Source organism: Kribbella antibiotica, assembly GCF_004349055.1.
Taxonomy (GTDB): domain Bacteria; phylum Actinomycetota; class Actinomycetes; order Propionibacteriales; family Kribbellaceae; genus Kribbella; species Kribbella antibiotica.
Genome location: NZ_SMKX01000060.1, coordinates 1 through 46,828, shown reverse-complemented (window position 1 = coordinate 46,828; position 46,828 = coordinate 1). Strand labels below are relative to the sequence as shown.

At 65.1% G+C, this 46,828-nt stretch carries 47 protein-coding genes and 1 tRNA gene; 23 read left to right on the top strand and 25 right to left on the bottom strand.

Features of this window, described 5'->3' with window-relative positions; genetic code table 11:
- The first annotated feature begins 523 nt into the window (after positions 1 to 523).
- Positions 524 to 928, top strand: coding sequence for a RidA family protein (locus E1263_RS21075; RefSeq protein ID WP_132169956.1), 405 nt, complete (start codon positions 524 to 526; stop codon positions 926 to 928).
- Here the strand turns inward: E1263_RS21075 and E1263_RS21070 are convergent.
- The 3 genes from E1263_RS21070 to E1263_RS21060 form a co-directional block, all read right to left on the bottom strand.
- On the bottom strand, positions 923 to 1,474 hold the full coding sequence (locus tag E1263_RS21070) for a vitamin K epoxide reductase family protein (RefSeq protein ID WP_132169954.1): 552 nt from the start codon (positions 1,472 to 1,474) through the stop codon (positions 923 to 925). The two genes, E1263_RS21075 and E1263_RS21070, sit on opposite strands and share 6 nt — an antisense overlap.
- The gene (locus tag E1263_RS21065) at positions 1,458 to 2,102 is read right to left on the bottom strand and encodes a DsbA family protein (RefSeq protein ID WP_132169952.1); all 645 of its coding nucleotides are present in this window, start codon (positions 2,100 to 2,102) and stop codon (positions 1,458 to 1,460) included. Before E1263_RS21065 ends, E1263_RS21070 begins: the two co-directional genes overlap by 17 nt.
- A gap of 82 nt (positions 2,103 to 2,184) precedes the next feature.
- A complete protein-coding gene (locus E1263_RS21060; RefSeq protein WP_132169950.1) occupies positions 2,185 to 2,541 on the bottom strand; it encodes a hypothetical protein in 357 nt (118 codons plus the stop codon).
- 56 nt (positions 2,542 to 2,597) lie between these two features.
- Between E1263_RS21060 and E1263_RS21055 the strand changes: the two genes are divergently transcribed.
- From E1263_RS21055 to E1263_RS21045, 3 genes are all read left to right on the top strand, one after another.
- Positions 2,598 to 2,966, top strand: a complete 369-nt coding sequence (locus tag E1263_RS21055) for an ArsR/SmtB family transcription factor (RefSeq protein ID WP_132169948.1) — start codon at positions 2,598 to 2,600, stop codon at positions 2,964 to 2,966.
- Positions 2,963 to 3,688: a cation diffusion facilitator family transporter gene (locus tag E1263_RS21050; RefSeq protein ID WP_132169946.1), complete on the top strand. Its 726-nt coding sequence runs from the start codon at positions 2,963 to 2,965 to the stop codon at positions 3,686 to 3,688. Before E1263_RS21055 ends, E1263_RS21050 begins: the two co-directional genes overlap by 4 nt.
- Positions 3,689 to 3,906: 218 nt before the next feature.
- A complete protein-coding gene (locus tag E1263_RS21045) occupies positions 3,907 to 4,728 on the top strand; it encodes a transglutaminase-like domain-containing protein (protein WP_132169944.1) in 822 nt (273 codons plus the stop codon).
- 18 nt (positions 4,729 to 4,746) lie between these two features.
- Here the strand turns inward: E1263_RS21045 and mshC are convergent, their stop codons facing one another.
- A complete protein-coding gene (gene mshC, locus E1263_RS21040; RefSeq protein ID WP_132169942.1) occupies positions 4,747 to 5,967 on the bottom strand; it encodes a cysteine--1-D-myo-inosityl 2-amino-2-deoxy-alpha-D-glucopyranoside ligase in 1,221 nt (406 codons plus the stop codon).
- Between the two features lie 85 nt (positions 5,968 to 6,052).
- Positions 6,053 to 6,859, bottom strand: a complete 807-nt coding sequence (locus E1263_RS21035) for an NmrA family NAD(P)-binding protein (RefSeq protein WP_132169940.1) — start codon at positions 6,857 to 6,859, stop codon at positions 6,053 to 6,055.
- Between the two features lie 86 nt (positions 6,860 to 6,945).
- Here E1263_RS21035 and E1263_RS21030 point away from each other — a divergent pair, with 86 nt between their 5' ends.
- A complete protein-coding gene (locus E1263_RS21030; RefSeq protein WP_132169938.1) occupies positions 6,946 to 7,863 on the top strand; it encodes an AraC family transcriptional regulator in 918 nt (305 codons plus the stop codon).
- On the opposite strand, the gene E1263_RS21025 is transcribed toward E1263_RS21030, so the two are convergent.
- The 3 genes from E1263_RS21025 to E1263_RS21015 all read right to left on the bottom strand — a co-directional run bounded on the left by E1263_RS21025 (position 7,818) and on the right by E1263_RS21015 (position 9,996).
- Positions 7,818 to 8,606, bottom strand: coding sequence for an SCO1664 family protein (locus E1263_RS21025; protein WP_132169936.1), 789 nt, complete (start codon positions 8,604 to 8,606; stop codon positions 7,818 to 7,820). The genes E1263_RS21030 and E1263_RS21025 overlap by 46 nt on opposite strands.
- Before the next feature lie 108 nt (positions 8,607 to 8,714).
- Positions 8,715 to 9,296 carry a DUF3090 family protein gene (locus E1263_RS21020; RefSeq protein ID WP_132169934.1) on the bottom strand — a complete coding sequence of 194 codons (582 nt, stop codon included), beginning with the start codon at positions 9,294 to 9,296 and terminating at the stop codon, positions 8,715 to 8,717.
- Positions 9,297 to 9,309: 13 nt separating this feature from the next.
- Positions 9,310 to 9,996: a histidine phosphatase family protein gene (locus E1263_RS21015; protein WP_132169932.1), complete on the bottom strand. Its 687-nt coding sequence runs from the start codon at positions 9,994 to 9,996 to the stop codon at positions 9,310 to 9,312.
- A gap of 48 nt (positions 9,997 to 10,044) precedes the next feature.
- Between E1263_RS21015 and corA the strand changes: the two genes are divergently transcribed.
- On the top strand, positions 10,045 to 11,016 hold the full coding sequence (gene corA, locus E1263_RS21010; RefSeq protein WP_238161361.1) for a magnesium/cobalt transporter CorA: 972 nt from the start codon (positions 10,045 to 10,047) through the stop codon (positions 11,014 to 11,016).
- Here corA and E1263_RS21005 read toward each other — a convergent pair.
- A complete protein-coding gene (locus E1263_RS21005; RefSeq protein WP_132169928.1) occupies positions 11,013 to 11,840 on the bottom strand; it encodes an undecaprenyl-diphosphate phosphatase in 828 nt (275 codons plus the stop codon). The two genes, corA and E1263_RS21005, sit on opposite strands and share 4 nt — an antisense overlap.
- Positions 11,840 to 12,913: an LLM class F420-dependent oxidoreductase gene (locus tag E1263_RS21000; protein ID WP_132169926.1), complete on the bottom strand. Its 1,074-nt coding sequence runs from the start codon at positions 12,911 to 12,913 to the stop codon at positions 11,840 to 11,842. Before E1263_RS21000 ends, E1263_RS21005 begins: the two co-directional genes overlap by 1 nt.
- A 51-nt stretch (positions 12,914 to 12,964) precedes the next feature.
- Here E1263_RS21000 and E1263_RS20995 point away from each other — a divergent pair, with 51 nt between their 5' ends.
- Both E1263_RS20995 and E1263_RS20990 read left to right on the top strand, forming a co-directional pair.
- Positions 12,965 to 13,906: an aldo/keto reductase gene (locus E1263_RS20995; RefSeq protein WP_132169924.1), complete on the top strand. Its 942-nt coding sequence runs from the start codon at positions 12,965 to 12,967 to the stop codon at positions 13,904 to 13,906.
- A gap of 25 nt (positions 13,907 to 13,931) precedes the next feature.
- A complete protein-coding gene (locus E1263_RS20990) occupies positions 13,932 to 14,117 on the top strand; it encodes a DUF5703 family protein (protein ID WP_132169922.1) in 186 nt (61 codons plus the stop codon).
- Positions 14,118 to 14,123: 6 nt separating this feature from the next.
- Here E1263_RS20990 and E1263_RS20985 read toward each other — a convergent pair whose 3' ends face one another.
- The gene (locus tag E1263_RS20985; protein ID WP_132169920.1) at positions 14,124 to 14,864 is read right to left on the bottom strand and encodes a GNAT family N-acetyltransferase; all 741 of its coding nucleotides are present in this window, start codon (positions 14,862 to 14,864) and stop codon (positions 14,124 to 14,126) included.
- A 55-nt stretch (positions 14,865 to 14,919) separates the two neighbouring features.
- Between E1263_RS20985 and E1263_RS20980 the strand changes: the two genes are divergently transcribed.
- Entirely contained in the window at positions 14,920 to 15,963 is a 1,044-nt protein-coding gene (locus E1263_RS20980; protein ID WP_132169918.1) for an enolase C-terminal domain-like protein, read from the top strand.
- A 70-nt stretch (positions 15,964 to 16,033) separates the two neighbouring features.
- Here E1263_RS20980 and E1263_RS20975 read toward each other — a convergent pair whose 3' ends face one another.
- A complete protein-coding gene (locus E1263_RS20975) occupies positions 16,034 to 17,233 on the bottom strand; it encodes an MFS transporter (RefSeq protein ID WP_132169916.1) in 1,200 nt (399 codons plus the stop codon).
- A gap of 73 nt (positions 17,234 to 17,306) precedes the next feature.
- On the opposite strand from E1263_RS20975, the gene E1263_RS20970 reads away from it, so the two are divergent.
- The 3 genes from E1263_RS20970 to E1263_RS20960 all read left to right on the top strand — a co-directional run bounded on the left by E1263_RS20970 (position 17,307) and on the right by E1263_RS20960 (position 19,394).
- On the top strand, positions 17,307 to 18,161 hold the full coding sequence (locus E1263_RS20970; protein ID WP_132169914.1) for a LysR family transcriptional regulator: 855 nt from the start codon (positions 17,307 to 17,309) through the stop codon (positions 18,159 to 18,161).
- Between the two features lie 67 nt (positions 18,162 to 18,228).
- The gene (locus tag E1263_RS20965) at positions 18,229 to 18,690 is read left to right on the top strand and encodes a hypothetical protein (protein ID WP_132169912.1); all 462 of its coding nucleotides are present in this window, start codon (positions 18,229 to 18,231) and stop codon (positions 18,688 to 18,690) included.
- A 53-nt stretch (positions 18,691 to 18,743) separates the two neighbouring features.
- Entirely contained in the window at positions 18,744 to 19,394 is a 651-nt protein-coding gene (locus tag E1263_RS20960; RefSeq protein WP_132169910.1) for a lysoplasmalogenase, read from the top strand.
- Here E1263_RS20960 and E1263_RS20955 read toward each other — a convergent pair.
- The 6 genes from E1263_RS20955 to E1263_RS20930 all read right to left on the bottom strand — a co-directional run bounded on the left by E1263_RS20955 (position 19,375) and on the right by E1263_RS20930 (position 26,632).
- Positions 19,375 to 22,491, bottom strand: coding sequence for a helicase HerA domain-containing protein (locus tag E1263_RS20955; protein WP_132169908.1), 3,117 nt, complete (start codon positions 22,489 to 22,491; stop codon positions 19,375 to 19,377). The genes E1263_RS20960 and E1263_RS20955 overlap by 20 nt on opposite strands.
- Positions 22,488 to 23,108, bottom strand: a complete 621-nt coding sequence (locus E1263_RS20950) for a hypothetical protein (RefSeq protein ID WP_132169906.1) — start codon at positions 23,106 to 23,108, stop codon at positions 22,488 to 22,490. Before E1263_RS20950 ends, E1263_RS20955 begins: the two co-directional genes overlap by 4 nt.
- A 49-nt stretch (positions 23,109 to 23,157) precedes the next feature.
- Positions 23,158 to 24,171, bottom strand: coding sequence for a hypothetical protein (locus E1263_RS20945; protein ID WP_132169904.1), 1,014 nt, complete (start codon positions 24,169 to 24,171; stop codon positions 23,158 to 23,160).
- A complete protein-coding gene (locus E1263_RS20940; protein WP_132169902.1) occupies positions 24,168 to 24,677 on the bottom strand; it encodes a DUF4365 domain-containing protein in 510 nt (169 codons plus the stop codon). Before E1263_RS20940 ends, E1263_RS20945 begins: the two co-directional genes overlap by 4 nt.
- 118 nt (positions 24,678 to 24,795) lie before the next feature.
- Complete coding sequence (locus E1263_RS20935; RefSeq protein ID WP_132169900.1) at positions 24,796 to 26,127, bottom strand: M20/M25/M40 family metallo-hydrolase; 1,332 nt, start codon at positions 26,125 to 26,127, stop codon at positions 24,796 to 24,798.
- 4 nt (positions 26,128 to 26,131) lie between these two features.
- Entirely contained in the window at positions 26,132 to 26,632 is a 501-nt protein-coding gene (locus E1263_RS20930; protein WP_238161359.1) for a VOC family protein, read from the bottom strand.
- A gap of 117 nt (positions 26,633 to 26,749) precedes the next feature.
- On the opposite strand from E1263_RS20930, the gene E1263_RS20925 reads away from it, so the two are divergent.
- Positions 26,750 to 26,838 (top strand) — tRNA-Leu (locus tag E1263_RS20925).
- Between the two features lie 454 nt (positions 26,839 to 27,292).
- On the opposite strand, the gene E1263_RS20920 is transcribed toward E1263_RS20925, so the two are convergent.
- The 3 genes from E1263_RS20920 to E1263_RS20910 all read right to left on the bottom strand — a co-directional run bounded on the left by E1263_RS20920 (position 27,293) and on the right by E1263_RS20910 (position 30,296).
- Positions 27,293 to 27,601 (bottom strand): hypothetical protein, encoded by a 309-nt coding sequence (locus E1263_RS20920; RefSeq protein WP_132169898.1) that lies wholly within the window; start codon positions 27,599 to 27,601, stop codon positions 27,293 to 27,295.
- Positions 27,602 to 27,972: 371 nt separating this feature from the next.
- Positions 27,973 to 28,821: a phosphotransferase gene (locus E1263_RS20915; RefSeq protein WP_132169896.1), complete on the bottom strand. Its 849-nt coding sequence runs from the start codon at positions 28,819 to 28,821 to the stop codon at positions 27,973 to 27,975.
- 119 nt (positions 28,822 to 28,940) lie between these two features.
- Positions 28,941 to 30,296, bottom strand: coding sequence for an NsdA family TPR-like regulatory protein (locus E1263_RS20910; protein ID WP_132169894.1), 1,356 nt, complete (start codon positions 30,294 to 30,296; stop codon positions 28,941 to 28,943).
- A gap of 112 nt (positions 30,297 to 30,408) precedes the next feature.
- Here E1263_RS20910 and E1263_RS20905 point away from each other — a divergent pair, with 112 nt between their 5' ends.
- The 3 genes from E1263_RS20905 to E1263_RS20895 all read left to right on the top strand — a co-directional run bounded on the left by E1263_RS20905 (position 30,409) and on the right by E1263_RS20895 (position 33,505).
- Positions 30,409 to 31,200: a GntR family transcriptional regulator gene (locus tag E1263_RS20905; protein WP_132169892.1), complete on the top strand. Its 792-nt coding sequence runs from the start codon at positions 30,409 to 30,411 to the stop codon at positions 31,198 to 31,200.
- A gap of 10 nt (positions 31,201 to 31,210) precedes the next feature.
- Entirely contained in the window at positions 31,211 to 31,876 is a 666-nt protein-coding gene (locus E1263_RS20900) for a 2'-5' RNA ligase family protein (RefSeq protein ID WP_132169890.1), read from the top strand.
- A gap of 1,041 nt (positions 31,877 to 32,917) precedes the next feature.
- The gene (locus tag E1263_RS20895; protein WP_132169888.1) at positions 32,918 to 33,505 is read left to right on the top strand and encodes a hypothetical protein; all 588 of its coding nucleotides are present in this window, start codon (positions 32,918 to 32,920) and stop codon (positions 33,503 to 33,505) included.
- Between the two features lie 50 nt (positions 33,506 to 33,555).
- Here E1263_RS20895 and E1263_RS20890 read toward each other — a convergent pair whose 3' ends face one another.
- Positions 33,556 to 35,052, bottom strand: a complete 1,497-nt coding sequence (locus E1263_RS20890) for an SEC-C domain-containing protein (protein WP_132169886.1) — start codon at positions 35,050 to 35,052, stop codon at positions 33,556 to 33,558.
- A gap of 1,009 nt (positions 35,053 to 36,061) precedes the next feature.
- On the opposite strand from E1263_RS20890, the gene E1263_RS20885 reads away from it, so the two are divergent.
- Positions 36,062 to 37,441, top strand: coding sequence for an AAA family ATPase (locus E1263_RS20885; RefSeq protein ID WP_132169884.1), 1,380 nt, complete (start codon positions 36,062 to 36,064; stop codon positions 37,439 to 37,441).
- A 79-nt stretch (positions 37,442 to 37,520) separates the two neighbouring features.
- Complete coding sequence (locus E1263_RS20880; RefSeq protein ID WP_132169882.1) at positions 37,521 to 38,273, top strand: hypothetical protein; 753 nt, start codon at positions 37,521 to 37,523, stop codon at positions 38,271 to 38,273.
- A 281-nt stretch (positions 38,274 to 38,554) separates the two neighbouring features.
- Here the strand turns inward: E1263_RS20880 and E1263_RS20875 are convergent, their stop codons facing one another.
- The 3 genes from E1263_RS20875 to E1263_RS42810 all read right to left on the bottom strand — a co-directional run bounded on the left by E1263_RS20875 (position 38,555) and on the right by E1263_RS42810 (position 41,481).
- Positions 38,555 to 40,207: a HEPN domain-containing protein gene (locus tag E1263_RS20875; protein WP_132169880.1), complete on the bottom strand. Its 1,653-nt coding sequence runs from the start codon at positions 40,205 to 40,207 to the stop codon at positions 38,555 to 38,557.
- Between the two features lie 2 nt (positions 40,208 to 40,209).
- Positions 40,210 to 41,232 carry a type II toxin-antitoxin system VapC family toxin gene (locus E1263_RS20870; RefSeq protein WP_132169878.1) on the bottom strand — a complete coding sequence of 341 codons (1,023 nt, stop codon included), beginning with the start codon at positions 41,230 to 41,232 and terminating at the stop codon, positions 40,210 to 40,212.
- Between the two features lie 84 nt (positions 41,233 to 41,316).
- The gene (locus E1263_RS42810; RefSeq protein ID WP_165956699.1) at positions 41,317 to 41,481 is read right to left on the bottom strand and encodes a hypothetical protein; all 165 of its coding nucleotides are present in this window, start codon (positions 41,479 to 41,481) and stop codon (positions 41,317 to 41,319) included.
- 182 nt (positions 41,482 to 41,663) lie between these two features.
- Here E1263_RS42810 and E1263_RS20865 point away from each other — a divergent pair, with 182 nt between their 5' ends.
- From E1263_RS20865 to E1263_RS42805, 5 genes are all read left to right on the top strand, one after another.
- Positions 41,664 to 43,436, top strand: a complete 1,773-nt coding sequence (locus E1263_RS20865) for a hypothetical protein (protein WP_132169876.1) — start codon at positions 41,664 to 41,666, stop codon at positions 43,434 to 43,436.
- Positions 43,394 to 43,681, top strand: coding sequence for a DUF6602 domain-containing protein (locus E1263_RS20860; RefSeq protein WP_132169874.1), 288 nt, complete (start codon positions 43,394 to 43,396; stop codon positions 43,679 to 43,681). The genes E1263_RS20865 and E1263_RS20860 overlap by 43 nt, the downstream gene beginning before the upstream one ends.
- Entirely contained in the window at positions 43,663 to 43,941 is a 279-nt protein-coding gene (locus E1263_RS20855; protein ID WP_132169872.1) for a hypothetical protein, read from the top strand. Before E1263_RS20860 ends, E1263_RS20855 begins: the two co-directional genes overlap by 19 nt.
- A gap of 244 nt (positions 43,942 to 44,185) precedes the next feature.
- Positions 44,186 to 45,772: a hypothetical protein gene (locus E1263_RS20850; protein WP_132169870.1), complete on the top strand. Its 1,587-nt coding sequence runs from the start codon at positions 44,186 to 44,188 to the stop codon at positions 45,770 to 45,772.
- A gap of 132 nt (positions 45,773 to 45,904) precedes the next feature.
- The gene (locus E1263_RS42805) at positions 45,905 to 46,060 is read left to right on the top strand and encodes a hypothetical protein (RefSeq protein WP_165956698.1); all 156 of its coding nucleotides are present in this window, start codon (positions 45,905 to 45,907) and stop codon (positions 46,058 to 46,060) included.
- Positions 46,061 to 46,828: the final 768 nt, after the last annotated feature.

Genomic DNA, 46,828 nt, shown 5'->3' with positions numbered 1-46,828 from the left:
CAGGGGCACGCTCTGTCCCCAAGACTCACAGGTCCAGGTAATAGAAGTGCTCACCCACCAGCGGCTTACCAGTCCGAGTCTGCCCGACGGGCGACCCGATAACTCTTATTAGGTAATTACTTGTTCACGCCCACCACCCAGCCCACAGACCCCCGACCACTGGACAGCGCCGCGACGACCAGCGCGGCGGCCGGGGGCAGCCAGGGTCACACGGGCGCGGCAGCACCTCATGCCTCCTTGCTGGCGCTTTTCACCACAGCGGACGGTCACTTTCCAGGCTTCCCCACGACCGGCCGCAACCATAGCGAGCACCTCAATCGGCGGGCACGCGATCTCCGGCCTCGCCAGTACCTCAACCACCCGCCGGGCCCAGCCAAGCTCTTTATGTAACGCGGCCGCCGCGGCGACCAGCCACAGACAACGTATCCGGCTTGTCCGGAGCGGCGATCAACCATGCACCGCCGACACCACCCCCAGGTCTATGCTCAAGGCAACAATCCACCACTGAATGGAGTGCCAACCCGTGCCTCGTGTCACTCTGCAGCCGGCCGAGCTTTTCGCGAGTAAGGCTTGGGGATTCTCCCAGGTGGCCGTCTCCCCACCAGGCACGATCATCAACATCGCCGGCCAAGTCGCGTGGGGCGCAGACGAGAAGAGCAACGCGGAGGGCCTGGAGGAACAACTCCGCCAAGCCCTCGACCACGTCTTCGTCGCAGTTCGTGCCGCCGGCGGCCAGCCGGACGACATTCAGATCCTGCGGCTCTACATCCGCGACTTCCAGTCCGGCACGGATGCAGACCGGATCGGCAAGGTGCTCACCGACGTCTTCGGCACCGACAACCCGCCGCCTTCCTCGTGGATCGGCGTACAGGCTTTGGCGCAGCCCGAGTATCTCGTCGAGGTGGAAGCTATGGCTGTCGTGTCATAGCAAGGTCCGCCAGTACGACCAGAACTGCTCACCGATCAAACTCAGTACGACGACCGCCCAGATCGTCAGCGGCACACTGTGGAGCCGCGTCAGCTTCGGGCGGTTGACGTTGTGCAGTGTCACGTACCAGAAGATCGGGATCGTGACCGCCCAAACCACCATGCAGTAAGGGCAGAGCGCCTGGATCCGATAGAGGCTCTGGAACATCAGCCAGTGCACGAACACTGCGCCGAACGTCACCCCGATCTGCAGCCCGATCCAGAACCACCGCCGGAAGGTCGCGCCCGCCAGCAGCGCGACCCCGACGGTGACGATGACCGCAAACCCGGCGATCCCCAGCAGCGAATTCGGGAATCCGAAGACTTCCGCCTGCGGCTTGGACATCACCGAGCCGCAGGACAGGATCGGGTTGATACTGCACGACGGCACATAAGCCGGGTCGCGCAGCAGCGCAATCTTCTCGACAGTCAGTACGGCGGCCGCCGCCAGCCCGATGATCCCGCCGATCAGCAGGATCCACGGCAGCGATCTACTGGAGCGCGGCATCGATACTCGCCGTCAGATCCGCGACCGACTTCGGTTCCAGCTTGGCCCCGTTCAGGAAGAATGTCGGCGTACCGGTCACCCCCAGCGCTTCCCCGTCGGCAACGTCGCGCTTGATCCGTTCCAGCGTGGACGGGTCGGCGTAATCCTTGCTCCAGGCAACGACATCGAGCTCGAGGTCCTTCGCGAACGCGCGGAACTGGTCATCCGCCGGTACCTGCTTCTCGCCCCACTCGGCCTGGGTCTCGTACATCTTCTGGTACATCTGCTCGAACTTGCCTTGCTTGGCCGCCGCCTCAACCGCGCGCGCCGCGCGCTCCCCGTTGAAGTGCCCAGGCAGCGGGAAGTACCGCACCACAAACGTCACCTTGCCGGCGTAGTCCTTCCGCAACTGCTCAACCACCGGGTACGCCGCCCGGCATGACTCGCACTCGAAATCCAGGAACTCGACGAACGTCGCTTTCCCGTCGGCCGCGACATTGAGCTTGTGACTGTCGGACCGCACGAAGCGGTCGCTGTTACTGCTGGCACTGGGTTCTGGCGTATCCCCAGCCTTGACGGCCAGCACGATGCCGGCGATCAGGACGAAGACCGCGGCGATCGCGATCGATACCCGGGCGTTGGTACTCATGGCTCCTCGATTCAGGTGAGACAAGGCAGGCAAAGACACACCGGCAGTACGCCGGTGGTGATGAGTCGTTGCGCTTGCTTGCCTACCTGCGCGAGATGCGCAGCTGAATCAACGACGGAGTCGTCTGCCACAACGGGCACGACGGCGCACGGACGACGTACAGCGAGGTCTCCCCCACCGCCGCCGCATCGCGTCCGAACGGGACCAGAGCACCCACGACCGAAGAAACCCCGAGCACACCCGCCACAGACAGGTGCGTGTCGTCGCCACCCACCGGACAGCTCGGCGGTACGTCGCTCTGCTCGCCCTGTACGGCGGTAGTCCCGGCGGCCGTCAGCTGCTCGGCCGATGCCGGGGTGCTGTGGACCATGCAAACAGCAGCCAGCGCCGCGACCAGCATCAGGCCACGCGCCAGGAACCGCTGCAGGGATCTCATCATGTCGAGATCAGCCTACCGACTTCCCAGACCAAGCGCCTTACCGATAACATCGCCATATGGCCATGAAAGCACCGGTCGACGTTCAGATCGACGAAAGCGCAGCCCTGTCCGTGGCGGCTTGTCTGTTCAACGGCTTCAGTGACGGATCCCGGCTGGCTATCGTGCGACACCTGGCGCTCGGCGAACACCGCGTCGTCGACCTCACCGAACATCTTGGCCTCGCGCAGTCCACGGTCTCCAAACACCTGGCCTGCCTCCGCGACTGCGGCCTGGTCGAGTCCCGCCCGGTCGGCCGCGCATCCCTTTTCAGCCTCACCCATCCCGAAGCGACGCTGGACCTGCTCTCAGCCGCCGAACGCCTGCTCGACCTGACCGGCGACGCCGTGGCCCTCTGCCCCAACTACGGCCAGGCGGCCCAGGCATGAGCAAGCCCGAGCCCATCAGCCTGTCGCTAAAGCCGGCCAGCACCTGGACCACCGATCCCGAGCTCCGCCGCAAACTCAGCCGCCGCGCCCAACTCCTGGCCGGCGCCTCCGTCACCTACAACATCCTCGAAGCGATCGTCGCCATCACCGCCGGCGTCGTCGCCGGCTCGGTCGCCCTCGTCGGCTTCGGCCTCGACTCGGTCGTCGAGGTCTCCAGCGGCCTGATCATCCTCTGGCAGTTCCGCCACCGCCTCCCCGAAACCCGCGAAAAGCAGGCCCTCCGGCTCCTGGCGTTCTCCTTCTTCGCCCTCGCGGCGTACGTCGCTTTCGAGTCGATCCGCACCCTCATCACCGGCGCCAACCCCGACACCTCCCCCGTCGGAATCGGACTGGCGGTCGCCTCACTGATCGTCATGCCGTTCCTGTCCTGGGCCCAACGTCGTACCGGCAAAGCGCTGGGCTCGAACGCCGTGGTCGCCGACTCGACCCAAACCCTCCTCTGCACCTACCTGTCCGCCGTGCTCCTGGTAGGCCTGATCCTCAACGCCACCCTCGGCTGGGGCTGGGCCGATCCCATCGCCGGCCTGATCATCGCCGCCGTAGCCGTCCGCGAGGGCTGGGAAGCCTGGCAAGGCAAAGGCTGCTGCGCCCCCACCGCAGGCACCCCGGCCACTGCCTGCAATTGCGCCGAAGGCGCCTGCTCCGACAACTGCTGCTCTTAACCGCTTTCCCTCCAAAACACCGCGCCGCCCCAGCGATTACTCAAGATCTCTTGTACAAGATCCATTGCAAGCCACAGCCCAGCACGAGCAACTGCAGGTAGCCACCCCAAGCCACCCGCCACGCCCGGCCGCGCACCCGCCCAGCCGGCTACCTGCAGTCCGTCGTGCAGCGCGATAGATGGCTGAAATGTAGGCCGAAATCCAGGCACGATCAGCTGATGACCACCCGATTCGCCCAGCACTCCGCCTTCTCCGACCCGGGCTCCCACGGCCATCTGCTCCGACAGCTCTCCGGTATCGAGGAGATCTGCGCGGCCGTCACCAACCTCGGCCTCCACTACACCGCCGAGGCCCACCTGCTCCGCGCCGACCGCCGCCACGAGATCAACGCGCGCTGGATCTCAACCATCCTCGACCTCGACCAGGCAAGGCATCCCCGCCCGCTCCTGCACCCACGCCCGCCCGCTGACCGCGTCGCCGGCTGCTGCCGCGACCACGCGCTCCTCGCCGTCGCCGCCCTCCGCGAGCACCAAATCCCGGCCCGAACCCGCGTCGGCTTCACCCCGTCCCCCGACTTCTGCGGCGACCACGTCATCGCCGAATGGTGGAACGGCACCCGCTGGCAACGCTTCGACCCCGAACTACAACCAGGCAGCCGCACCTTCAACATCCGCGACTTCCCCACCGGCGAAGGTGCCCCCTTCCAAACCGCCGCCGAAGTCTGGACCGCCTACCGAGCCAGCCACCTGGACCCCACCCGGTACGGCGCCCACCCAGCGCTAGCCGGCCCGACCTTCATCCGCGCGGCCGTCGTCCACGAACTCCTCCACCGCAACGCCCACGAGACCCTCCTCTGGGACGAAGTGGGCCTCAACCTCACAGACCCCGAAGCCGACGAGCTCGCCCGCCTACTCCTAGCCGCCGACACCGGAAACCCAACCGCCGAGGCAGACGTGGCCCACCACGCCACGAGGCTCCGCCCAACCACAGTCACCCAGCTCTCGCCGTACGGCGACCAGCCCGTCACCGTGGACCTGTAGCTCTTGGCGCTGTGTCCTTTAAAGCTTGATGCCGAGCAGGGCGTCGACGGCCTGGGCCACCAGCGCGGAAGCCGCGGGGTCGTCGCCGTTCGACTCGGACCAAGTGTCGACCGCCGAGAGCGCAGCGACCGTGTCCAGGTCGTTGGTCAGTGCGGCTCGGATGGCGTCGACCGTCGCTGCGCCGTCGGGCCCAGTGCCGCGGCCCAGGGCGGCACGCCAGACGGCCAGGCGGGATTCGGCTTCGGCGAGGCCTTCGGTGGTCCAGAACCAGTCGGTGCGGTAGTGGTGGGCCAGGAGGGCCAGGCGGATCGCCATGGGGTCAGTGCCGGAGAGCCGTTCTTTGGAGACCAGGACGAGGTTGCCCTTGGACTTGGACATCTTCTCGCCGTCGAGACCGACCATCGCCTGGTGGACATAGGCGCGCGCAAAGGGGTGCTGCCCGGTCGCCACCTGTGCGCCGCTGGCCGACATCTCGTGGTGCGGGAAGATCAGGTCCGACCCACCACCCTGTACGTCGAACGTCATGCCAAGGTGCTTGAGCGCGATCGCCGAACACTCGACGTGCCAGCCCGGTCGTCCCCGTCCAACCGGCGAGTCCCACGACGGCTCGTTCGGGCGCTCGTGGCGCCACAGCAGACTGTCCAGCGGATCCTGCTTTCCGGAGCGATCCGGGTCACCACCACGCTCGGCGAACAGCGCGATCATCTTCTCGCGGTCGTAGTTCGAGACGCCGCCAAAGGCCGGATCAGCCTTCACAGCGAAGTACAGATCCCCATCAACCGAGTAGACAGCGCCGGCCTGCTGCAGGTCCTCGACGGCCGAAGCAACCAGGTCGATCGACTCGACGACACCGATGTAGTGCTGCGGCGGAATCACCCGGAGCGCAGTCATGTCATCGCGGAAGAGGTCGATCTCCTTATGCGCGAGGTCAGTCCACTCGACGCCGGTCGCCGCGGCGCGCTCGAGCAGCGGGTCGTCCACGTCGGTGATGTTCTGCGTGTACAGAACCTCGAACCCCGCATCACGCCACAACCGATTCACCAGGTCGAACGTGACGTACGTCGCCGCGTGTCCCATGTGCGTCGCGTCGTACGGCGTGATGCCGCACACATACATTCGCGCGGTACTGCCGTCGACGGGTGCCGCCTCGACCGGTCCGCCGGACGCGGTGTCGTGGAGGCGCAACGGCCGGGCCTGGCCCGGGACGACCGGGATGTCTGGATGAGTCCACGCCTGCATGCTCAGGAGCTTATGTCAGGCCGGAATTCAGCGCGCGGACGCGGTTCCATTCTCCGGTCTCGTCCGCACGCTGTCCCGGCGTCGGTTACCCTGCCCAGACTCGCTCGACATAGGCGGTGAAGCTGCCCGCCGGTCGCCCCAGCAACCGCTCGATGTCATCGGCGGGAGTCGCCAGGTGACCTTCGAGCATGATCTCGAACAGACCATTGAGCTGGTCGGCGACTTCCGCCGGCCAGCCCAGCGCGAGCAGCTCCGCGCGATACTCGGCCGGCGTCAGGGCGTCGTACGAGACCGTCCGTCCGGACACCTTCGCGATCACCTCGACCGCCTCGGCGAACGTCAGCGCCTCCGGCCCCGACAGGTTGTAGATCTCACCGTGGTGCCCGGCCGAGGTCAGCACCTTCACCGCGATCTCCGCCACGTCCTCCAGATCGACGAACGGCTCCCGCAGCTCACCGGCCGGCAGGCCCAACCGCCCAGCCAGCACCGGCTCGTGCCACAGATCCTCGTCAAAGTTCTGCGAGAAGTTGTTCGCCCGGAGGATCGTCCACTCCGCCCCGGACGCCCGTACGGCCCGTTCCGCCTCGGCCATCCCCGCGCCGAACCGCCCGTCGACGTTGTCCATACCGCGCCCTGACAGCACCACGAACCGCCGCACCCCGGCGACGACCGCCTCGTTCACAAACGCCGCGGTCGGCTCCGGATCGTCCGACGCCACCAGATAAACCGCCTCCACATCCCGTACGGCGTCCGCCCACGTACCGCGGTCGGTCCAGTCGAACCGGGTCTCCCCCGACCGCGACGCCGCCCGCACCTCAACACCCTCAGCCCGCAACCGTGCAACTACTCGCCGGCCCGTCTTGCCTGTCGCGCCCAACACCAAAATCGTCATACCCAGAGTCAATCGGGCAACCGCACCTGTTCCCATGGGCAAGAAGACCGCCCGCATGCGCCTACGTCCCACCTAGGCTGGGCCGCGTGGATCCCCTCGACGACCTTCTCCGCGGCCTGCGCGCCGAAGGCGCTGTTCTCGGTACGCCGGTGCTCGCGCCGCCCTATGCCCTGCGTTTCGTCGACGGCGCCGCGATGACGTTCTGCGCCCCGCTGCTCGGCGACGGGTGGATCGTTGCCGAGGGCACCGAACCCCAGCGGGTCGTGCCCGGTGACACCGCGATCATCCGCGGCCCGAAACCGTTCCTGTTCACCGACGACCCCACCCGCTCCGGGCCGACCATCGACGTCCGCTGCGACGGCCGCGTCGACTCTCCCGACCCGGCCAAGCGCGGGCCGATCAACCATGGCACCGTCCTGATGGCCGGCGCCTACCACGTCCGTCAGGAACTCCCCCGCCGCCTGGTCGACGAACTGCCGCCCCTCGTTGTCCTCCCCGAGGACCATGACTGCACGCCACTGCGCGAGTACATCCAGGAGCGGATCGCCGCCGGCGCGCTCGGCCGTCACGTCGGCCTGGACCGGCTGCTCGACTGGCTGATGGTCTGCTGCCTGCGCGACTGGTTCGAGGCCAACCCACCACCCTGGTACGGCGCTCTCGGCGACGACGTAGCCGGTCCCGTACTGCAGGCGATGCACGCCTCCCCCAGCACCGGCTGGACGTTGGCCAACCTCGCCGACGTCGCCGCCGTCTCCCGCACCACCCTCGTCCGGCGATTCACCGACCTGACCGGCCAGGCCCCGCTCACTTACCTGACCGAGCTCCGGATGACGCTGGCCGCCGACCTCCTCGCCGACCCCGGCGCAACCGTCGCCGGAGTCGCCAGGAAGGTCGGGTACGCCGATGCGTTCAGCTTCAGCGCTGCGTTCAAGCGCGAGCGTGGTGTCAGCCCAAGCACTCAGAAGGCAGGCCAGGGAATCGCCGGCCACTCCTCGCTGGGATAGGGGAACAAACCGGACTTCAACAGGCTCGCGCAACGCTCGCGGGTCGCCGCCAATTCGTCCGGGGTGATCAACCGCCCGAGCTCCTGCCCAACCGAGCCACCGAGCCCATCGGCCAGCCGTCGTACGTCGTCCAGGAGATCCGGCGCGATGGGTTCACCGGCCCAACCCCACAACACGGTCCGGAGCTTGTCGTCGGCGTTGAAGGTGACTCCGTGGTCGACGCCGAACACCCGTCCGTCGCCCGGATTCAGCACGTGGCCGCCCTTGCGGTCCGCATTGTTGACCAAGGCATCGAAGACGGCCATCCGCCGCAGCGCCGGAGTGTCCGCATGCACCAGCGTCACGGGGTTGTGCCGCCCATCAAGAGCGTCCAGTACGCCGACCCAGCCGTCCGGCACGCGTCCCTGCGGCACGATGTCCACCAGCTCGGTCTCGCCCGCGCTCAGCTCGACCTCGTCGATCCAGAGCTGCACCATGCCCTCGCCGAGCGGACCGTCCCGCAGCAACGTCGGCGGCACGATCGACCAACCGAGCGCCTCAGAGACGACGTACGCCGCATATTCGCGCTCGGCCAGCGTGCCGTCCGGGAAGTCCCACAGCGGACGCTCACCCTGCACGGGTTTGTAGACGACCGTCGCCGTCGCGGCCCCGAGCCCGACCGAACCTTGGTAGCTCCCGTTCGAGGCCGCCATCAGCCTGCCGAGCAGGGACAGCTCCCCGCGCGCTAACAGATCACCGGTCATGAGGCCCCCTTCCTGGACTGAGGAGCGGAGGGAGCGCAGCGACTGGAGTGACGAGGGAAGGAAGGGAACCAGGCCTCAGGACCCGCCGCGCGGAGCGTGGCAATGTGCTCAGTGGTCATCTGGCAGGTGCCTGCGGTAGCCGTTGGCGCGGGGGCAGATGTGACCTTCGGGATCGATCGGACGCCCACAGAACGGGCAATTCGGCCGGCCCGAGGCAACCAGCGCGACCGCGCGCCTGGCGAAGGCCCGCGCCTGCTGCTCGGTCAGCCGGACGGTCAGTGCCTCGCCGTCCTCGGACTCCAGCACGGCCGCGACCGGGTCTTCGTCCTCGAGCTCGACCTGCTCGGCGGTGACGACCGAGAACACCTCGATCACCACCCGCTCGGCGTCGGCCTCCCAGGCCAGCGTCATCGTGCCGGCCCGGAAATCCTCCTCGATCGGCTGGTCCAGCGGGTCGGTGTCATCCGGCCCGACCGGGGTCAGCGGCTCCCGCTCGAACCGCCGCGCGACCTCGTCCAGCATCACGTCCAACCGTTCGGCGAGCGCCATCACCTGTTCCTTCTCACAGGCGACCGAAGTCAGGCGGACCCCCGCCCGGGCCTGCAGGAAGAAGGTTCTTGCACCGGGTTCCCCCACGGTGCCGGCGACGAACCGCTCGGGTTCGTCGTAGGAATGAACGACGCGTGCCATGACCAGAACCCTATTACCGTCCACCGACAACGGCGTCGGAAGACTGCTTTTTGGTCGCTTTTCCCTTCGGCGCCGGCTTGGGAATCAGGGACGCGAGCTCGCTGCCGGTGTCGTTCAGCCGGACCAGGAACGGGCGCGTCTTCGTGTACGTGATGATCGTGGTCGAGGCAGTGTCGACGACGATCCGCTGGAAGGTGTCGAGGTGCTGACCGAGCGCATCGGCAACGATCGCCTTGATCACGTCACCATGCGAAACGGCCACCCAGATCGCGTCCTCCGGCAGCGCCGCGTTCTGCGCGCGGATCGCGTCCACCCCGCGCTGCTGCATCCCCCGCATCGACTCGCCGTTCGGGAACGTCACCGCCGACGGATGCGCCTGTACGACGGCCCACAGCGGATCCTTCGCCAGTGTCGAAATCTTCTGCCCGGTCCAGTCGCCGTACCCGCACTCTGTCAGCCGCCGGTCGGTCGCCGGCCGCAGCCCAGCATGCTGCTTGGCGATCGCGGCCGCGGTCTGCCGGCAGCGCTCCAGCGGCGAACTGACGATCGCAGCCAGCGGCAGCTCGGCCAGTCGCTCAGCGACCGCCGCAGCCTGCTGGACACCGGTCTCGTCGAGCTTCACACCCGGCGTCCGGCCGGCCAGCGTGCCGGACGTGTTCGACGTACTGCGGCCGTGCCGGACCAGAATCACCGTAGGCATAGCGTGCACGGTAGCCGGTTCGGTCAACCGACGATGCATGATGGTCACGTGATCGTCGATTGTGGGGTGTACGCCGAGGGCGAGCGGCTCGATCTGCCGAAGGAACCCGAGACCGTTGCCCAGACCATCGACCAGGACAGCCAGACCTTCGGCTGGGTCGGCCTGCACGACCCCTCCGACGCCGAGATGCGCCGCGTCCAGGCCCTCTTCGGCCTGCACGAGCTCGCCGTCGAGGACGCCCTGCGAGCCCACGAGCGCCCCAAGGTCGAGCGGTACGGCGACGCGCTGGTCGTCGTACTGCGCACGCTCTGGTACGTCGACGAGGGCGACCAGGTGGAGACCGGACAGGTCAGCGTCTTCGTCGGCCCCCAGTACGTCGTCACCGTGCGGCACGGTGATGGCGCCCAGCTCTCCACTACGCGCCAAGCACTCGAGGACCGGGCGTCGATGCTCGGCCACGGGCCAGGAGCCGTCCTCTGGGCGGTCTGCGACTCGGTCGTGGACGGCTACGAGGAGGTCGCCGAGCAGGTCGAGGTCGACGTCGATGAGGTCGAGTCCTCGGTGTTCTCCCCCGAGCGGACCAGCGACGCCGAGCGGATCTACAAGCTCAAGCGCGAGGTGCTCGAGATGCGCCGAGCGATCGTGCCGCTGCGCGAGCCGATGGAGGCGTTCTCGCACGGCGCCCCCGGCATCAACAAGCACGCAGCGGCCTTCTTCCGTGATGTGGCCGACCACGTCACCCGGGTGTCGGAGCAAACCGACGCTCTCGACACCCTGCTCACCTCAGCGCTGAACGCCCACCTGGCCCGCGTCTCGGTCCAGCAGAACGACGACATGCGCAAGATCTCGGCCTGGGTCATGATCGCCGCAGTGCCGACCATGCTGGCCGGCATCTACGGCATGAACTTCGACCACATGCCCGAACTGCGCTGGCATTTCGGGTACTACGCCGTACTGCTCCTGATGGGCAGTGTCTGCGGCACGATGTACGGCCTCTTCCGCAAGGTCGGCTGGCTCTAGGTTGCCGTGATCGTGCTGGTGGCGAGCAGGATCAGGATGACGATGCCGACCAGCACCCGGTAGAAGGCGAAGACCTCCGTCGTGTGCTTCGCGACGAAGCGAATCAGCCACGCCACCGACGCATAGCCGACGATGAAGCTGACCACCGTGCCGACCAGCAGCGGTACGGCGCCGACGTGGCCACCCATCGCGTCCGGCAACTCGAAGATCGCCGCGCCGACCAGCGCCGGGATGCCGAGCAGGAAGGCGACCTTCGTCACGGCGACCCGCTCCAGACCGCGGAACAGACCCGCCGTCATGGTCGCGCCGGACCGCGAGACGCCCGGAATCAGCGCCAGGCACTGGATGATGCCCATCACGATCGCGTCGGTGAGGGTGATCTTCTCCAGCGGCCGCTTCTTCGAGCCGAGGCGTTCGGCCGCGACCATGAAGAACGACCAGCCGATCAGCGAGCCGGCGACCCACCACAGGCTGCGCAGCGGCCCCGAGATGATGTCCTTGGCCAGGAACCCGACGAAGCAGATCGGCAGCGAGCCGATGATCACGTACCAGCCCATCCGGTGATCGAACGTGCCGCGGTGCTCGGGTTTGGTAAGCCCCTTGAACCATGCGACGGCGTACCGCTGGATGTCCTTCCACATGTAGAGCACGACCGCTGCGATGGCGCCGAACTGGATCACCGCCGTGAAGGCGGTCACGCTCGCATCGTCGATCGGCAGGCCGAGCGCCTTGGAGGCGATCGTCAGGTGGCCGGTGCTGGACACCGGCAGGAATTCGGTCAGTCCCTCGACGATGCCGAGGATGATCGCGTCCCAGATCGTCACTAGCTACCCACTCCGGACAGCTCCAGGGCCTCGGCCAGCACGCGCAGGTCGGCGATCCGCTCGTCCACGGTCGGCGCGAACGGCGTGACGGCCGCGGTGGTCACCCCGGCCTCGGCGTACGCGGTCAGCTTGTCGGCCAGCCGCTCCTTGTTGCCGAGCAGCGAGATGCCGTCGATGAAACCCTGCGGTACGGCGGCCATCGCGTCGCGGTGCTGCTTGGCCAGGTACAGGTCCTGGATCTGCTTGGCCTCGTCGGCGTAGCCCATCCGGACCGCGAGAGCGTTGTAGAAGTTCTTCTCCCGGCTGCCCATGCCACCGATGTACAGCGCTGTGTAGCCGCGGATCGGGTCGGCGGCGGCCTCGAGGTCGTCACCGGTCATCAGCGGAATCGAGGCGACGACGTCAAAGCCGTCCAGCCCCAATTGACGAGCTGGACGAGACTGTGCTGTTTTTTTGGCAAGTCCCGTCTTGATGTGATTCAACTGCTCTCCAAGATAAGCGGGGTCGTTGAGGATCCCGAGCCACCCATCGGCGATCTCACCGGCCAGCTCGAGGTTCTTCGGGCCGACCGCCGCCAGGTAGACCGGGACGTGGTCGCGGAGCGGGCGGCTGGACAGCTTCAGCGCCTTGCCGGGCCCATCGGGCAGCGGCAGCGTGAAGTGCTCACCGTGGAACTCCACCGTCTCGCGCCGCAGCGCGGCGTTGACGATGGCAACGTACTCGCGGGTGCGGGCCAAGGGCTTGTCGAAGCGGACTCCGTGCCACCCCTCGGACACCTGCGGCCCCGACACGCCCAGTCCGAGCCGGAACCGGCCCCCGGACAGGCGGTCCAGCGTCGCCGCGGTCATGGCGGTCATGGCCGGCGTACGGGCCGGGATCTGGAAGACCGCCGCGCCGACGTCGATCTTCGTCGTCTGGGCGGCGATCCAGGTCAGCAGGGTGGCGGCGTCCGAGCCGTAGGCCTCCGCCGCCCAGGTGACCGAGAAACCGAGTGACTCGGCCTCTTTGACGAGCTTGAGATGGTCCAGGTGCTCGTCGCCGAAGACGAAGCCGATGTTCAGTCCGAGTCGCATGACTGGCGAGCCTATCCAGCTCTTGTCGGTAGGCCGCAATAGGCTCGACCCATGCAGCAGCGCTATCTCGGTCACAGTGGTCTGGCGGTGAGTCGGCTCGGCCTGGGCACCATGTCCTGGGGCCGCGACACCGACGAGCACGAGGCACGCGAGCAACTCGCCGCCTTCGTGGCCGCCGGCGGCACTCTGATCGACACCGCCGCAGCGTATGGCGATGGTGACAGCGAGCGACTGATCGGCACGCTGCTCGGTGACGTGGTCGAGCGCGACGATGTGGTGATCGCCACAAAAGCCGGGTTCAGCGTGCGCCGCGGTGAGCGGATCACCGACACTTCGCGCGGCTCGCTGCTGCGCGATCTCGACGCCTCGCTACGCCGGTTGAACGTCGACTACATCGATCTGTGGCAACTTCACACCTGGTCCGACGACGTCCCGCTCGAGGAGACGCTGTCCGCGCTCGACTACGCCGTCAACGCCGGCAAAGTCCGGTACGTCGGCGTGTCGAACTACGCAGGGTGGAAGTCCGCTCGCGCGGTCACGTGGCAGCAGGCGTGGCCCGGCCGCGCCGTACCGGTCTCTAATCAGGTGGAGTACTCGCTCCTCGCCCGCGATGCCGAGGCGGACGCCATCCGCGCGGCCGGCGGGCTGGGCATCGGTGTGCTGGCGTGGTCGCCGCTTGGCCGCGGTGTGTTGACTGGGAAATATCGCACCGGCATCCCCGCCGACTCGCGGGCGGCGTCTCAGCATTTGTCCAGATTCGTCGACCCCTACCTCGACGGGCGCGGTTCGGGCATCGTTGAAGCAGTGGCGCGTGCCGCGGACGGGCTCGGCTGGAGTCCGCTCGAGGTCGCGCTCACCTGGGTCCGGGACCGGCCCGGCGTGTCGGCAGCCATCGTCGGCGCCCGGACTGCGATGCAATTGAAGTCGGTGCTGGGCGTAGAGGAACTGACTTTGCCGCCGGCCATCGCGGCCGCGCTGGAGGACGTTTCTTAGACGACCGTTTAGCTGGAGGGTGCGGATGGCCGAATACGAGCTGCAGCAGTTCGAAGTTTCCCGGACGGAGACACGTGGCGCAGTGCGCCGCCTCCTGACCGAGCACGCCGAGTACGGCGGCTGGGAGCTGGCCAGACTCCGCCGCTACCCCGACGGCACCCGCCGCGTCTGGCTCCGCCGCCGCGTCATCAAAGTGCTCCGCACCTTCTGAGGCTCGCTACAGGTCGTGCCGGACCCAGACATTGGGCTCGACGTAGACAGCCCGGTCGTGCTCGATGCTCGCCTCGACAGGCACCAACGCCCCCGGTACGACGACCTCGCCCGTGCTGTCGAACGGCAGCCCGGTCCATTCGCGCCACTCCGCCAGCGAGGCCGCAGTCACCATCGAGGCAGGCGCCACCTTGACGATCTTGCCGCCGGCCCGGACGTGGACCCGCAGCCACGGATCGACGGGCAGACCGTCGTCGCGCGTCAGAGCGGCGTACTGGGTCATCGGGAGGTGCGCGTCGGTCTTGCCGTTCGGGCGGACCGGCGCATAGAGCGTGGTGTGGCCCTTCGCCTTCACCGCGTCGCGCATCGCCGCGAGCATCCGATGCGACAGTCCGAGGCCGTGATGCGTCGGCTTGACCATGATCTCCAGCGCACTCGACACATTCGTCTCGCGGCCGAAGCGGAGATCCTCCATCCCCCATTGCAGGACCTGATCCCAGCCGCGGGCCGGCAGTTCGGTGCGGTCTTCGATCCCGAAGGCGAACGGGATACTCCGACCGTGCGCGACCAGCTCGCCGTCCTCAGTCGCCACCAGACACTGGTCGGCGAACTCCAGCCGGACCTGCGCAATCAGCGCGGCGGCGACCAGATCTTGCAGCATGAACCTCGGCCAGACACCCCAGATGTTCCCGAGGACGCTGGCGACATGCGGGCGCTCGGCAAGTGTAGTGATCACAATCTCGGACATGCTCGGAGTGTGACACCGACGTCCTGACACTTCACCCGGATATCTGGAGGCCTTGATGGACCACGTGGTCAGCTCGATCAGCACAGTGCAGGTCGGCGCACGCTTCCTACGCAACGTCGGCCGGAACTCGTTCCGCGACCACAAGGGCAGCGGTGCTTTGGAGACGGCGTACGTAGTGGCGACGTCGCTAGGTGCGCGCGGTTGGGGGCTGCCGATCGGTCCTGGTGACCCCAGCGTGTTGATCGGCCGCTCGGTGGATTCACTGATCGACCCGGCCGCCGGCGTGATCGCGGCCGACGCGATGTTCCTCGACTATGCGCTGCACGACCTCGCCGCGCGGATTCTCGACGTACCGGTGCACGTGATGCTCGGGGCCGCTGCGTCCCCGCAGGTCCGGTGCTACAGCGGCGGAATCTACTTCGACGACCTGGACGACGGACTGCCGGTCATCGAGCAGAACCTCAAGCAGGACTCGGCTTTCGGCTTCCGCGACTTCAAACTGAAGGTCGGCCGCGGCTACCGCTGGATGCCCGCCGCCGCGGGCCTCGACCGCGACATCGCCGTCACCCGGCTGACCCGCGACCTCTACCCGGACGCCACGATCATGGTCGACGCGAACGACGGATACTCGCTCAACACCCTGATCCACTACCTCGACGCCGTCGCCGACTGTGACCTCTACTGGCTCGAAGAAATGTTCGCCGAACGCCACGAGGACCTGGTCTTCCTCCGCGAGCACCTGTCGCGCTGGCCCAGTCGCCCTCTCATCGCCGACGGCGAATACTCCCCCAACGTCGACCACATCCTGTCCCTGGCCCGCGAAGGCCTCATCGACGTAGCGCTCATGGACGTCGTCTCCCACGGCCTCACCGCCTGGCGCCACACCATGCCCTCCCTTGCCGCGAAAGCCTCCCCACACGCCTGGGGCCTGCCCCTGAAGACCCTGTACGCCGCCCATCTGGCCGCCGGCCTGGGCAACGTCGACATCATCGAAGGCGTCCCCGCCAACACTCTCGGCACGGTCGACGACGGCTACACCCTCGCCGACGGCGTCCTCACCCTCGCCGACCGCCCCGGCTTCGGCATCGACCTGGCCTAACCGCGTGCAGAAGAACTGTGACTAGTCGGCCGCAACGCCCCAAGCACCGGCCTTCCCCGCGTACGCCGCCTCACCTCACCCCACTACTACCAGTTCTTATGCACGCCATCCGGCCGGCGGCGGACCAGCCGACCAGGCCTGCGACCAGGGTTGTGAGGAGGCCCGCGCCGATCAGGGTGGCCTCGGCGCCGACGGCCGCAATCACCGAACCGCCGATGAGCAGGCCGGCCGAGCTGCTCGCGTTCACAACCACCGACTGTCCGCTCAAGAGCGCTCGCCGGTCGGCTCCGTCCGAGGACCGCGTGATGATCGCCGAGATGGCGGCGATCCCCCACACGACCGCGACGCCCGCCAGCCCGGCCAGTACGGCGACACTGGCCGGGCTCGTCCACACGCCCATCCCGGCCCAGCACAGCCCCACGACCGCCCAGGCGCCACTCGCCAAGGGCATCGCCGCGACCCGCCGTACAACCCGGAGCGCGACCACTGTGCCTGCGACGGCTCCCACGCCGTACCCACTCATCCCGGCGGCCAGATAGACCCCGGGCTCTCCCCGCTCGGCCCCCACCACGGACAACCCGAGCGTGAACGCGAACCACGTCACGCAGCCTGTCCCCCGAATCACCCAGCCGAGCCCAACCTCGCGCCTCCCCACCAACCCCGCGCGGATCGACGGCGCCTCGCCACCGGGGCCGCGACCCTCGCCGCGAATGCCGAGGCCCGCCAATCCGGCAGCGAGCACCGCGCCGGCCTCGATCCACAGCAGACCGCTCGTGACCCCGGCGGCCACCGCCAGCGCCCCCAGTACCGGTCCAACGACCATGCCCACCCGCCGTACGCCGTCCTGCCACGTCAGCAGCGTCACCGCCATCCCAGCGCCCCATCGATCACCGATATCGGCGAGCAACGCCGTCCGTCCCGGCGACCCCAACGCATCGCCACACCCCAGGAACAACCCGCTCACCACCAGCAGCCACGGCGACAGCAACCCGAAGGCCGCCGCTGCCGGAACTATCGCCAATGCGATCGCCGACACCCCCGCGACCATCGCCAACCGCGGTCCCGAGTCCACCCACTGCCGTGCCCGCCGAGCCCACCAAGGCGACAACAACACCGGGATACCAGCCGCTCCACCCACCAAACCAGTCGCCGCCACCGACCCCGTCTCATGCAGGATCACCAACGGCAATGCCACCTGCGTGAACCGGTACGCCAGATCGGCGACTCCCCCGCCCAGCAACAACACCATCGCCTCGCCGCGAGCTCTCATACCCTTGATTCTTTGAGCTCCCGACCGTTCCAGGTAGCCAGCAGGCACTCGGTGGCTGCCATAGGCTGCCCCTATGACCTCATTACCAGCGGTCGAGGATCTGCGACTGGTCCAGGCCATCGCACGCACCGGCGCAGTCGGTACGGCGGCCCGCGAGCTCCGCATCTCGCAGCCGTCCGCGTCCCAACGCCTGGCCCGGCTAGAGCGCCTCTGTGGCGCCAAACTCTTCGAGCGCGACACCCGAGGCGCCCGCCCCACACCAGCCGGCGCGGAGCTCGCCCGCCGCGCCGACCACATCCTCAGCCACCTCGAGGAGGTGTACGACGCCACCCGCGCCGCCGCGACCGGCCGCCGGCTCGTCATCGGCACCTTCGCCAGCATGGCGCCGATCCTCTTCCCCGTCCTGGACGCCGACCTCGACGTCGACCAGGTCGTCGACCACGGCCAGTTCCTGGTCGAACGTGTCGCCGAGGGCACCCTGGACGCGGCCTTCGTCGCCATCGCCGAACAGATGACCCTGCCCCGCGGCACCATCGCCCGCCGCGTCGGCCGCGACGACCTCGTCCTCTTCGTCCCCGCCGACGTACCGCTCCCCGCGACCGGCAAGCAACCCCTCAAGGACCGGCTCGTCGCCTTCTCGACGTACGACCGAGGCAGTGAAGAGATCCAAACCCGCCTCGTCGCCCTAGGCGCCGCCGCCCGCCGAGGCGTCACCCTCGGTACGACGGTCGCCATGGCGCGCCGCCGCTCTCACCTGGCCCTGGTCCCCCGCAGCGCCCTAGCCACCGAACTCCGCCCCGGCGAGCAGCTGGTCGCGGCACCGTTCCGCTATCGGCTGACGCTCTCCGTCGTGACCACACCGACCCCGCCGAAGCTCCTGATGAGCCGGCTGCGAGCCCTCCGCGAGACGCTCAACTTGTTGCCCTAGGCATGGACCTTTCGGAGGTTAGGGTGCGGGTGTCCTGAAGATCCGCCCACGATCCGAAAGGTCAGCAATGTTCATTTCTCGCATCCTGGCAGCAGCCGCACTCGCTGTCCTGCCGCTCTCCTCCCAAGCCGTTGCCGTCGGCCCCGATGTGGCCGTGCAGCGCGCCGTGGACGCCGTACTGGCCAAGCACGGCGGTGAGCAGATCTCCCCGAACCAGGTCCGCTGGGCGGACGGTGGCGCTGTCACCACGATCCAGGACCCCTCGAAATGGGGTGACCCATCGACCTGTGCCTACGGCAATTTCTGCGTCTACACCGGCTCGGGCTACGTCGGTAACCGGACCGATTTCTACAACTGCCGCGCATACACCTACTACGACGACTTCTGGTCCTACGTGAACAACCAGACCGGCCACACCGTCGCCGTCCTCTACTCGGACCAGGGCAGCGATCCCTTCTACACCCCCGGCGCGTGGCACGGGCAGTTCACCTGGAACGGCCTGAACTACAGCGCCATCAAACCTTGCTGAACTTGTCGTAAACAACGCGGTTCGATGCCGGTTCGTGCGGCAGACTCGGCGCCATGAACCTGAGGCGCCTCGCGAGCGACCGACAGCGGTTGACGGCGTTCTGGAGCGCGACGGTGGTGCAGGTCGCCGCCGTCGCCTTCGACGTCAAGATCCTCAGACAGACCAGCAAGGTCTCCCTGATGCCGCTCCTGCTTTCATGGACCCGCACCCAACAGGCGCACCCCTTGCTGCAAGCAGCCCTGCTCGCCTCAGCCGCAGGCGACCTCCTGCTCGAAACACGCTTCGAACTAGCTGGCATGGCCGCCTTCGCCGCAGCCCACGCCTGCTACCTCGCGTTCTTCCTCAACAAACCCGCCACCCGCGACTGGCGCGTCCTCGCCGCGTACGGCGCCCTCTGGGCAGCGCTCATCGCCGCCCTCTCCCCCGGCCTCGGCAACCAGAAAATCCCAGTCGCCGCCTACGCATTGTTGCTCACCGCAACAGCCGTCGTCTCCCGCTGGCACAGCCCCCGCTCAGGCCTCGGCGGCCTGCTGTTCTTGATCTCGGACGGGTTGATCGCCCTCCGAATGTCCGGCCGCGACTTCCCCGGCCGCAGCGCCCTGACCATGTCGACGTACGCCGCCGGCCAGTACTTCCTGACTACGTCGCCAACACATGCGAGTCGCCTGCACGCTCTCGACCTCGTCACCCGCCGTACGACGTAGTGCCGCCCGGCCGCGCTCTGGCGATGACCTCGTCGACTGTCAGCGGGCTGGCCGGATGATGACTCAAGCACATCGGCACCCGGATCCGAGCGAAGGCTGTCCCTTCTGTGGCCGCATAGAACTCGCCTGCTGTGAGCCTGGCGATCTGGTCGACCGTGCCGCCCTTGGCCTTCGCCAGCTCTTTGGCAGCATTGATCTGCACGGTGACATTGAGGAGGCCATAGATCTGCGTGGTGGCATTACCCGGAATGCGGTTGTGCAACGCCTTGGGCGCTTGCGTCGCGAAGACCAGACCCAGGCCGTACTTCCTTGCCTGGGTTGCGAGGGCGAGGGTGCTCTCGGTACACGCCGTCGCCGCGCCGGACGACGCGAAGTTCTGGGCCTCGTCCATCACCAGCAGGCCGCCGAGGGGCCGATCCCCTGCCGGGTTGCGTTTGATCCAAGCGAAGAGGGCCATCTGCAACTGATTCACGAAGCTCTGGCGCTGCTCGTCGGTCTGGAGGCCGACGAAGCTGATCACCGAGACCCGCGCCCGGTAGCCGGTCGACGGCGTGAGCAGAACGCCCGGATCGAGCGCCTCGCCATCCCCACCGAACAGCGGATCGTTGACCATACCGGCGTTCAGCGAGTCGGCAATCTCCCCAGCCAGTCTTTCGGCTGATCGGATCGAGCTGACACCATGCGGCAGGTCCGCCAGGAATGCAATGAACTGACGCACATCGCTGCCACCGTCACGAGCGAACCGATTCAGCCCCTGCCGTAGCACAGCCTCACCGTTCCGTGCGCGTCTCCCGGTCAGATGCGCCCGGGGCAGCAGACCCGCGACCGCCGCATCGAGCGCATCGTTGAACTCGTCCGGATCGTCGAGTGCGCCGCTGAAATCCGGAAGCGGCTGGAACGAGAGCGGGCGGCCCTTCTCCCGGCGAGGCGTCCACACCACCACCTCGGTCTGCTTCAGGTACTCGCGCGCCTTGGCAGCATCACCGGCCAGCCAGCCGTCGGGAGCCGCCGGCCACGCATCGCCGAGTCGCGCCAGGTCATTGTTGGGATCGAGCACGATCGAGGAAACGCCGTGCAGGGCACACTCCTCGATCAGACGCCGAAGCATCACGGTCTTGCCCGATCCTGAGCCGGCGAACGCGACGGTGTGCTTGCGCAGCGTCTGCAGCGGAACAGCGAAAGGCTGTCCGCCGCCGAGTGGCATTCCCAGCACAACCATCGGTTCCCCGGCTTCCGGCGCAGGCTGCCGACCGGTCTCCGGATCCGCGCTGATCGGTGCTGGATGCTCCGTCACATGGTCCGCGAAAACCTGCCGGAACAGCTCCGATTCACCGACCGGCCGACGGGTGCTCAGCCACCCCAACAAGCCAGGATCCGGCCTGCGGCGCAGTACGTCGAGCGCAGCGAAGGTGCGCAGGTCATCTTCCGTGATCACCAGCGACATTCCGCCGGCTGCCTCGAGTTCGGAGAGCTCTTCAGTGGTCTTCGGACCGCCTGACCACCCGGTGTTCCGGACCACTACCAGGCGCCGTTTGTCCGACGCAGCGCTCAGGCCTGCCTCGGTTCTGGCCGCACGCAACCGGGTCAGCGCGGCCCGCGCATTGGGGCTGGCGATCCCGCGGAAACTCCACGCCATCTCGTCATCGGTGCGTTCATCGAGCGTACGGCGCAGGCGCGCATGCAGAGCGGGCTTGCTCCCCGGAGGCGGATCGAGCTCGAACGCTTGCCCGCTATCGCCCAGCTCGGAGATGTAACAGCTGAGGGCAGCGGCCAGCAGCTTAGGCATGGCCGTGTCCTCCGTTGCGGGATCGACAGCCGCGTCCACATCGGCCTCCGCCCGCAGCTGAGCGAACCTTTCGTCCAACCGGTTCAATCCCGGCGGCGCCGCGTGCCGACCTGCCGGGGAAGACTGCGGTACGTCGTCCACAAGGTCGGCCAGCTCGATCAGTTCATCGGTCTCCAGGCATCGTCTGACGTGGGCGTCGACGCGTTGCAGCACCCGGCGCGGCGTGTAGTTGAGGACGCGGAGATCGGCGAGCGCCGACTGGAGGATGGGCCAGGTCGGATAGGGCGGAGGGAATCCTGCCGCGCTGTACAGCGCGCCCAGCCGGCCGCTGACAAGCTTCTCCACGACCGCGGCAGAAGGCATGGCCGACTGCATCGTCGCGGTCCGGAAACGGTCGGCGGCAGCCCCGACGGCCAGCGAGTCGATCAACTTCCAGGTAGCCGGCAGACACGCGACGACAGTGACCGCCCGATGTGTCACTTCGCGGAGCTCCATCAAACCGTCAGCAATCTCGTTGACCTCGCGAGTGACCGCACCCGTCGCTTCGGAATCGGAACGCGCGCTCGAGATCTGGGCCAGCAGGCTGTCCAGCTGATCGACAGCGATGACACTGGGGCCGGTCAACGCGATCAGCCGCGAGAGATCTCCGAGGATCTGCTGCGGAGCGCGCTCGCCACGCCGGAATCCCCATGTTGCCCGATCGGCGTCCTCCACCGATCCGTCGAGCTCGAAGTAGCTGTACCCGATGTCCTGAACGGCCGCGTCCGGGCTTCGGCTCAGGATCAGCGCACGGATCGTGTTCGCGCAGTCCAGCACGATCTCCGCATCGGTGGCCCGCAGCCCAGCCAGGAAGCTGTCCACGTCCTCACGCCGTACGGCGCCGCGCCCGGCCAGCCGGGTCCGCGCTTCGTCGTCGAGCCCGGCACGCTCGGCAAGGCGAGCGAGGAGTGTGCTGAGCTGGTTTGCATCGGACGCCCGGAGTCCGTCCATCACTCCGCGGACGGCACTCGGCCAGAATACGCCGCCGCTGACCAGCTTGATCAGGAAGAAGTACCCGCCGGTGTCCTGCACCTGCTGGCGTAGCCAGCCGAGCAAGTGTGTCTTCCCGACGCCCTTCTCTCCTTCCAGAGCAACGCCCAGCGGGCTCGGACCCCGGCTCTGTCTTGCCATCGAGAAGGCAGCAAGCACCGTTCGGACGACGCCCTGATGCAGCTCGTCGACGTGGTGCTCGACCGGACTCCAGATGTCGTCCGGCGTCACCGCCCAGTTGAACTGCACGGCGGCCAAGGCATCGCGTTCTTCTGGTCTCATGGCTGCTCGATCTTCAGGATGTGCCGGCTGCTCCCGCCGAATCGCACCGCGGCCTCGTGATCGGCGGCTGTCAGGCTCTGCTGGTTCGCCTCCGCCTGGATGTGCACACCGGGCGTGGGCGCCAGCTTCTCCAGCGCCGTATCCAGCTCGTCCCGCGGCACGTCTGCCAAAGACTTCCGAAGCGAGACCAGGCTGATCCACGACTCACCTGGCCGATCGCTCAGATCGGCGTACGACGCGCGGATGCGATCTGGGAGATCGAGCTCCGCGGCCGGCTGGAAGATCTCGGTCAGGTGCAGCCCGCCACGCCGTACATAGCGGTGCAGCGAACCGAGAATCGCGTAGAGCGCGCCGCCTAAGGCTCCTGAGCGGGCCGGTCGCTCGGTCGCCAGCTCGTGCTCACACCAGGCGGCGCCGCCTTCGGTCAGCACGTGGACAAAAGAACGGCCGTGCTTCTCGGAGTCGACCAGGCCGAGGTCGTTCAGGCGCAGACGATTCGCGCCGTCGAGTTTGATACCTGCAACAGCGTGCAGCTCCGCGTTGGTCAACTCCCTGCCTTCGGCCAGCAGGGTCAGCAGAACGGCTCGTTCGTTCGAGTTCAGGTCGCGGTTCGGCACGTCTCAGTCCTTTGGTCGGCTGGTTGCAGGAGATGGCGGCAGCGGGGACTCACGGATCAGGCAGAGTCATCAATCCGTCCGGATCGGCATGGACTCGCACACGACCGTCAGGCCTCCACCGTCCCCTGACGCGCACCGGCTGGTGACTGCGGTGCGCGTCCCACGCCTGGTCGTACTGTTCCTGGGTCGCAAGGCGAATCCACACCGCTCGCGACGGCGTCGTACGACTCGCACTCGTGATGACGCCGTCGACCTTGATTCGCCAGCGGTCGGCACCGGTGCCCACATCCTGAAGCCCGACAACGCGCCCCTCGGCAGTCGTCGTACCGCTGTGGTCCGGCACTGCCTTGTCCAGCTGACCGCGTTCCTGAAGCCGACGTGTCACCTGCCGGAGTTGCTCGCCAGTGCCCGCCCCGAAGTTCAGCTGTGCATCGGGCATCACGGACGGCACACCACGCGCCCAGCGAAACTCCAGGTCGAACGAGCCGCTGCGGTCCGGCCCGGTCAGCCGGCCCAACGCCGTACAGAAGGATCTGGTCACGCCGAGGGCCGTGAGGGCATCCACGGAGTCCGTCCGGACGGCAGTGTGCACAGCCTCGGTCGCTCTGTAGAGGCGTTCCAGGATGCGCTGATCGCCGGTGCCTGGGACCAGAACTGTCGCGACCAGGCGCTGCTCGATCGTCGTGCGCAGCAAAACTTCTGACAGGGCTTCCGGCGACGCGACCGTCGACAGCATGTCCTGAATGCCCCGCAAGGCATCCAGGCCCGAGGGCAACGCGACGAACCCATCCACCCCCGCCACGACATCGGCCCGGTACAGCGCGCGATCCAGCAGCGGAAATCTCGCATCACGCACGATTTCGCCCGGCGGCCGATCTTCGGCTTCTGCCACGGCCAGCAGCAGCTCGTGAACCCGGGACGCGGCATCGCTCATGCCGTCGTGCGGCGGCACCAGAACCTCGTGCGGACCTCGGGACCAGATCGCGCCACCGTGCCACGTCGAACCGGTCGCCGACCAGCCTGCCTCGGCAAGGTAGACCGTCAGCTCGCTGATCCCGATCATCCGGCGCTGCCCGGGGACGGTCCGATCAACCTGCGCAAGGCCGACACGGTCAGCACGTTGGCCACCGGCACTCGGACCCGGATCTTGCGGTCCTTCCGTGGCCCCTCGACCTTCGGCCTGTCGCGCAACGAAACGTAGTACCCGACCTCACGCAACAGCAGGCCGGCCGTGCGCAGATCCGTGTAGTCGGCCCGCGCGACCGGCGTCACGACGAGGAACAAGTAGCACGGTACGACGACATCGGTACCGGCGAGCCGGTTGAACTGCAGCTGATCCAGCCCGTCGAAATCGATGCCGGCTGCCCGGCGCTTCGGCCGCGACGTGGTCTTGACCTGTACGTCGATCCGCGGCGAGAACCCGAAGGTGGTCGGCCCCGGCTGCTTGATGCAGAAGTCGACGCCGTCGTGGTCCACGTCGTCCTGAGAAACGAGTAGACCGGCCGCGGAGGCCAGCACCCGAATGTAATCCTCGCCGAACTTGCCCTGATGAACCCGTGCATCAAGCATCCGACCCCCGGCAACGCGGTTCGTCCTCCTCCACGAGGCTAGGCCGCCGGGGACCGCTTGTCAGTCGGAAGCGTTTTGCCGCCGGCTGCACCACGACCAAATGGCCGGGTGCAACATCTCAGGCCTTGTCGAAGAACTGATCCAGCACCCGCGAACCGAACTCCAGCGATGCGGTCGGAACGCGCTCGTCGATGCCGTGGAACATGCCCATGAAGTCGAGGTCCGGCGGCAGTTGCAGCGGCACGAAACCGAAGCAGCGAACGCCGAGCCGGCTCCACGACTTGGCGTCCGTCCCACCCGACATCAGCAGCGGCGCCGTACGGCTCTGTGGGTCTTCAGCCAGCAGGCACGCCTTCATCGCCTCGACCAAGCCGCCACTGAACTCGGTCTCGAGCGCGATGTCAGTGACGACGCTCTCGCGCGTGACTTTGTCGCCGAGCAGTTCGTCGATGGTCGCGTGGAACTCGTCCTCGAACCCAGGCAGAAAACGCCCATCGATGTGCGCCTCGGCCTCGCCGGGGATCACGTTCACCTTGTAGCCGGCGTTCAGCATCGTCGGGTTGGCCGTGTTGCGGATCGTCGCGCCGAACATCCGGCTGAAGCTGCCCAGCTTCGACAGCGTCTCGGTCATGTCCTCGGGATCGAGCTCGACCCCGAGTACGTCCTCCAGCGTCTTCAAGAACTCCCGCACCGTCGGCGTGATCCGCAGCGGCCATTCGTGCCCGCCGATCCGCGTCACCGCCTCAACCAGGTTCGTGACCGCGTTGTCGGAGTTGATCATCGACCCGTGACCCGCCGTACCGCGGGCCTTGAGACGCATCCAGTCCATGCCCTTCTCGGCCGTCTCGATCAGGTACAACCGCAGGTCGTCCTTGACCGTCACCGAGAACCCGCCAACCTCGCCGATCCCCTCGGTGCAATCCGCGACCGTCTCCGGATGGTTGTCGATCAGCCACTGCGCGCCGTACACGCCGCCGGCCTCTTCATCAGCCGTGAACACCAGCCGCACCGGCCGCCGCGGCTTCACCCCCGCCCGCTGACGCGCCCGCACAACCGACAGCACCATCGCGTCGAAGTCCTTCATGTCGACCGCGCCGCGCCCCCACACGCACCCGTCGAAGATCTCCCCCGCAAACGGATCGACCTTCCAGTCCTTCGGATCCGCCGGTACGACGTCCAGGTGGCCGTGCACGAGCAGCGGATCGGCGCTCTGGTCCTCGCCCTCCCAGTGCGCCACCAGCGTCGCCCGCCCCGGCTCCGACTCGTAGATCGTCGACTCGATCCCGACCTCGTCGAGCTTCGCCGCGACATACTCCGCCGCCCCGCGCTCACCCTTGCTCTTGCCGTTGCCGTAGTTCGTGGTGTCGAACCGGATCAACTCACTACACAGCTCCACCACTTCGGCGTCGGCGCTGTACGACGGACGGTCAGGCGTAGTCATACGTCCCATCCTCTCAGAGCACGGTCAGCCCATACATCTCCCCCAACGGATCCGCGATCAACTCCACCCGAGTCCCATCCGGGTCCCTGAAATACAGCGACGTACCGCTCTCCTCCAAGTACTCGATGCTGGCGTCGTCCAGCCGCCCCTTCACCTCGGCCCACCGCTCCGCCTCCATCGAGATCGCCATGTGGTGCAACCCACCCAGCACCTCCGCGTACGCCCCCAACTCGAGGCCCGGAAAGTCGAAGAACGCCAGCAGGTTCCCGTTCCCGATATCAAAGAAGAAGTGGCTGGACCCTTCGTAGTCCCGGTTGCCCACGATCTCCGTCAACGGAAACCCCAGCACCCCCTGATAGAACCGAATCGTCGTCTCCACATCCGCACACAACACCGCCACATGATGCAGCCCGCGCGCCGTCGAGGCCGGCCGCTCCGCCTGCAGATACTCCCCCCGCAACCGCTCCCGCTCCGCCTCAATACCTGCCACATCAACAGTCCCCACGGCACCCACACCCTCTCCTTGAACTTCGAACTACCCCCATGAGACACCCCCAGCGCCCCGATGTGAATTCCACCCAAGTTGTTTGCTACTGTTCTCCGGTCGGCGCCACTAAGGCGCGGATCACCTGTCCGGGTGGCGGAATAGGCAGACGCGCTAGCTTGAGGTGCTAGTGCCCTTTACGGGGCGTGGGGGTTCAAGTCCCCCCTCGGACACCAGACAAGGCTCTCGAAGCATCAGCTTCGAGAGCCTTTCTCTTTCCCCCGCGCCAGGCACGCGCGCTCCTCCGTCGCACGCTCCGCCTGCCACCCCACCCACCCCCAACTTCACGCAGCTACCGCCACTTCCTTCAATAACAATCCGGCGACCGATCATCCGCAACCGCCGCCGCTCCAGCCCGCTCCTTCGTCGCGCGCAACGCGGCTTGCTGAACCGGAATCGCTCTACCTGCCGCGATCCGCGCCAAAGTAGTTGACGGCGCCTGTGACACCGCCCACACGCTAATGAGGCCCGGCCCGCGCTGAGAGGTGTCAGCACGGACCGGGCCTCGTGAGTGATGCCTTCATGGCCCGTGAGGTGGCACGGAGGCAAGACCCAGTGGAGCGGCAGAACGGACGCGGAATGCAGGGGACATTGAGGAGAGGACCCCCTCAGCACGCCCGCCCCGCCGGCCTATGGAACTTCCGATATCCCGGTTCGAGGGGCACGCGATCGCGGCAGCTCCGCGACCAGGACTCGAGCTTTGGTCTCGCGATCGAAATAAGCTCGCTTCGACTCAGGCGCCACGGGGTCTCCGAGATGTGCAGCCGTCGGGATCACCACCGCTTGGATGTCGAAGAGGTTGATCGCAGCAACCATTTCGAGGAAAGCCCGCGGATCGGTCAGAAGGTCCTCGACATGCACAGTTCCCAAGGTGAAGCCGTTGCATCGGGCGTGGTTTGCGAGAGCTTCCTGAGTCCGCGCAACCTCGTCGACGCGCATCTGCGGATACCTCCGCATGTAGCCCAGGGCCAACGGGTACGCCGCCTGGATGACATCCGCTCGACGGTCCTCCATCACCGACCCCGGACCTCTTCGCGGATTTCAACGAGCATCCGCGCGTAGAGGACAACCGCAACCGCACTCAGAATCCAGAACCCGTCGGACAACGAACCCACTCCCCAGACCACCTAGAAGGACGGTCACGGAGGTGAGAGACGACGTGAGGATCGGGTGCTCGACTCCGTGACTGCAACGCCTCTTCTGCGTTACCTGCCTGAGTTTGCGATCGCGAGGCCGGTTGTCGGGAGCCCGTCGAGGAGGCCTAGGACGGCCCCCTCCAGGGGTCCATCGTGGACCCCTGCGATGGACCCCTAGGTGTAGCGGTTCCAGTTCTCCCCAACAGCCCCGGTCAAGGTGCTGGCAAGACGGCGCGCCAACTCGGAGGCGACACCTGGACGTCCGCGAAGGTCCGGAATCACGCTTGTCACCAACTGCAGTTCACGGACCCGCCTCAGCACGTCCCAGGCGGGAGACGCCGAAACATCAAGCCCGTAGGTTCGCGCGAACGCCCGATGCTGCGCGGGATCATCGCCGAATCTCAGCGCGCCGTGTGCAGCCGGAATCAGATCCCACTCCGGCGGGCCGATCGATACGGAGTCCAGGTCGCCGATGACGACTCGCCCGCTCAAGTCGTCGAGCAAATTGCCGGCATGTGCATCGCCATGGATGACGGAGCGCGGCAGTGTCCATTCCACCGCTTCCAGATCAACAGCCAACTCGCTGCACTTGTCCCGCAGGTGGTCTAGAACCTGGTCGAGGCTCAGTCCGAACTCTCGTGTCGCCCAGTCCGAGAGGAAGCCATGATCGGCCCCCGCCAGGGACGCGGCCTTCGAGAGCAGACCGCTAATCTGCCCGAGCGGATCCCAGCCCGGTAGCTCGACGTCGATTTCAGGTAGAGCGTGTATCGCCCGCAACGGTCCAGCAAGATCAACAGAGTCGTGACGACGCCCTGGCGCCTGTGGCAGCAAAGTCCAGACCGTGGCGATCCAACTGCCCTCGGCAACAGGCTCGCTCATCCCCGGCGCCAGCCGCGCGGTCGGCAATCCAAGTCGCCCGAACGCGGTCGCAACCTTGGCGACCCTGTCGACCACATCAGAACTCGCAATCGGCGCCATCCGGACCACGACACCCGCACGGTCCAAACGGAAGACCGCGTTCATGGTGTACCGGAGCAACACCGCATCGCTCGGGTCAAACCCGGCCGCAAGGCAGATCGCGGACAACCCATCGAACAGTCGCGCCCGCTCACCAGCGCTGAGACTCGTCACGCCGCCGTAGGTTAGCCCGCCGCCAGCGAGCCGATGCGAGCGACCACCTCGGTAACGCCGCCGTGAGCCTTGTACGGCGTCGCCAACGCAGCCAACCCGCGAAGCCTGTCGGCCGCACGAACAGACGCCGTCGCAGTGGCCATCTCGACCGCCCGATGCCCGTACTGCTCAGCCTCGTTCAACTGCCCGTCGAGCATGTAGCCGATCGCTACAGAGATCGCGTCAAAGGTCTGACTCCTCTCCTCCCCCGCCACCCGTCGACCGAATGCGCTCTCTCCACACTCGATCGCCTGCGTCGCGTACTTCCGATGCTCGGAATGCGCTGCCAGGCGACCGTAGATGACCCCGGAAATGCCATCCAACTCCCCCGGAGCCAGCGAGAATCTCGCCCACGACGGAACTGTCGCAACATCGACTCGATCAAGCTCGCCCTCCGCCCGAGCGAGTGCGTCGCACACCAGATCGGCCGCGCCGAGCATCGCATACGCCCACGCCTCATTCGCGTGCAGGACTGCGACAGACGCCAAGTTGCCACTGTCCTGCGCAACGATCTGTCCAAGCTGCCACAGCTTCAACGCTTGCTGCGCCTGACCCAGGTGGATCGACACGCGCCCGAGGCGATAGAACCCGCCGGCGATCAGCCCGAGATCGTCGATGTCCCTGGCAAGCACAAGTCCGGCGGTCAGATAGTGACGCGCAGCAGCGTGGTCGCCGAGGTCGTGGCAAGCCCAACCCGCTACCTGGTACATGTCCGACAGCGCAGCCTTCAAGTCGCGCTCAGTCCTGTCGGAGTCGAACCGACTGCGCAGCATGCCGCTCGCCCAGCCGAGATAGCTGACTGCCGAATCACGACAGGAACCACCTCCTCGCTGGGCATCAACCCGCCGATGCTGATCCCTGACATCACGCACCAACTCGACATGGGCCTGAGTGACAAGCGCCGGTACCGCGACAACTGGCCTCGGACTCGGGAGCAGTCCAGCGAGCTCCTTTGGCACAGGGCCCACGGCCAAAGCAGCAAGGGAACCAACGAACGACGGATCAGTACTCGGATCCGTCGGTACGGTGGCGGACGCGACCGGCTGATGCGTGTGGCCAAGGCCGAGAAATCCGCGGTCTATAGCCAGCCCATCGGCGATCCGGACCAAGACGTCGTACGACGTCACCACCTGATCGCCCTTGGAGATACTGCGAACCCGAGTCTCGGACACCCCCGTGGCCATCGAGATGACCCGCTTGCTCCAGCCGTGCAGCCGCAGAAACTGGAAGAGAGCAGAGATGTCGCGCTCCCCCAGAGAGTCGCGCAGCGGCCGGCCCTCGTGCACCGCGCCCTCCCACCAGGTGGGATCAATCTCGAGCGACGTCATCGCGCATCTTCCTCCCCAGGCGGTTTGAACGATTCTCATATAGTCCTCTATAGGACTTTAGGACACCATGCACCTCGGCGTACAGTTCTTCCAGACCTCATGAGGAGTTGATGTGACTTTCCCGGCCACCCTCAGCGGACGAGGACCGAAGTACCTCCAGATCGCCGACCAACTCCGCGCGGAAATCCAAAGCGGCGATCTCTCCCCCGGCAGCCGCCTACCCGCTGAAACCGAACTGGCCGACCGCTTCCATGTCAGCCCGCCGACCGTGCGTCAGGCCCTCGCCGTACTTCGCTCCGAGTGGCTGATCGAATCCCGCCACGGCGTCGGCACCTTCGTGCGCGAAAACCGGAAACGCCAACGCCGTTCCCGCAACCGCTACGGCCGAGCTCGCACCGACCAGCGCCTCCTCAACGACGCCCTCGAGCACCGCATCGTCTTCGCTGGCCGCGGCCCCGTCCCACTTCATATCGCCGAAGCACTGGGCGTCGAGCCAGGATCCGAAGTCGTCATTCGACGCCGACACCTGCACGACAAAGCCACAGGCCAACTGCGGGAGATCGGCGCGAGCTACGTGCCTCTCTCCCATGCGGCCGGCACCTACCTCGAAGACGCAACGGTCGTGCGGAAGGCGCTCTTCCTCTGCATCGAAGAATTGTCAGGCAAGACCTACCACCGCGCGCAGGACACAACAGTGATCCGCGCCGCCGAACACGACGAGCCTGGCCTGTTCCATCTCGCAGGCGGCGAAGCGATCCTCCACCTCGTGCACACAGCCCGATCCGCAGACGACGAGGTACTGGAAATCTCCGAGTCCATCTGGCCAGCCGACCAAGTCGTCTTCATCGACGAGTACGACATCCCGCAGCACGGCGAGACTCCGACGAGTCGCTCCGAGATCTAAGGCGGACAGAATGCCCAGCCCTGAGTGGACCTACAAACACGCCACCGACCTCCGTGATCACTGGTGGTGGCGACCAGGCTGGCAGGTCGGAACGCGCTTCTACACCTGGCACATCACCTTCGATGGCCAACACGAACTCCACCGCCTCGTCGACACCTACCAAGCCGAACTCGCCCGCCACCCCGGCCTCGACCTCATCCCACACCAGTGGCTCCACCTCACCATGCAAGGCGTCGGCCACGCCGCCGACATCACCACCGACCAGATCGACAGCCTCCTCTCGGCCGCCCAAGCAAGGCTGGCCGCCCTCAACCCGGTCACCGTCGAATTTCACCGGCCGGTCATCCGCCCCGAGGCAATCGTCCTCCCCGCTCTCCCACCAGCCGAGGTCGACCGAATCCGAACCGCCGTACGCGCGTCAATCGCCGACGTGCTCGGGCCAGACGCAGTCCCCGACCAAGCCGACGGCTTCCAACCCCACGTCACCCTCGCCTACTCGTCGAGCGCGCAATCCGCCGACACGATCGAGTCGGCGATCGAGTCCATCTCGTCCGAGCCGGTTGAAGTCTCAATTCCGACCGCCTCGCTGATCGAACTCCACCGCGACAACCGGATGTACGAATGGCACACGATCGCCGAGGTACCAATCGACTCACAGGCGAACGGCGCTCTCTGAGGCCGATGAGCCCGCTACGCCCTCGTCAACCTTTCTCCCACGCCGAGCATCACCTCCGCGTCGAAGTCTGCAACCGACGGCAAGTCCCTCTCGCGGCCGCCGACATCCATGCGGCCGTTACGCCCATGGCCGCCGCTGCAGGTGCCCCAGGCACTCTGCCACGCATCCCCTCAACCCGTTTAAACGGCAGAACGAATGCCGTCACACATCTGGCACTTAAGGAGTATCAGCCCGCCGAAACGGCTATCGCGCCGCTGCTGCAGCCCATCCGTTGAGTAAGTATGGACAGCCCACCACCCCCGATCGACCAGAGTTCAGCAACCCGAACCACCATCTGCGAGCAGTGCGCAGCCACCTTCACCATGGCCAGATCAGACCAACGATTCTGCTCCGATTCCTGCCGCCTCCGACGCTGGCGAACCCTCCGAAAGGCCGCCCGCACGGAGCCCAAAATCAACCAGAAGTATGTCGCCGACCTGCGCTCCGAGATAGCTCGCCTGGAACTCCAGGTAGCGAGACTCCGCTTCGCCAACGACCAGCTACGAGGCCCTCAACCCCAGGCCGCAACTCCGGAGCCAGCCACTCTGGACTTCACGTACCGACGAACATCCGCGTACTCCAGATGGCGGGAATATGTAGGACGAACCAGCATCAAACCGACTCACAGCAGCGCGTACGCCGGCCCTGAAGCCTGATGTGCTGATCATCGACGAGTCGGCAGCAACGGCAGGTCGCTGTCAAGACTCCTTGCGCTCGGACGATCGTGTGTGGATCACTAAGAGGGTGCCTCGGAACGACGTACTGACAGATAACCAGCTCGCGCTCCTTCGACGCATTTCCGGCGGCGATGACCTCAGCGGTCCCGACGGTGTCGCCGCGCGAACCTCTGCCAGGGGCGTTGGGCGCGCCACTTCCCACCCTTGCGAGTGACATCGACGAGACACCTTCGAACTGACTGACACCGAGCAGTCAGCCATCGACACAGCGTTCGACCTACTCGTCGAAAACGAGATCGCAGACTGCATGTGGATCGCAGACTGCATGTGGAGTCCGGTTCGCTACGTCACCACCGTAGTCGACGCCGACGGACTCGAGCGCCTGACCGGCGTGCCGCTGGCCGAACTAACCCAACGCTCCGGCACATTCGAACTCCACGGCACCACCATGCTCTCCCCCGAAGCAACCGTCCTGATCGCCGAGTACGCCTGCCGCAAGAACCCGATGCCGATCCTGGACGCAGTGCTCGAGGAAGAGAAGCAGCTCCGCGAGAAGTCCAAACACGGCGACCGGTCAGGCAAGCACCCAACGTCTCCCGAGTACGAATACGAGTGGTACCGCAAGTACCACCGACCGATCCACGAGCTGCTCCGCCAATGGTGCGGTCACCGCGCCACAAGCCTCCAGGAACGAGTGACAGCAGCCGAGGCCGAGAACATCCGCCTCGAAGCCCCCGTCGACCGCCTCATCGATGCCTTAGCTGACGAAGGCAACCTCGCTCTCTCCCACTCACTAGCTCAAGAATTCCAAGACGGCCGCATCACTGCCGAATCCGTCCGCCCACTCATCGCCCCCCTGCATCCCTCCGAAATCCCCATCCGGTATGTCACCCGGCCTCGCCGGTGGAGCTAGTGGATCGCTTAGAAGTACAACTGCGTTCGAAGCGTCCACGTCTAAAATCGTCAGCCGTGCTGGGGCCGCCCGATGTGTTGCGGAGGGAAACGCTCCAGGGGCTGGCAGCAAAACTTGAACTTCCGCCCGCTGCCGCAACTGCAGAGACGGTAGTTGTCGTCCTGGAAGTCACCGGGGGCAGGCTCAGCAACGGGTACTTGCTGTCGCGGAAGGTGGTCGATCAGCATCTGTCCGGCCGAAACCGTGACTTCCATCGACGGCATAGCGGGAATCCCCCACTTGGGCGCAGCCGCAATCTCGGCGTTCTCTACCCTTACGCCGATCATCTCGTCCTGGGCCGACCGCTGGTGCTTGACGAGCTCCGTCCAGATCGGGGCCGCTGACGAAGTCTCCGTCCTGCCTCTAACCAGCGCTTGGGCAAGGATCCCTCCAGCGGCGACTGCAGTAACCGTCGCAGGATCCTTCAGCATCACTCCTGCGGCCACCGCCGTCGCCAGGCCGAAGAAGTTGTCAGTTACAGCGAGGCCGAGCCTCCGCAAAATCCCGCGGTCTGCGCTACGTTCAGCCGCCTGAAGAGTAGGGGTCAAGAGTGCCTTCTCCTGGTCGCGCACGTATGCCTGGATCTGCTGATCAGACTCTTCGACTGGAAGGTTCTGGTAGGTCTCGTGCAGTTGCCGCCGGAACACGGCGAAGCTGTCATCAGCATGGATCTTGCTCACCACCGCCGGTGTCAGCCCGCTGAAGATCGGCAGTTTTGAGCTCAGCAATGCGGATGCGACTCGCTCCGACGGCAGCAGCGTCTGACCGATGCCGTGTCTGCACAGATACCGCTCGTGCCGAAAAGGGGCCGTGTACGTCGCACCGTTGGTCGCAGCCAGCAGGTACTCGCGCGCGAAATGGTAGAGGCCATCGGCTTGTGCCTTCCGCAGTTGCCTGACCTGATCACCACCAGCGAAGACGAACATCCCCCGCAGGTTGTCCTCAACTGTGATGTCGGTTGCGCTGAACTGCTCGGAATACACGACTGGGTCGAGCAGCAGGGCATCCTCGAGCGCTCCCTGCAAGGCTCTGATCTCCGCCTCAAAGGTCAGTGCGTGGTCTTCTGCCGCGGTCAAAACGACGACTCCAGACTCGATGAGCGGGCGCCAGCGATCGAGTTGCGGCACAACCGATGCCAGGAAACCTCGTGTAGCCGAGATGTTTGGACGTCCATCCGAATCTAGGTAGCCCAGCCGTGCTGCCATCTTGTGCCTCGCGGAGTACTGATCCAACGAAAACCAGTCGACAATGGGATCCCTCACCAGAAGTCGATCGCTGTAGAGCAAGCTCGTTAACAGCATGTCGCCGCCGACAGCCCAGAAGTTCGCTGAGGGCCAGCCCCCGAGGAAAGCCATCTTCCGGTCTGCTGCAGACTTGACCTGCCTGGCCGCCGCAAACTTCTGGACCTCTTCGCCGAGCTCGTGGATCACGGTGCCGGGCGCAGTCTGGACATCGGTCTGTCTGTGAGTCAGGAAATTGTCCAGTACATCGAGGACCGTTGCCGTCATCGCAGCGACACCTTCCATCGTTGATGGCTAATGGGATAACCGGGGTCTCCGACACTCCGGGCACCGTCCACCACCGGCATACCGCCAGCTAGCCGCTTACGAGACACCATATGCACCAAAGACTCCATGCACATCAACCCCGAGGCTCGGCAGCACCCGCCCCCACCCGGAACGTTGTCGAGCCTCGCTCCTCGTCGACGTCATCAGTCCCGACCGCATCGATGCAGTCGGCCATGATCTCGCCTGCGACCGAATGCGCACTTGCCCAGCTGAGGTCCCGCCTGACGGCCGGCACAGGCCACGAGGTCCAAGCGTTTGAAGCGATTGTCCCGGAGTGTCGACCTCTGGCGAGGCTCCGTAGCGCTCCAGCGAGTCGGCGAACTCGCACGACATCTTGCCGGGCCGTATAACCGGCCGCTGGAACCCAGTGGCCTTGTCACCTTGACAAATTCCGCAGCGTCTTCCCAACTTCAGGTCTGGCGGTCACAGCCCGGCATCGCAGGGGCAAGACATGCTGTGGCAGCTCAAACAGACGCCCCTAATCCACGATCACATGACAGACCGGCTCACCAACTCACCCCGCGGGCCGTCGACCTCGATGCTTGGGTGGAAGGCGCACACCTCGACGAGTGGATCCAGCTCTCGGCAAATTCTTACATCAGATCCACCTGATCAAATGTTGCACAGGGCTCCGAGCTGGTCTAGATCCCGTCCAGCGGCTGGGGCGTAGGTTGAGGAACCAATTCTCCCATCCACTGCGCTGCGACGATGCCTGGCGGACGCCCCTGGTTAGACAGGCTCCCACCCAATGGCGGCGTGAAGGAGGTGCTGGACTCCATGCTGCCGCTCCTGCCAGGTGAGTCCGTAAGGCTCGCCGCCAAGCTCGGCCCACCCGTACGCCGCACCGTCTCAGCACGCACCACGCCGCCCGAGCCAAGTGATCGGTGCCAAGACTTCACAATTGCACTACGCTGACTAACACTTTGAATTTCGATGATGGGAGAGTGCCGTGCGTCGAGTCACGCACGTTCGAGTCGAAGGCCTTTTCGGCCACCTACGTCATGACATTCCGATCAGCGCATCGGCCCCGACTATACTGACGGGTCCGAACGGCGCAGGTAAAACACATGTGTTGATGCTACTCAGGGCCGCACTCATCGTCGACTTGAAGACACTTTTCAAGCTCCCATATACGGAATTTGAAGTACAATTCTCCGATAATCACCAACTGCAGATCCGTAGAGCAATCGTCAAGGACGAGCCCGAATTAGAGATCGCTGCCCTCAAGGGCGGCAAGGCGGATGGCCGCGCCGCAAAAGTTCGGGCTGTCGATTTCGAAGAACCGGACCTGCCACGCCACATCATCCCCCTCCCCGACGGCCGTCTCTACGACAGCCGAATTGAGCGAACTCTCAGCGCGGAGACCGCTCAGAGGCGTTATGGGCCGTTGATTATTACGCCTCGACGTCGCTTCAATAACTACCCTGCAATCGTTCGCATGATCTCCGAAAATGCACCAATTCTAATCGACACGAAGCGTCTCGACGCGGCATTACCCGGCCACCTCCAGTCGGATATAGAGGGTTTTCATAGCAATCCGACCGAAAGAGCCTTAGCATCTTCGAGCATCGGGCGATACATCGGTCAGATCCGCATTCAAGTCACCGAAGCTAGACGAGCCTCGGTTCAAGCGACACAGAGTGCCGACTTAAGCTTCGCCGCTCGCGCCTTGGCTGCTGCGAGCGACCGCATAAAAGAAGATCCACTACATCAGCGCTATGACGCCATCGTTGATCGCTATGAAGATCTCGCACGCAATGGGCTCGCGATTGGCGAAGCTCCCCTCAGCTTCCCCGAGAAAACTACGCCAACCGTACGACGGATCCTAAATGTCTTTCTCGACGACTGGGAAAGACGCCTCAAACCACTGCTGCCCGTCAACGAGAAGATCAAGACCCTTCGCGACATCCTAGACACGAAATTGGCAAAGTCCGGAAAGAGGACAGCCATGGCCGCCAGGGGGCAGCTGGTCTTCCAATCATTCGCCACGGGACAGCGTGTGCGCGTAGCCAACCTCTCATCCGGAGAGCAACACTTAGTAGCACTTTTCACATTGCTACTTTTCACGGCGAATGGGGACTCGCTCGTCTTAATTGATGAACCGGAAATTTCAATGCATGCTGCATGGAAGCACGCTTTCCTGGACGATATCAGCCGGGTTGCACTCCTTACTGATCTGCAGATCATAGTGGCTACGCACTCAACCGCAATAATTAATGGTCGCTGGGATTTGACGCAGGAGTTGGGGTTCTCAGACGGCCCATACGAATTCCACGGAGAAGAGACAGCCGACGACACCAGCCTGGACCCCGATGAACTCCTCGCCTAGAGTTCGATCATCACTGCAGGAATTTGACCATCTTGCAGACAGGCTCAGGCAGCATCGCCAAGTCCACGATGGTCCGGTTTTGATCGTCGAAGGATCGGACGATCTTCTCGTATTGAGAGACCATATCTCAGTCGATGTCTCAATATTCCCCGCTAACGGCCGGAAAAATGCTATAACGACAGCGAAGACCCTCCTACATTGGGGTTTCACAGACTTCGTATGCGTTACGGATCACGACTTTGATCAACCTGTAGCCGTTGCGGATATTGCAGAAGTCCACTACCCCTACGATCGCCGCGACCTCGAATCCATGCTTGTTACTCTTGGCGTACTAGCAGCCGTTCTAGACCATCAGGGATCTCAAACAAAGATCGCGACGCTGGGCGGGTCGGGCGCCCTCGTCCAACGCATCGAGGAGCAGGTAGAACCGGTCACTCGTCTCCGCGCGCACAACGCTCAGCAAAACCTGGGCCTCGCATTCGACGAGGTTGACCTAGCCAACAAAGTCGACCGCACTTTTCTTTCCCTTGCTGTCGAGAGCTACTGCGCGGCACTGGTGAACGCGTCAGAAGCGCCGATCAGCGCCAAGGATGCTTTGCGGATTACCGACGCCCCTTACGAGAATCTACTCGGCCACGCAGGAAAGGACACCATCGCCGTAGCCGGCGTGTCCTTGCGAAAGCTCGCAGGCACCCTGGAGAAGGCAGCGACGGCAGAGCCGCAGTTATCAGCACAGGTTCGGAGTAGCGCCGGACTGGCGTTAGCTCAATCAGATTGGCTTCGCGGCTTGTTGCATCGATTAAATTCACTGGGAGGCAGCTCAAACCAATAAACCGCAACCCCACGGGCAGGCGCATGAGATGTGCGCATTTTCCGCCGAGCCTCAAATCACCCGGGCGACGACGACCAGCCCAACGTCTCCCGGCCAGGCTCACTTTCCAAGTCCTCCACCGACTGCAGCGGGCTTCTCGGTGCCTCCAGCTCTAACTGCCCCGTCGCATCAGCCTGCGTGCTAGCTGATCACGGTCGCACGAACGCCTCGCCGCTGCCCACATCTGGCCGCCCCTCGTCAGCATCCGCTGGCCACCAAAACCGTCCTGGCCGGCCAGCAGTTCAGTCAGTGTCGCCAAGCAGCAGCCGAATGCTGCGGGTAGCACTGTCTGCGTCGAGCAGAAGATCTGGGCGGTGCTCGAAAATGGCCCGCAGCGCCTTTGCCGCTATGGCGAGCGCCTTCTCCGACATTTCAATCTCGCCTGGCTTCATGTCGGCCGAGCCATGGACGATCTTGCTTCGTAGTCCATAGATCGCGTTGAACTCGGTCCTGAGCTTTCTCCGGTCCGCCGCGTCGGTGCCCAGCAGCCAGGCCAGTGACCCCGACACGCGAAGCGAGGTCTCTCCGTTTGCGCCGAAGAGGTTCTCCCAGACGATGACGGAGTCGATCAGAACATCCTCGGGTGTCTTGCGCTCCGCCAGCGCCAGCAGGAATCTGCGCAATGCAATCTGAATACGCTTCCTTTCCTCGACTCCCCGGATGAGATCAATCCATTTCATCCACTCTTCAGCTTGGGCTGCGTCGAGCCGCTGCGGCTTCAGCTTGTAAGCGTTTCGGGTGTCGAAGACGTTAACATTCCAACCTTGAACCAAGAGATCGAAAGTCGCAATCCAGGCCGGTGCCACCAGTCCTCGATCGCTAGACGGAGCAAGCGCAAGACCCAAGCGAACCAACTCGATCGCCTGATTCATTGCGGTGAAGTGATTCTCTAGATCAAGAGGCACAACATTGTCGGCGAAGTGGCCTATCTTGACACGGTAGGGTGCCGTAAACTCCAGCACGACGTTGCCCGCATAGTCGATGAGGACGTCAACACCATCAGGTCCGGTCGACGCCGCTTGCCCTGGCATTTCAGCACGCTCGATGATCCATCCGTCGCGGCGATCGACGCTACGCAGACGCCATCCGGAGAGAGCAGCCCCGGCGAAATCATCGGGCAGCCGTATGCCCGCAAACCCGACCCGCACGGGAAGGTCCACGACGCGCCCATCGACCACATCACGAATCGCCGCGACTACGACGAGCAGCTTCCGGTAGACCTCTTCGAAGGAGGGAGTGACTGAGTCCAGCCTGGTCAGGTCCCACGCTTTCAGGATCAGCGTGGAGCTGAACGCCAACAGTTGGATACCGCCACGGTTCAGCGAGCCTATGTAGGAGCCGCGGTGCCCCTCGTGCTCCCGCTCTTCATAGAAGAGCTTCTGTAGTACCTCATCGGCCATGACCGCATCTCGGAAGGCAGTCTCGGCCGGATGCCAATGCAAAGAGCCGACGCTCGGCCACATACCAGGGCCCGCGACAGGGAGTAGCAGCATCGGATACGCGTGTTCGAGCAACTGGAACAAAGATCGCGGAAGGGGGTCCTTTGTGGTCGACGCTTCTCTCTGACCACCGCTCGCTTGCCTCAGCTCCTCAGCAAGTGAACGACTGCTGCCATCTACGCCGGTCGGTCGAGGTTCGAGTCTGCCGTTCTCCGGAAACATCGACAGATGGACCGCAACGGAGTGCCGACGTTCGAACACGGTGTCACGGTCGAGCCCCTCCGGGATGTCGGTCGAGAATATTCGAGCCAAGGTTCCGAGTACCTCAAGCTGCTGGCTGGTCAGATCGGTGGGCAGCGACGAGCCGTCAGGCGCGGCCGTCTCCCGAGCAAGCAAGTACCTCAGGCAGTCGAGCCCGAAGAGTCTGGTCAGGCGCTGCCATACCTCGTCGTTCACAGTCAACAATCTACGACGTGTCCAGTATCGCCACTGTCGACAGTGCCAAGGGCCAGGCAAATCCTCCCCAGCACCGAGCGCTCACGATCACCCGCCACCACGATCGTCTTCGCCATCTCGAACGGGGCGTCCTCGCGGACAGCCTCCAGGATCGCTGCGTAGCGACGATCCGCGGTTAAGAAGTAGTCGGCGTCGACGAGGTAGGAGCTGTGCTGTTCGTCCGAAGGGTTGCCACCGGTGACCTTCTCCGTGGCCTGCAGCAGATTGACGGCCCAGCGAATCCAGTTCCTCGGCATCGACGCGAGGTCCACCTCATATGCCCAGAATCTCAGGAAGTCCGACCTGGCGTGCCGAAGGGCCCTGAGGTCGACGTACGCTCCGACCCAGTCGGCGAACGTCGCGTCTTCCTTGGTCAGCACTGAGCGGCCGGCGATCGTTACCAGCTGGTGCCAGAAGAGCTCGTAGCACGACATCCTCCAGGCTTCTACCGGTTCGGATGGCCATCCTTCCGCCTCTCGACCAAAGCCTGCCGTCCCCTCACGTACCTCCAACGCCGTCAACGGTCGCATCGCGAAGTTCGTCTCCAGGAGCTGCTTGCGCTGATCCTTCTGATCCTTCATCAGGTCTTCGTGCAAGCGTCGAGAGCCGACCTCGTAGTTGTAGATGCGCTGCGAGTCGGCGAGTGCCGTTCGCCAGACCTTCTTGGTCCAAAAGGCATTGAGCGAATGCACTTTGGCGGTATCCGGCGTCTTCCGCATCCACGCCGGACGGAGTCTGCGGACCTCAGCGACCAACTCGGCAGACTCCGATTCCGCCTCCGTCGCCAGCCGACGACGTGGACCAATCGCCAGTGCACGGATGATGGGGTCTCGCAGCTCCGGTACGGAAAGTCTGCAGACCTCGACGAGGATGCTCGGAGGAACCAGGATCTCGAGCCCCCGTTGGCGGACAAGGTCGTCGAACTCGGGCGCAACTGCCTCGTCACCGATGTCGGACCACAGGTTAGTGTCTAGGATCAGCCGCACCGCTCACATAATAGAGGTCGACGAGCCCGCGGAGTTTGGACCAGAGTGGGTGCCGCTCGCAGTGGACACCCGGGTGAGCCAAGCTCATACGCCTCTGACGACGACCTCTGCCGGGCTCAGGACGCCGGTGCCGACGGCCTGGACTCGGATGTACTTGCCAGGCGTCGACACCAGGATCTTGGTGGGGCGACCAGCCTGATCGGTGAGGTGTCGGCTCCCCACGCCTGGCTGGACCAGCGTGTCAGTCACCGAGGCACTCTTGAAGGGCTCCGGCGATTCCTTGTCCACGCCTCCGACAGCTCCTTGGCGCCGCGGATGCCGTCGCTGGATGCATCCGGACGGCGGCGGTGAACCGCTTGTGTCGATGGAGACTGGCATTCTGATGGTATGCGCCTTAGCGAGCGGGACTTGAGCCCGTCTAGTAGGTCCAGATGAGCGGAATCGACTGGCAGGACATTGGACGCGACGACTTCGAGAAGATCGCCAACGCTCTGCTCGGACGTGAGTACGGGAGCCGTGGTCACGCCGTCAACGGCCGCGGCGGCGACGCCGGGATCGACTACGACGTCGACGACGCCAAGATCATCTTCCAGTACAAGTTCTTCCCCGAAGGCATTCCCCGCGAGGGCACCAGACGCAATCAGGTCAAGCGCTCTTTCAAAGCAGCACTACAACACGATCCCGATGAGTGGATCCTGGTCGTACCGGCCGCATTGACACCGCCGGAACGGCGGTTCGTGAGCGAGCTTGGCAAGGGGAAGCGTGTCAAGGTGTCAGTCCGTGACGAAACCTGGTTCACGGACCAGCTCAGCAAGCACAAGGACCTAGCGGAGCACTTCCGGTGGGGCTCAGACCTCGACTACATCCACGCCAGGGCCGAAGCATTCCGCTTCAACCCCATCATCCGAAACCCGGATGACCTGGATGAGCGACTCAGGGATCTACGGCAGGATGTCGATCGCGTGGATCCCGACTGGACCTGGGACGTGCGCATGGAGGGTGGCCGGATTACCCGATTCCTCCGCGCAAAGGATCCGGGCGCCCCCGAGCGCTCACCAATCACCATCGGTTTCACCGCTCAGCTGGACTCAGCCAGTCCCCTGGCCGTCGACCTCGCCAAAGCGCACGCCTTCGGCGTCACCAAGCCCATGAAACTCACTTCCGATATGGTCACCCGCTTCACCATTAACGGGCCACCGATTGTTGGAGAAGCCAATCCACACATCGAGCTCCTGGAGATGCACCCAGCCCCGACCGACGCCCCATGGCAGCCGTCAGAACTCAGGCTGACCGGCGCCGACGGCCAGCGGATCGGCACCTACCTGGCAGAGACACGTCCTCTGGCTCAAGGCATCGACGGGGTGACTGTGCAGGCCCGGATCGGCCACCACATCCAGGTCGCGTTCCGCCTGCCATTCAGCAAGGCAGCCAGCGGCTCGGCTGACCTGGACATCGGAGATCTCGCCGGAGCGCCGGCCGCCGAGGCTTTCGAGGCAGCTGACTTCATGGTCGGCCTCGACTATGCGCAGGTGGTCGAGATCTTCGTCGGAGGTACGCTCGCCACCGCGCTCGACCTCGGCACACGGCGGGTCGACCGCAGCATGACAGATGGGTTCTCAGACATTCGCTCGGTCACAGCCGATCTGCGCACAATCGAGGCTCAACTGCCTGTCCGTTTCCGGTATCCGCGTCAGCTCAACGTCATCGAACGCATCATGATCCGAAACCTCCAACTGATGCTCGACGGACACTGCGTCATCCACCCAACGGCAGACGCGTTCAACGGAACCTTCAACGGAGAAACCCAGGGGCTAGCCGAGCAGGTCCTCAACACAGCTCCCCACTGGCTGCTCTACGCCACGGAGATCGGGCACATCAACCTATTGGGACAAACCATCCAAGTCCCGAATCTGACCTACGCCGCGGTCGTTCAACTCACCGAGGATCAACTGGCGGCGACGCGGAACAGTCTGGCCGCCTCAACTATTGCCGGACAGCCGATCAGCTTCCCGGTACGCGCCGGCGACCGCCTGCGAATGTATATCGGTGACCGTTTTCCCTCTGATCAGCCCATCGATTTCACTGACTGGAACCTTCCAGGTATCCGGCAACTAGGCCTACGCACAGCCAGTCAGCCGCCGAAAGGCCTGCGAGGATCTACATGCTCACGACTGTCGCCGAGCTCCTGCCAGAACTCATGCTGAAGGAGCGCGCGGTACTCAACACGAGCCCAGTCGAACACCGACCAACGATCGGCAGCATGTACGAAGGCCTGTCGCTCGACATCCTCGGGCGAGCGATTCCGGACGGTCTGGATCTCAACCTCGTTACCAGTTTTGCTGTCGACGACGATGGGAATATGTCCGGCCAGCTCGACCGCATGCTAGTACGCGGCGCCGACATCCCCGTCCCGTACACCACAGCTTTCCAATGCACATCAGAGATGTGATGGCGGTCTTCGAGATAAAGGAGACCCTCTACTTCGCCGAGCTCAAAGATGCGTTCCAGCACCTCGGGGAGGTCCGCGAGTTGGAGAAGCAGTACCGAGCGAGCCTGACCGGAGACGCGGCGCTCGTCGACCTACGGCGTCCGAACCGTGCCTATGCTGAGGTCACGGGCCAGGATCCGCTGGAGTTCGGCGCGATCGAATCTCTGCCTGCCGAGAAGCTCTGTTCAGGACCCTGCTCGACGGGTACCCCAGCGCACTGAGGATCATCGTGGGGTTCCACGGGTTCAAGTCTGAGCGCTCAATCCGGGAGGCCTTAGTCTCGTACCTCACTGAGAACCCTGGGACTCCTGGGTTCAGTCCCGGAGGGTTCTCGCAATTGACAATTTCCGGAGACTACGCCCTCGCGAAAGCCAACGGTCAGCTCTACTCGAATCGCCTGACTCCTGACGGATGGTGGCCATTCTGCAAGCCTGGTGGGCCCCTGAGCTCAGTAATACTGGTCGGGTGACCGCATTCAAGGAGACCAATGTGCGCATCTTGGAGTGCGCGTGGGATGCCTTGGAGAACACCAGGCAAGCGCTGAGGCGTTCGCGTGACGCCATGGTGCGCGACCTTCTCCTGCGGCACGTGGAGAGTCAGCAGAGCTGCAGCCCGGATGACCGGTTGACTCATATCTCGACAGTGATTCGCCATCCGGCCCCTCCGCTGGGTCAGGGATTTCCGCTGCCGGGGAAGGTGCTCCGGCTGCGGCTCCCGGCGGGCTTGGCAGAGGAAGCGCGGTCGGTAGCACTGCTCCTACCTGGTCAGCCCCTTCACAGAGGTCATCGCGACTATCAAGCCCGCCTTCTGGCGGACGCGGTGACCACGGCAATTGCTCGCTCAGCTTCGTTCACCGACGACGTTCTGTCGGGACTTCGCCCTGTTCTCCGGCAGCGTGCCGCGCTGGGTCTGTGGCGTTTGGCTGTCGCAGCGACCTCGACTCACTCCGAAAGGGAGGTCTATCTCGCCGCCGCTGAGCACGACGACGAGTACGCCGGCGTCTCGCGGGCAGGTCGGGTGGCTGAAACTCTGCGGTCTCACGGAGTGGCCTGGCACGACCGCTGGCGGTATGAGATGGCCGCTCACCTGGCGCGGAAGTTTCTGAGCACAGACAGCGCGGACGCGAATCAGCAGATGCTCTACGAGCAGGGCGAGGAGTGGCTGGAGCATCGCGACGACCTGGAGTACGCACTGCCGAGCAATCATTTGATCAAAGGTTTCTCGGCTCCGCGGTACTGGTCGCTCGAAGGCCGTGGTAGCGCTGCGGTGTGGCGAGCCCAGCGTCAGGTCGGATTGAAGGAAATTGCGGACGACCTAGTCCATGACCGACGCACAGAGTCATCCGACGTAGAACCGCCAGGATGGCCGGCAAAAGCCCCAGAGGAGTGGCAGGTGCTGGCCGCACGGATCGCCACCGGTCCCTGGTTATCGCGCGCTGCCGACGGCCAGGTTCTAACTTTCGAGGTGGACGGCGAGCTCATTTACTGGCCAGTCGTCCGAACTTCCGCAGCGGACCCATCGACCTCTAGCGCCGTTCCCGGCCTGGCGGATGTCGTCGGAGTCTTCGGCGACCTGCCGGTGATCGAGGTCGCCGAGCGGATTCTCTTGCAACTCGACAGCGATCACGATGAGGACTGGCGGCTCGGCTCCATCGAAGTTCCGGTGCACAAGGCCTTCGCTTTCGGCCTCATCGACGCAGCCACACGGAATGAGCTGATCGTGGAGAACCGGGCGGCGACCCTCGAGTACATGCAGCAAGTGATCAAAGGTGCGCCAGTGGATGATCGAGAGCTGGGTCAGCAGCTGCGCGACGTGATGAACAGCCCTGCCGAGTTCAGGAAAATCGCGATGTTGTTTGGCGCCGACTTCTCGGCTCCACGTGCGCTGTGGAGGTGGCCCGCCGAGTCGATTGCAGGCGAGGTTCAGCGAGGACGTGCCCCTCAAGCACTCCGCTGGCTCGCAGCCTGGGTCCTCCGCCGATCAGCGTTCGCGCTGGAGCAGTCGATGCAGAAAGCCTGGCACAGCGGCTTCGACCGATTCGACCATCGGTAGCCAACTGACTACCAACCGCTGCCCTTATCAGGGGATGTGACATCGGCCGTATAAGACACGCAAGGCTGCTGTTCAAGAATTGGCTCAGATCGCCAACCCAAACCGTGGGTGGCGAGAGGGGACGGAGTCGATATGACGAAGAGTCCGGACAAGCGGAGCTGGTTCACCTCGGCATTCGAGTGGGTACGCGCCGACCGCTGGCGGCAGCATCGCGGCGCGGCTAAAACGCTCGCACAGGTCACCCTGGCGCAGGTCGTCGCCTGGCTGATGCGGCGGTGGCTGGGCTGACCCGTCCGTCGTCCTGTTGTGCGGCTGGGTGCCTTGGCGCCCAGCGTACGCAGGTGACGTCCGGAGTCGACCGGGCGTCTCTTCGAGCACGATCAGATCCTACTAGTCACAACGTGACGACCCACAAGGCCGAAGCAAGGTCGCTAGGCTCGGCTCGGTTGTCGACCAGTAGATCGCAGATCTTCCGCACCGGAGTACGTCGGTGCCGGCCTGGTCAGGTTGGGGCAAAACCGCGACCTCCGCCAAGGTCAAACCTGGCCGTCAGGCACCGAGCCAATCGCGAGTCGACGAAGCCTCGCTCACTGACCCGCAAGCCGATGGATCAGAGTTCGATACGAGCAAGCCCCGGTGGTCCAACTCACAGCCAGACCACCGGGCCTGCACCGCCGCGCGAGGCAGGCGGCTCGGTGCCTCACACACCCAACCGCACATCAGACTGCCCGAACAACCGTCCGGAACTCACGGTTTTACTCATCGGATTGGACGGCAAATTACGCCCGATCTTGACAGATGTCGGTGATTTTCCAGTGGAAAGCGTCCAGGTCAGAATCAACCTTCGAGCACCAACTCACTGTGACGGCAACCCTGGATTCGTCAAGCGGTGCTACGGGGTTCGATCTGGCAGATCCGGATCGAGGTCGAGGCGTGTGGTTAAGGTGCGTGTCCGGCCTCGGACACAACAGGCTCCGGAAGAAAAGGTTCGGAGCCATTTTCTTTCCCCCGCGCCAGGCACGCGCACTCCTACGCCGCGCGCTCCGCCTGCCACCC

Bases quoted from the DNA above. Each gene is read 5' to 3' on its own strand.
- E1263_RS21070 (WP_132169954.1), bottom strand. From the start codon at position 1,474: ATGCCGCGCTCCAGTAGATCGCTGCCGTGGATCCTGCTGATCGGCGGG.
- E1263_RS21065 (WP_132169952.1), bottom strand. From the start codon at position 2,102: ATGAGTACCAACGCCCGGGTATCGATCGCGATCGCCGCGGTCTTCGTC.
- E1263_RS21060 (WP_132169950.1), bottom strand. From the start codon at position 2,541: ATGATGAGATCCCTGCAGCGGTTCCTGGCGCGTGGCCTGATGCTGGTC.
- E1263_RS21055 (WP_132169948.1), top strand. From the start codon at position 2,598: ATGGCCATGAAAGCACCGGTCGACGTTCAGATCGACGAAAGCGCAGCC.
- E1263_RS21050 (WP_132169946.1), top strand. From the start codon at position 2,963: ATGAGCAAGCCCGAGCCCATCAGCCTGTCGCTAAAGCCGGCCAGCACC.
- E1263_RS21045 (WP_132169944.1), top strand. From the start codon at position 3,907: ATGACCACCCGATTCGCCCAGCACTCCGCCTTCTCCGACCCGGGCTCC.
- mshC (WP_132169942.1), bottom strand. From the start codon at position 5,967: ATGCAGGCGTGGACTCATCCAGACATCCCGGTCGTCCCGGGCCAGGCC.
- E1263_RS21035 (WP_132169940.1), bottom strand. From the start codon at position 6,859: ATGACGATTTTGGTGTTGGGCGCGACAGGCAAGACGGGCCGGCGAGTA.
- E1263_RS21025 (WP_132169936.1), bottom strand. From the start codon at position 8,606: ATGACCGGTGATCTGTTAGCGCGCGGGGAGCTGTCCCTGCTCGGCAGG.
- E1263_RS21020 (WP_132169934.1), bottom strand. From the start codon at position 9,296: ATGGCACGCGTCGTTCATTCCTACGACGAACCCGAGCGGTTCGTCGCC.
- E1263_RS21015 (WP_132169932.1), bottom strand. From the start codon at position 9,996: ATGCCTACGGTGATTCTGGTCCGGCACGGCCGCAGTACGTCGAACACG.
- E1263_RS21000 (WP_132169926.1), bottom strand. From the start codon at position 12,913: ATGCGACTCGGACTGAACATCGGCTTCGTCTTCGGCGACGAGCACCTG.
- E1263_RS20995 (WP_132169924.1), top strand. From the start codon at position 12,965: ATGCAGCAGCGCTATCTCGGTCACAGTGGTCTGGCGGTGAGTCGGCTC.
- E1263_RS20990 (WP_132169922.1), top strand. From the start codon at position 13,932: ATGGCCGAATACGAGCTGCAGCAGTTCGAAGTTTCCCGGACGGAGACA.
- E1263_RS20985 (WP_132169920.1), bottom strand. From the start codon at position 14,864: ATGTCCGAGATTGTGATCACTACACTTGCCGAGCGCCCGCATGTCGCC.
- E1263_RS20980 (WP_132169918.1), top strand. From the start codon at position 14,920: ATGGACCACGTGGTCAGCTCGATCAGCACAGTGCAGGTCGGCGCACGC.
- E1263_RS20975 (WP_132169916.1), bottom strand. From the start codon at position 17,233: ATGAGAGCTCGCGGCGAGGCGATGGTGTTGTTGCTGGGCGGGGGAGTC.
- E1263_RS20970 (WP_132169914.1), top strand. From the start codon at position 17,307: ATGACCTCATTACCAGCGGTCGAGGATCTGCGACTGGTCCAGGCCATC.
- E1263_RS20965 (WP_132169912.1), top strand. From the start codon at position 18,229: ATGTTCATTTCTCGCATCCTGGCAGCAGCCGCACTCGCTGTCCTGCCG.
- E1263_RS20960 (WP_132169910.1), top strand. From the start codon at position 18,744: ATGAACCTGAGGCGCCTCGCGAGCGACCGACAGCGGTTGACGGCGTTC.
- E1263_RS20955 (WP_132169908.1), bottom strand. From the start codon at position 22,491: ATGAGACCAGAAGAACGCGATGCCTTGGCCGCCGTGCAGTTCAACTGG.
- E1263_RS20945 (WP_132169904.1), bottom strand. From the start codon at position 24,171: ATGATCGGGATCAGCGAGCTGACGGTCTACCTTGCCGAGGCAGGCTGG.
- E1263_RS20940 (WP_132169902.1), bottom strand. From the start codon at position 24,677: ATGCTTGATGCACGGGTTCATCAGGGCAAGTTCGGCGAGGATTACATT.
- E1263_RS20935 (WP_132169900.1), bottom strand. From the start codon at position 26,127: ATGGGACGTATGACTACGCCTGACCGTCCGTCGTACAGCGCCGACGCC.
- E1263_RS20920 (WP_132169898.1), bottom strand. From the start codon at position 27,601: ATGCGCGTCGACGAGGTTGCGCGGACTCAGGAAGCTCTCGCAAACCAC.
- E1263_RS20915 (WP_132169896.1), bottom strand. From the start codon at position 28,821: ATGAACGCGGTCTTCCGTTTGGACCGTGCGGGTGTCGTGGTCCGGATG.
- E1263_RS20910 (WP_132169894.1), bottom strand. From the start codon at position 30,296: ATGACGTCGCTCGAGATTGATCCCACCTGGTGGGAGGGCGCGGTGCAC.
- E1263_RS20900 (WP_132169890.1), top strand. From the start codon at position 31,211: ATGCCCAGCCCTGAGTGGACCTACAAACACGCCACCGACCTCCGTGAT.
- E1263_RS20895 (WP_132169888.1), top strand. From the start codon at position 32,918: ATGTGGAGTCCGGTTCGCTACGTCACCACCGTAGTCGACGCCGACGGA.
- E1263_RS20890 (WP_132169886.1), bottom strand. From the start codon at position 35,052: ATGACGGCAACGGTCCTCGATGTACTGGACAATTTCCTGACTCACAGA.
- E1263_RS20865 (WP_132169876.1), top strand. From the start codon at position 41,664: ATGAGCGGAATCGACTGGCAGGACATTGGACGCGACGACTTCGAGAAG.
- E1263_RS20860 (WP_132169874.1), top strand. From the start codon at position 43,394: ATGCTCACGACTGTCGCCGAGCTCCTGCCAGAACTCATGCTGAAGGAG.
- E1263_RS20855 (WP_132169872.1), top strand. From the start codon at position 43,663: ATGCACATCAGAGATGTGATGGCGGTCTTCGAGATAAAGGAGACCCTC.
- E1263_RS42805 (WP_165956698.1), top strand. From the start codon at position 45,905: ATGACGAAGAGTCCGGACAAGCGGAGCTGGTTCACCTCGGCATTCGAG.